Here is a 57,671-nt window from a genome sequence, read left to right as displayed (position 1 = left end):
TATTTTATTTTTCGTATTAGCTATAGAGAAATTTACCGGTATCGAATCTTTAGCCACTGTTGCTGGAGGAATTGGTGTAATTTGCGGAAGCAGCGCCTTTTACCTAGCAGTAGCTGAACTTTTAGAAGAAGTAAAAAACAAAAAAGTATTACCTTATTAATCAAACAATACCGTATAACATAGAAAAGGTTCGAAACATAATTTCGAACCTTTTCTATTTTCAAGCATTACTGAACTCCATTTTTTATTTGGGCGAGTCCCTCCTCGCAACTTCGGGTCGTGCTGTCCGCTCCCGCTTCCCGATAAAAAATCGGGAGAGCTCCACTTCCATCACTCTCGCAAAAAAACAATTAAGCTCAGTATTCAATTAAAACTGAGAAATATCCAAATCCCAGTCCAACTCTCTCCTATACCACAATTGACCTTTAGAAACCAGTAAAGGACAATCAAAATTATTAGTATACAATGCTCCGGTGCCTAATCCTTGAGGCATTGGATTATTAAGTGTAAAAGTCCATTGAGTGATAGCATTTAGTCCAATATTGCTTTCCAAAGCAGAAGTAATCCACCAACCTATATTATGCTTTTCAGCCAAAGTAATCCACTCCTGCGTACCTCTAAATCCACCTACAAAACTTGGTTTCAAAATAATGTATTGAGGTTTGATTTTAAGCAATAATTCTTCTTTATCAACAACCGAAAACACACCAATCAACTCTTCATCCAAAGCTATAGGAAAAGGTGTGATTTCACACAGCTCTGACATACTGTCAGTATTGTTTTTCCTGATCGGTTGTTCAATGCTATGTAATTTAAAACCAGATAATTGATTCAACTTAAATAAAGCTTCATTTAAACCAAAAGCTCCATTTGCATCAACCCTGATTTCAACTTGTTCCGGAGTAAAATTTTCTCTAATAAAGCGCAATAATTGCAGTTCTTTATCAAAATCAATGGCACCAATTTTGAGTTTTATACATCGAAATCCATCCGCTAATTTCTCCTCGATTTGCTGCTTCATAAAAGCCTCCTCTCCCATCCAAACCAACCCATTTATTTCAATCGATTTTGTGCCATTTGTAAAGTCGGAGGGAAAAAGTAAAAAAGGTGTTTCACTAGACAAAGAAAGAAAAGCCATTTCGATTCCGAACTGTATAGACGGAAATTCCAAAAGCGCTTCCCAAAGTTGATCTTTCCCAAGATGAATATTGTCACAAGTCCATTTTAATTTTTCCTCATAATCAGGTCGATCGTCAGCGCTCAAACCTCTTAGGATCCCGCACTCACCTATTCCTCTTTTACCGTCTTCTTCAAGAACAATAAACCAAGTTTCCTTTTCATTCAAAACACCACGAGAAGTCCCGGATGGACGTTTGAAATTGAGAATGTATTTATGGTAGAATGCGATCATAATCTAGATTTTTGTAATTGTAAACAAATTAGTTCCTATTTTGGGATTTATCAAATCATCATAAATACAAAAGGTATCAAATCAATTCTTTATAGCTATTGACTCTCAATATTTTCAAATCCAATTTCTCCTGCTATATGTAAAATCTCATAGGTATCTTTAAGAACTATTTTATCTTTTCTATTGGTTGGTAAAATCGAATTGAAAATTTCAACAATATCCTTTTCATATCTTATATAAGAATCTTTTGAAGATTCAAATATTTCTGGAGTCCAAGAAATTATTAATTCATAAATTGGAATTTCCCACATAGAATCATCTTTAATCCCAAATTCTATATGGAAATCCTTTATACTAAGTGGAATAATATCTTTTAATCGTTTTTCAATATTTTCAATTTTACTTGGATGAATCATTTGGAATCTTGATACTTGAATCATTCTTTCGCTTAAAATCAATGGAAAACCAGAAATATATTCGATTTCAGTTATCATTACATTTTTATAATCTTTTTTTGAATAGACATTTAATGCGTTATTAATGTATTCTGGAATTTCTTTTTTATACTCTTCTCCGGGTAAAAGTTCGATTAAATCATTCTTGATTAATTTATTTTTAACGCTTCCACTTTCAAAACTATCCCAATCCATTGGCATGCTGTACATTCCAATAAAAGGCTCAAACAATACTGTTGTTATTGCAATAATACTTTTATTTTCTTTTTCTTCAATAATCTGTATTTTCAATTCTAAATCAATGATTAAATCGTATATCAGTTTTATATCTTCATTTAAACATTCCCAAAATACAATTTGGCCTTTTATATTGTTATCATGGATTTTATCCATCATTTTTATAGTTTGAGTAATTTCATGAGTTCCAAAAAATTGCATAGAAATATCTTTTTTTGGACATACAAAATGAAAAAAATCCCAACTTCTCGCTCTTCTACTATTTTGTGATATAAATTTATCTGGCATTATAAAGTTAAATTCAAAGTCATTAACAATTTTTGAATCGATTTTAGAATATGAAGTCCAATAAGTTATTTCATTCGACCATGAAGAATTTGTTGACTGAATTTTTATAGGGCTTATAATAAACGAAATCCATTCGTCATCTCTAATCTCATATTCAAATTTTGATAATTTTGATTTTAATTTATTTAAAAAATCATTAATATCAGTATTTGAAGATTGTAATTTTATAAAAGTTAAAATATTAGTAGGTTCAATTTTTCTCAAAACTGAGATCCATGAAGGTAATAATTCAATTAAATTACCTGATATTTTTAGTTTTAATTCAGTTTCCTTATATAAAAAATTTGAAAAATTGTGAAATGGAATTATTTTATAGTTTGGCATTAAAACTGGAAGAATTTCACATTCAATATGTGATTCATCTAGGCGTTGAATTTTTCTATAGAAATTTTTAACTTCATCCAATATTAACTGTTTTGACGATAAATCAAATTTATTTTCTTTTGATATGTGAATTGACGGTTTTTCTTTTTCTAATTTGGAAGGTTTTTGAAGAATTTGATTTACAGGATTACACCAATAACATTCATCAGATTCTTCTTCATATACAATTAAAAACACAGGAAAAAAACTTGTTAGCCATGCTCTTAAACTATTTGAATCAATAGAAACACTATAATTTCCATTTTTTAACTCCTTTACATATTCACTATCTTTTTTTGTAGATTTAACTTGACATCTTAAATGATAATTTGTACGTGAGTTATCAATGAAGATATTACAATCAATATCTTCTCCAAAATCACTTTTAATTATATCTGCCGTCCATTTATATTTTCGCAAAATTAATTGTACAGTTGTTTCTCCAATATCTCCCAGACTTTGTGAATCAGTTTGGATAGGTCTACTGTTTTTCATTTTACGTTTTTTTTTAAATTACAAAGACTAACTATATCCACTATTCTCTAATCAATTTCAAAACCCTCTCAAAATCCTCATTCTTAATTCCAGCTTTTTGGAAAGCTTTAAAATCGTCTTCGGTTTTTTGAATCCAACTCAAACTGTCGGTTACGTTTTGGTTTTGGTATTTCTTGTAGATTTTTTTGGCTTCTTTATAATTATCGTTCAGTAAGTAGGCGTGAGCTAAATTTAATTGAACCAATAACTCGGTATTATCAAGCTTTTCTCCATCCTGAAGGTATTTCAAAGCCTTTCCGTATTGTTTAGTCAAAAGATAACAACTACCAATTGAGCTATAATCCAAAACCGTTCCTTTGCCATCATTTATAATTATGCCTAATTTCGCAATTGCATCGCCATATTTGCCCTTTTTTATCAAAAGTGATGCTTCTTTACGTAAATCAGAATAAACCACGTTAGAAGTGCTCGTTTCGCCAAAACAAGAATCTCCAGCATCCTTAAAAGCCTTAGAACGCTCTACAGTCAATAATTTTTGAAACTCCTGAAATTTATACTTGGCTTGGATTTTATCCAAAACGCATACGCAAAAATTATCCGAATTGGTCATTTTCTGAGCCAAATTGGATGTTTTGCATTGATCAATTATCGTTTTTCGGTTATCCAAACTCCATCCTCGACTTAATTTTTTGTCAATCCACGGTACGACTTCCAAAACTATTTTTTGCTTCATGATCCAGTTTTTGCTTTCAAAACCAAACCACAACGCGGTTGAATTTCCGTTCAAACAACTAGATTTATCTACAGAGAGGCGTTTAGCGTCTTTACTCACAGGCTCGTCCTGAACCAAACAAGATTCTTGTGTCTTACCTGATTCTTTATACTCTGAAGCTAATTTATCGGAAGAGAAAATGGCATAGGTGCATTTGTCATCACCTGATATTTTAGACAATACAAAAACAGCTCCCGCCGACCCCTGACTGATCCCTGTTGGATCAGACATTGATTTTAAAACCGAAACCAAACTGTTTGCCATTTGCTGATTTTCATCCAAAAGAGTGATTCTATAGACAATTTCGGTGGTTCCCAAAGGCAAATCCTCAGTTTTGATGACGATTCGGTCTCTTGCCGAAACATTGATTTCTTTGGTGGTGGAACGGTCTTTATCCCAATAACCGTCTTGTTGTGCAAATGTATTTGTTGCAAAAAGAAATGTTATGAATAAAAGTAATTTTTTGGTCATTATGGAAAAAAGATTAAGAGATTCTAAGTTTCTAAAATTCTGAGATCCTATGATAAACTTTATATGACTATCCGTTAATAATACCAACCCAAAATTTTGTCGGTTTATTAAAAAACAAAAGTTTTTACTCTTAAAACCATTAATTAAGGTTCATTAAGCCTAGAAACTTAATTTTCTTAATATCTTAATGGTTAAAAATATATTACTTTTTTTGATCCGCTTTGCGGACGTCATAAAACTTTAAACTTAGAATCTTAGAAACTTTCAAACATTTATAATTCAATAAAACTGCCAATTTCTAGCAACATCAAGTCTTTTCCTTTATCAAAAAACTTCTTGATGGCTTGCTCATGATTGATTTCGATATACCCAAATGTGTCGTAGTGACAACCCAGAATCTTATCACATTCAACAAAATCAGAGGCAATTATAGCATCATCTACATCCATCGTGAAATTACCTCCGATTGGAAAAATAGCCAAATCGAGTTTGGTTCGCATCGGTATTAATTTCATGTCCATCGTAAGGGCTGTATCTCCAGAAATATAGATGTTTTTATGCTCTCCCTCGATTACAAAACCGCCGGGATTCCCACCGTAAGTTCCGTCAGGGAAGGAACTCGAGTGGATGGCACTTACATATTTCAGCTTACCAAAGTCGAAATTCCAGCTACCACCGTGGTTCATAGGATGAGACTGTAATCCCTTTGCACCGTAGTAAGTCGCTATTTCATAATTGGAAACAATTAAAGCTCCTGTTCTTTTCGCAATAGCTTCAACATCGACAACGTGATCGCCGTGAGCGTGAGTCAACAAAATAAAGTCCGCTTTCAAGCTATTAATATCAATATGAGACGCTTTTGGATTGGCCGTAATAAAAGGATCCACAAGTATATGTTTGCCACTGACTTCAATTCCCAAAGCGGAGTGGCCGTAGAAAGTTATTTTCATTTTTAATATCTTTTTAAAATCATTAGTAATTAGTGAAAAGTGATTAGTGAAAAGTAATTAGTGATTAGGTTTGAAAAGTCATTTAGCTAACAACTAATTACTTTTCACTAATCACTAAAAATCATCTTCCTCCCAAGAAAACATTCACTATAATATCCGAAATCAAAGAAATCATGCAAATTGACAATAATATTGACAGTAAAAAAGTACTCAATGCCACTTTCTTCAATTCGGGATCAAGCAACTTTGGATCTTGGTTTTTATGAACCGTTTTTAAATGTTTTACCAACGGAATATAAGCCAATAAAAACAAGTATTGGTCAAAATGAAAATCGCTCAATATCGCAAAAACAACCACCGAAAGCATTGCAGTAACAATTAGAAAATAATGGTATTTTTTGGCCGCTTCGGCACCAATTTTTACAACAACCGTATTTTTTCCAGATTTGGCATCCGATTCCTGATCACGCATATTGTTTAAATTCAAAACGCCAACACTCAATAATCCAATAGCAACAGCCGGTAAAATAAGTACCGCATCCAATTGCTTTGAATACAAAAAATTAACTCCCAAAGTACTTACCAATCCAAAGAATACAAAGACAAAAATATCTCCGTATCCACGATACCCGTAAGCTGAAGTTCCCACAGTATAACGAATTGCAGAAGCAATTGCCATAATCCCCAAAACCAAATAAAACAAGGAATACACTAGATTACTCTCTCCAAAAGCCACATAAATCAAGAATATTGCAGAACATAATGTAAGCACAGAGGTAATCACCAAAGCTCTTTTCATAGCCTGTGGAGTAATCACCCCACTCTGAATGGCGCGTTTTGGCCCCACCCTATCTTCATTATCAGTTCCTTTAACGCCGTCACCATAATCATTGGCAAAATTAGAAAGTATCTGTAAGCCCAAAGTTGTCAATAATGCAAATGCAAATATTTCCCAATTGAAAACTTCAGTTGGAGTGAGTACATTCTCTGTTGGGTTTGCCAATGCATACATACTTCCCACAATAATTCCGGAAACGGATAATGGTAATGTTCTTAATCTTGCTGCTTCAATCCAGTGTTTCATTTTTGTCTTTTAATTATTTTAAGAGTTTAAAAAAGTTTAAAATAGTTTAAGGTGTAAAAGTTAAAACAAACACCACAATTTTATTTTCTACTTCAATTCTCTCTATTCTATTTTCTAACTTCTATTCTCTAACCTCTATTTTCTAACTTCGTCACTACATCCAATTACTATCGGAAGTTTCCATTTCGAACAACCAAAGATTGACGTATTGCTTTATTGCCGTAAAATTACCCAAATGAAAACTAATATTCCCACCTGCGGTATGTAAAGTTAAGGATCCGATATTGATATTTTTGTGCCAAAACAACTGCGAAGTTGTAATCGCCTGAATTTTATTGGGTAAAATGATTTTATTGGTAACATCCCATGCACCACTTTGAAGGATTATAAAGTCGTTATTAATGAATAATCGGTTATTTTTGAATATAAAAAATTGAATAATTCCTATAAAAACAACATATAGCGATACAAAGTAGTCAGTCATTGGCAGTTGTTCTATTATCAAATCCCTAATAAAATAAAAGCCTAACAACGGTAATCCAATAGTCAGAAAAACTGAAAAACCAAGCTTTCTAAAATTAGGTTTTAGCATCACTCCTTTTTCGGGGATTTTTTTAAATAATAATTTCAGAATTTCGTTTTTTTCTAATTTATTACAACCCGGAATTTCAATATGCTGCTTGTGATCTTCCCTTTCCCCACCTGTAGCTTGTTTAATTTTCAGGTGCAAAATATCCATTTTCTTTTGGAAAAAATTCTGAGTAACGCTTGTAATTTGAACTTTTTCAGGTTTTATGATAGTGCTTTTAGTATTCAACAAACCATAAGAAAGCAGTAATGAACCTTTTTGCTTTGCTATTTTATAATCAAAAAAAGTAAAAATAGTTCTAACCAAATTAACAATGATAACAGTCAAAAAGAAAAGAATAAACAAAATCAGAAATGCTGTTGCAATCTGACCGCTATCAACATAATCCTCAATATTTTGATCGTGTAAAACATCTTTTCCAGTAATTTGTTTGATGTGATCAAAAAGCGAAATAAAAAATGCCAAAAGCACAAGAAAGCTTTTTACATAATTTGAGGTAATTCCGAATTTCAACAAACTAAAAAAACTGATTTTTATAAAAGGAATTTCACTATCAATCGATTTTTCATCGATAAATTCATGTGAATCAATTACGTCAGCAACATCAATCGCCTTTTTATTTTCATTATCCAACAAGCGAGCTTTGAGATCCAATGCCAATTCGTGTGAAATCGCCTTGATACTACCTTCGGTTTTATTGGAACCTGCGGTATCAACGACCAATTCATAAACACCAATCAATCTTTGAATAAATGACTGATTGATATTTACCTGCTGAATTTTAAAAAGCTGAATGGTTGTTTTAGTTTTATTAAAGACACCTTCGGTAATAATGAATTCGTCATTATCCTGATCGATGTAAAAAGTAAAGTTTAAATATTTTAAATAGGAAATGATTCCAATAATTGTAAAAACGGCCAAAATACCGCCAAACAAATAGCCTCTGTTAATTTCATTGAATTTAACAATCCAAATGATCAAAATAGGCCACAAAGCCTTGGCATATTCTTGAAGGGAATAGAAAAACATCACCAAAATCCCCACAATGGACTGTCGTTGTGGCTGATTAAAATCGGCACTCATTATAGTTGTTTTTGAATTTTCCCCATCAACAGTTGTTTGATATTCTCAGCCTGTTCTTTTTTAATTCCGGGAATCATTATATCACTAGAACTACCTCCCGCAGTGAATATTTCAATTTTCGCTAAGCCGAATATGCGCGAAATCAAGCCTTCATGCAAAGAAACATGTTGTACTCTGTTATAGGGAATTACTAGAGTATTAGTAGCAATTATTCCATGTCGAAATAATACATCATGATTTCGAAAAGCAAACCCTTTTTTCTTGAAGCTCAATCTCGAAAAGAAAATCACGATCACTAATAAGACCAAGTAAACAATGCTGAATTCAAAAATAAACGGGGTTAATTCCTCATTGAACAACAATACAATCCCTGCTCCAATTCCAACAATCAAAAAGAATGTAGTAAGCGAAACCAAAATCACTTTCCAATAATCAGGGTGCAAAACAGAGAATTTAACTTCTTCATATTTTGGTAATTGGGTCGTATCTATTGTTTCATTTATGAAATTTTCCATCTGTACATTTTATTTCAAGTTCAAAGTTTCAAGTTACAGGCTCATTTGAAACCTAAAACCTGAAACTTTTAAAACTTTCAAACACTTAAACCTTTAGAGATTTTTTAAGGCAACCATTTTTTTTCAAAATTTGGTTTACGTTTTTCAAGAAACGCGTTTCTTCCTTCTTTGGCTTCTTCAGTCATATAAGCAAGTCTCGTCGCTTCACCGGCAAAAACTTGTTGTCCCACCATACCGTCATCCGTTAAATTCATGGCAAATTTCAACATTTTGATCGAAGTAGGCGATTTAGCCAAAACCTCTTGTGCCCATTGATAAGCAGTCTCTTCCAACTCATCATGAGGAATAACAGCATTGACCATACCCATTTCAAAAGCCTCCTGAGCAGAATAATTACGTCCCAAGAAGAAAATTTCACGGGCTTTTTTCTGTCCAACCATTTTGGCAAGATAAGCAGATCCGTATCCTCCATCAAAACTTGTAACATCAGCATCTGTCTGTTTAAAAATAGCATGCTCTTTACTCGCCAAAGTCATATCACAAACCACGTGCAAACTATGTCCGCCTCCTACTGCCCAACCGGGAACGACCGCAATAACCACTTTCGGCATAAAACGAATCAATCGCTGAACTTCAAGAATATTCAATCGATGTTGTCCATCATCACCCACATAACCTTGGTGTCCACGGGCATTTTGATCACCACCACTGCAAAAAGAATACACTCCATCCTTAGTCGATGGCCCTTCTGCGGAAAGCAAAACCACCCCTATCGAAGTATCCTCTTGCGCATCATAAAAAGCTTGGTATAATTCTGATGTAGTTTTAGGTCTAAAAGCATTGCGTACATTGGGTCTGTTAAATGCAATTCGCGCAACACCATTGCATTTTTTATAGGTTATATCTTCAAATTCTTTGGCGGTTATCCAATCCATTCTATTTACTTTTAAATTATTTTAATGTAAAATTAAGTCATTTTTTATACTTCTAAAATAGAAAAACAATTTATGAACATCTTTACTGATAAATAAAACCAAAAATATCCTTTTATTCAAAAAAGTTTTGGGCGGAACCCCATTGTAAAAAGGGGCTAATTCAGCAACCGCTCATTTACCACTTTCCATAATGCAGTCGGGCTATTCTTGATCTCGACAATAAGACTCTCCTAAAAATTCTTTTTGAATAATTTTAATCAAAACATAAAAAACCCCAATACTGCTTAAAAATATTGGGATTTTTTATGTTCAAAACTAAGTCCTTCTCCCCTTTTTTATCATTCCATCTTTGGTGAATTTCAAAGCAATATTGTGTGTCAAATTCACTTCAAGGTTTTCGTGTCCGTAATCAATACGAGTTATTTTTTCTTTTGGATACTTTTTTGTCACGTATTTAAGAACTGATTTCGGAATAAATCCGGTTGGAATAGGTTTGTTACCACCGTTAACTTCTCGGTATGATCCGTCTTTCCAAAATTCTACATGCATTCCGTTTTTGAGCTTTACTATATAACCTTTTTCGCCATTTTCTCTGTCCTTTTTTGCAATAATAACAGGATAGCTACTGAAATAAGTATTTAGAAATTCCTGTGAACTGGCAGGTAATTTTTCATAATCTATTCTTCTTTGAGCAAAAGTCGATAGTGTAAACACCAGCACTAAACTTATAAAGATTATTTTCGTTTTCATGGGACTTTTTTTTTAGCTGTACTAATTTACGACAAGAAAACGGCAATCAAATCAATTTATAAAAGCTTTAATTATTTTACAAATTCTTAATCACAAATTCACTTCTTCTGTTTAATTCGTGCTGTTCTTCGTCACAGGAATCTTCAGGAATACATTTTACAATAGGCACAGATTCTCCATATCCTTTGGCAAAAATTCTACTTTTGGAGATTCCTTGTTCCAAAATATAAGTTCGAGTTGCATCAGCTCTTTTTTGAGAAAGATTCGCGTTGAATTTTGCATTACCACGATTGTCTGTGTGAGAACCAATTTCTACAACCATGTTTGGATATTTGTTCATTAATTCAACAACACGATTCAGTATTTTTTTGGATTCTTTTCTGATATACCACATATTGTAATCAAAATAAATAGGATCGGTTTTGATGATTAATCGATCTTTATCTTTAACCACATCTTTCTCGGCTGCCACAATAGCCGCTATTTTTTCTTTTTTCTTGGCTTCAGCGATTTCTCTTTCTTTTTTGTCAGCAGCCAGTTTGTCTTTTTTCATTTGTTCTTTAGCTTCCAAATCTGCTAATCTTTTAGCTTCAAGAGCAATAGCGTCGTCTTTTTTCTTTTGCTTCAAGGCAATTGCATCGGCTTTCTTTTTTTGTTCCAATGCAGCTAATTCAGCAGCTTTCAATTGTTGGGCAATAAGTAAATCGGCAGCTGCTTTTTTCTCCAAAGCGATTTGCTCTTCTTTTTTGATAATTTCGAGAGAGCGAATTTCCATAGAGCCGTCATTCGATTTATTCCTTTCTGCAGAAATACGCAATGATTTTGTGTTCTCGGTATAATTTTCTTTGGTCGCAAAAAGAGAATAATTAGATTCGCATGGAATCGTAAAACTAAATTTTCCGTCAGCAGTCGTGCTTACTTTTTCAAGCTCCTGATTGGTTCCACTTTTTAAGATTACAACAGCATTTTCTAATGCTACGTGCGAATCAGTATCAATTATTATACCAGCAATATATTGTTTGCAATCTTCTATAAGTAATTCTTTGGTTTCTTTCAATGAGTAAATATCATCCTTTCCTTTACCTCCCGGCCTATCCGAAGAAAAATAACCTTCCTTGGTGTCAGCATCGATATAAAAGGCAAAATCGTCGTAACTTGAGTTTACAGGAAGCCCAACATTCACTGCTTTAGAATAGGAATTGCCCTGAATATTTGAAACAAAAATATCCAAAGCTCCATAGCCTTCATGCCCATTTGAAGAAAAATATAATTTATTGTCGTTGGACACAAATGGAAATTGTTCTCTTTTAGGAGTGTTTATTTTATCTCCCAAATTAACGGGTTTACCATAAGTATTACCATCTATTGAAACACTGAAGATATCGAAAGATCCCAATGTTCCCGGCATATCAGATGCGAAATACAATGTTTTTTCATCCGGACTCAAAGCAGGATGTTCAACGGAATAATCAGGGCTGTTGAATGACAGTGCTGTAATATTGGCCCATTTATCTTTTACAAACTCAGCTCTGAAAATTTGAATATTTGATATTTTGTCTGCATTTTTCGCTCTGCTGCCGTTGTGTGAATTGTTTCGGGTAAAATACATGAATTTACCATCTTTTGTAAATATGGCATTCGATTCATGCATGGGTGATTTCAAATCTTTCAAAAAATAATTAACAATGGAATCATTCGCTTTCATCTTTTTCAATGGGATACTGACTAAGTTGAGATAGGACTCATTATTCCATTTGTAGGTTTTATCAAACAGATTGGGTTTCTTTTTGACTGCTGCAAATACTAAATTATCATTAAAAACAACTGCACCAAACTCTGAATTTACTGTGTTTATGGCTAAATTTTGGATATTAAATCTATCGCCGATTGCACTGATATTTTTTAAAATTTTGATGTCACTGTCTAATTTTTCAATTGCCTTTGTATTGTTAGAAGCCTGATAAAACTTTCGCATAATGTCATTTGCTTCATTATATTTTCCTTTTGCTTTCAATGTTTGGGCGTATCGAAAATAATATTCTTCATTAAGTTCTTTGCCTTTACTTTGGAATAAAAGAGAATACAATTCCTGGGCTTTGTCATAGTTATTAGTGAAATAATAACAATCACCTAAATTTTGAAGTATTTCTTCAGATTGGTTTTTCTCGCTAATTTTTTCGTACAACGGTATGGCATAACTATAGTAGGTTTTGTTAAACAATTGGTTTGCCCTTTGTAAATCCTGCTGCTGAGCTTTCGCAAATTGGATTGAAAATACGAGTAAGAGTATATATATTCTGTTCATTTTTTACTTTTTTAAAAAAACCTAGGTGATCTGTCGTATCCTTTGCCCAATAAATCCAAGTTGTACAACAATACAATTTCATGTGAACCGGAACTGAATTGACTTAAATTGGAAGTGATATAATCATAAGAATATCCAATCCTTAAACTCGGACTTACATTAACATTCATCAATAGACTTACAGAATCATCAAATCGATAAGCTGCCCCAAGTTCGAATTTTTCATTATACAAAACATTGGCGGTTAAATCTACCGATACGGGAGCTCCTTTTACAAAAATAGCCATTGCCGCTGGTTTTAATTTGAAGGATTCATTAATATCAAAAACATAACCTCCGGTTAAATAGGTGTGTATTTCTTGTTTGCCAAAGGAATTTGTAGTAGGCCTTATATTGATATGATCTATCGAAAGCAGGTTTGGTGCAGAAAGCCCGATGTAATAATTATCAGTGAAATAATAGGCTCCTACTCCAATATTGGGTATGCTCTCGTTTATGTTTTCTGCAAATGCTTCATCTGTAGAAATATCACCGCTGTTCAATTGAAAACCATTAAAATTTGTACTTATTGATGAAAAACCAGCTTTTAGTCCAAGTGAAAGTTTATGTCTTTCATTCATTTGAACGACATAGGCAAAATCAGCAAAGAAATTAGTTTCTTTTTTAGCGCCATTTCCTATATTATCTGAAACCAGAGAGAAGCCAGTTTCAATTTTTTCATTAATCGGGGTGTGTGCAAATAAAGTCAAGGTTTTTGGCGCACCTTCAATTCCAGCCCATTGGTAACGATATAAACTTCCTAAATTAAGTATTGCTGGAGTTGCTGTTGCATAAGCAGGATTTACCACACTCATATTGTTCATGTATTGAGTGAAATGCGGATCTTGTTGGGCTGTTGCCTTTAGTATAGAAAGGAAAAAAAACACTAGAAGTATTATTTTTTTCATATATATAAAAGTTGTTTTTAATATCATTATTTTTTACTTCGCTAATTCGCTTCTGTGATTATTAGGATTCAGGAATGAATTATCGGTTTAGATAAAGTTGACCTTGTTTTGGAGGCTGATTATTTTTATTATAATTGATTATATAGAAATAAACACCTGTAGGAGCATCTCCGCTGATAAAGCTTGAATTGGAATTTTTTCCATCCCACGCTGGTTTGTTGATATCTCCTTTGAATAGTATGTTCCCGTATCTATTAAAAATTTCCAAGGTGTAATTTGGAAAGGAAAATTCGATATCAACAATTTGAAAAGTATCATTTACACCATCACCGTTTGGAGAAAATCCATCAGGAATTTTTACTCCATCAGGTGTAACATTACAATCGGTTAATGAAACGGTTACTGATAATGGACTGGAATAACATTTGGTTGTTGTATCGTAATCAAGTCCATAATAAGTTACTCCTTCTTGAAGCAAATGCGTGTTAGGAAATAGAGTTCCGTTTGTAACAGCATCATACCAAGCTAAATTTGCCGAGGCGGTTGTATTGTTGGATAAATTTAAAATTGTTGGTTTATTTATTCCGCAAAATTGATCGCCATTTGGTTTCAAAACGGGAATTTGAACAGAATTTACTTGGACACTTATAGTGGTTGCCTGTGATTCGCAACTTGTAGTCGAATTGACTCCTTTGATGTAATATTTTCCAGTTGTTAAAGGTGTATTTAATGGTAAAGGAGTTGTACTTGTGGCAGAATTATACCAATTGTATTGATTTCCGCTTGGGACCAAACTAGCTACGGTTGCATTGTCTATTTCACAAAAAGCCTGATTATTTGCGACAGGTTTGTTTGGGACAGAAGTTACCGTAAAATCAACTTTGATGTTTACTGGCAATGGACAACCGGTTACTGTGTTAGTTATATCGGTCATTGTAAAAGTCGTTAATCCAAGGTTGACAATGTCAGTTTCTGAAACAACAAAACTAGTATCTCCATTAACTACTGTTAATGGAATAGTTTGTAAAGGAACCGAGTTAGCCCCTGTTAGGGAATAATTAATATTAATTGCGGTTAAATTTCCTAAGCCGGATAATTTTATGGTTGCTGGCTGACCTTGACAAGTATTTTTGATCGTAACTACTAATTTACTTATATCGGGTAAAGGATTTACTGTAAAGGATTTACTAAGAGAAACAGAACTAGAGCAGCCTGTAATAGGATTGGTGATTTTTGTTATTGCAACTGTGCTTGTACCTACATTTGGAACTAAATTTTTTGGAATAATAAACGAACCAAATTTATTTGCAACAGTTAATACTGCGGGTACTGCATTAGCAATATTACTGCCACTCAAATTATAAAGAACATCATAATTACCATTGGCAACATTAGAATTAGTCAAATCTACTTTTACTTCAAAACTTTGACAAACAGCTGCAATACTTACAGTAGCGCCATCGATTTGAGGAGTAGGATTATTTTGTACAGCGATCATTTTCAACCCCGATTCACAACCAGTTATTGCACTTACCTCTTTTACAAAGTAATTCCCGGTAACTAAAGGTGTAGTACTTACCAAAGGAACAGTACTTGTGGCTGAATCAAACCATCGGTATTGACTGCCTTTAGGTTGCAAACTGGCTACCGTTGGGTTGTCAGAAGAGCAAAAAATTTGATCATTTGCAGTAGGAATGTTTGGCGCAATAGTTACTGTAAAATTAGTTTTTTTGTTGAGCGCCAGAGAACAGCCAGTTAAGTCATTTACGATATTAGTTATAGTGAAATTAGTTATCCCCGGATTTGTAACATCGGCTGTTGGGATATCAAAACTGGTTTGCCCAGAGACTACTGTTAATGGAATAGTTTTAGAATTAACTGTGTTTGCCCCTGAAATATCATATGTAATACTAACGTTTGTCAATGTTCCTAAACCTGCTAATTTTATGTTTGCTGGTTGCCCTTGACATATATCTTTTATAGTTACTGTCAAGTTTGTCATATCCAATGATGGATTTACAACGAAATTTTGTTTGAGAGTTGATGTACTTGTACAACCGGTTATAGAATTAGTAATCTTTACAATTGAAATTGTTGTAGTACCAACTTTAGGAATCAAAAGACTTGGGATATTAAATGTTGCTAATCCTCCTGTTACAGCAAGACTGGCAGGCACACCATTGATTAGATTGCTGCCACTTAAATTATAAATAATATCATAATTTCCATCAGACAGATTGGATGTGCCTGAAAAATTGACTATTGCATCAAAGGTTTGACAAACCGGAGGAATAGTAAGTGTAGCTGAATTAATTTTGGGATTTGGATAAATATGCAATACATCTTGAATTGCACCAATTATATTAGGGCAGTTAACGGGATTAGCTATAAATGTAATATTTGTAATACTTATTGTGTAGTCTCTAACTTGTTGAAAATTTGATGTAGGTATTGGAAATACTAGCATACCACTGGAAAAATTTTGTCTTGTTCTGTAACCAGAACCAACTCCAGATATAGAATAGGTAACTTCGTATTGACCATCTGCAATAACTTCCGTTCCTTGTGTCAAAATTCCCGTATAGTTTGTTGTAGTCATATAATTTTCACAAATATCCGGGGTTACCGTTAAAGTTGCACCAGTGAAATCCAGTTGTTTTCCTATAGATATAAATACAGTTGATGATTTGCTGGAACAAACAGTATTGTTAGAACTTACGGTATATGTAAAAGAATAAACTCCAGCGCCTTTGGTATTGTAAATATTTTGGATATCTATAGTACTGTCAGTAGGACCACTTATTTCAGAAGTCGTTGTTTCGCTCCAAATCCCACCGGGATCTGCTCCACTTATTCTTGAATTTAGGTCAACGCCAGTATAACCAGATACTTGATCGGAACATAATGATAAATTAGAAGGTGTTCCAGGTTTTGGAGAGCGATATATAGCTACGTAAACTTTGGAAGGAGGAGGTGCCGGACATGAGCCGATCGCACCAATAGAATAAGTATAAGAATAATTATCATCAGGAACCGGGATTGAAGCATTTAGTGTTCCTGTTATTGTATTTAGCCCTCCTGAGTTATCATCATCATGCCAGGTGCCATTAATTTGAGGAGATACACTAGGGATTCCTTCAAAAACCTGAAACAGATTATATGCTGTTTCCGAACTACAAATTGAAGCAGTTGGAGCAGGAATTCCGGTATATCCTCCTATTGTTACAGTTACAGTGGCGGTATTGTCTATACAGCCGGAAACTCCAGTAACAGTGTAGGTGTAATGATAGATACCACTTCTCTTGATTTGCTGAGCATTTAAAACACCAGTAGTTTTATTTAATCCCCCTGAGTTATCATCATCATTCCATGTTCCACCTGCAGTTGGTGTGCCTCCTAATTGGGAATACAAATTGACGGTTTTACTACTTGGATTTGCAATATCACAAACTGTAAGCATTACATTGTCATTTCCAGCACATTGTGCATTGACTTCTTTTGAGTAAAAAAAGAGAATGAAAACTGCGAGAAAAGAATAAAATGAAAATGAAGTAGGAAAATGTAATTTTGGAACCATAAATTATTTGATTTATTCAAAATTAAACATTTTCACACAAATTATAATGTTTTTAACAATTAATCGAATTTTATCGGTTTTTATCGCTGGTTGTTTATGTAAAATTAAAAATTATGTACAGTATTTAGGCTGATTAATAAAAAAAAGCCCCGCAAATTGCGAGGCTTTCTATATTCAAAAATCTAAAGAATTATTTTTTCTCTGATTTTTCCATTTTAGCTTTTAATGCAGCTAATACATCATTGTTATCTCCTAATGTTGCAGCAGGTGCATTAGTATTATTAGAAGAAGTGGATGAAGTATTTTCAGTTGCAGCTTTCACGTTTTTCTCTTCTTCTTCACGGAAGATAGCAGTGTGAGAAGCAACTACTCTTTTGAATTCTTTGTTGAACTCAATAACTTTGAAGTCAGCAGTATCACCTTTTTTCAATTTTTTACCGTCTTCTTTTTCAAGGTGACGAGTAGGAATGAAAGCAACAATATCTTCACCGAATTCTACAGTAGCTCCTTTGTCAACGATTTCAGAAATCTCTCCTGAGTGGATAGTTCCAACAGCGAAAGAATCTTCGTATTGATCCCAAGGATTAGCAGTAGTTTGTTTGTGACCTAAAGATAATTTACGTCCTTCAACATCTAATTCTAATACTACTACATCAAGTTTTTCACCAACATTTACAAATTCAGACGGGTGTTTGATTTTCTTAGTCCAAGAAAGGTCAGAGATGTAGATTAATCCATCGATTCCTTCTTCTAATTCTACGAAAATTCCAAAGTTTGTAAAGTTTCTAACAATACCTGTGTGTTTAGAACCAACTGGGTATTTAGCAGTGATATCAGTCCAAGGATCTTGAGTCAATTGTTTGATACCCAAAGACATTTTACGGTCTTCTCTGTCTAATGTTAATACAACAGCTTCAACAACATCTCCAACTTTTACGAAATCTTGAGCAGAACGTAAGTGAGTTGACCATGACATTTCAGAAACGTGGATTAAACCTTCAACACCTTCAGCAACTTCGATAAATGCACCGTAATCAGCGATTACAACTACTTTACCGCTTACTTTGTCACCAATTTTCAAATCAGCGTTCAAAGCATCCCATGGGTGAGCGTTCAATTGTTTCAATCCTAATTGAATTCTTGTTTTCTCATCATCGAAATCAAGGATTACAACATTTAATTTTTGGTCTAACTCAAGAACTTCGCTTGGGTGGTTGATTCTTGACCAAGAAAGGTCAGTAATGTGGATCAATCCGTCAACACCACCTAAGTCAATGAATACACCGTATGAAGTGATGTTTTTAACAACACCTTCCAATACTTGTCCTTTTTGTAATTGACCGATAATTTCTTTTTTCTGTACTTCGATGTCAGCTTCAATAAGCGCTTTATGAGATACAACAACGTTTTTGAATTCGTGGTTGATTTTTACCACTTTGAATTCCATCATTTTGTTAACATATACATCGTAATCTCTGATTGGCTTAACGTCAATTTGAGATCCTGGTAAGAATGCTTCAATTCCGAAAACATCAACGATCATACCACCTTTAGTTCTGCATTTTACAAAACCATTAACGATTTCTCCTGTTTCGTTTGCAGCAATAACTCTATCCCATGATTTGATAGTACGTGCTTTTCTGTGTGATAATACCAATTGACCTGTTTTGTCCTCACGGATGTCAATTAATACTTCAACTTTGTCACCTACTTTTAAAGCTGGGTTATAACGGAATTCGTTCAATGAAATAACACCTTCCGATTTTGCGTTGATATCAACGATAACGTCTCTATCTGTAATTCTCACAACTACTCCCTCTACTACTTCTTCTTGGTCAGTAGCGATAAAAGTTTTTGATACTAGTTCTTCGAATTCCAACAAGTTTTTCTCATCTACTGCATCGATACCTTCTTCAAAGTTATGCCAGTTGAAATTTGCTAAAAACTCTTCTTGTGATTTTAATTGTTCAGACATGCTGATAAAAAATTTGTATTCTGTTTTTTCTCGAGTTTCTCCATGCGAAAGAAAAATACAGAAGTTGTTTTACTTTAATTATTTGATACCTAAAGGAAACTCTTATTCGTCAAAAGGTCTGCAAAATTAATTCTTTTTTCTGAACTGACAAAACAAAACACGCATGATTATCAGTCAATTGTTTTAGGAGCAGAAAATTTTGTTTTTATTTGAAGTGTAGTCCCGCTTTTCGTTGCAATCTTGTGAACCGAACCCCGGTCCACAAGGATTTTCATTACAATCGGGGCTAGTTTAGAAGTTTTGTATTTCAGGAGAAATAATAGTTCAGACAAGTTCTTGAGAAATTTTGTCATTCCGACAAACTTTATGGAGATTTAATCCGTGTTACCTGTTTCGCAAAGTCTTCTAGATTTTGCGAAGCAGGGAATGTTTTGTTCATGCCCACAATTATAATTAACTCAGATAGAATTAAAAAAAATGCCAGTTCTTACTTATTTTATAAGCACGAGGATGTTTAAATTATTAGTTGTATTAGCCCGCATAAAAGCATAATGCCGATTAGTATTAATGTTATTCCTCCTATATAGCCTCCAACAGTATGAGCAGGAAAAGTTTTGTTTGGGTTTTTATGTGCATATACTATAAAAAAAATCCCAACAATAATTAATCCGGCAGATTTTAGTAAATTCATTGTGTTTCTTTCTATTGAGATTTTGTTGTTTAATTGAATATATAAAGTTTGATCGTGGATTTATAATTATACCAACAAAGTAAATCGGCTAAAATAAATTTACCAAAACAACAAACCCGACAAATTTCAAAAACTTGTCGGGTTTGTCTATATTATTTTTAATGACTCACATTCTCCAATTCCTTAGGATCGTGTTTGTATTTGAATAAAAAGGTAAACAAAATCAAAATTACAAAGGCATATCCGGCGAATGAAAACCAAATTTCTGGCCAATGCACTTTGTTTTCAGTAGTAAAATAACTTACTGTTCTTCCGGCAAACTCACCACCTAATATTGCTCCAATTCCATTTGTCATTAACATAAACAATCCTTGTGCACTAGACCTTATTTTGCTGTCGGTTTCTCTTTCTACAAATAAAGAACCGGAGATATTAAAGAAGTCAAAAGCCATTCCGTACACAATCATCGACAAAACAAGGAAAATAACCCCTGAGCCAGGATTTCCAATTCCAAACAAAGCAAAACGCAATACCCAAGCCAGCATACTAAACATCATTACTTGTTTGATACCAAATCTTTTCAGGAAAAACGGAATCGTCAAAATAAATAAAGTCTCCGAAATTTGGGATAATGAGATGATAAATACAGAATGTTCAACTCCAAAAGTACCATGATATTCTGGATTGGAGCCAAAATCCCTGATAAAGGTATCGGCAAACATATTGGTAACTTGTAGGGCCGCTCCTAACAGCATGGCAAAAACAAAGAATATTGCCATCTTTTTTTGTTTGAATAAAACAAAACTGTCCAAACCAAATTTACTGGATAAGGATTGGTTGGTGTTTTTATTTTCGGCAGGAACATCCGGCATTGTAAACGAAAACAAACCCGTAACAATCATTGCAACCGAAGCAAAAACAAATTGATTGGTGTTTGATTTCCAGTCTGTCAAATCGGTTATCCACATTGCAATTATAAAACCAACTGTTCCCCAAACACGTATTGGTGTAAATGCTTTTTGGACATCAAATTGGAATTTATTTAAGACCGCATAACTTACAGAATTATTTAAAGCAATTGTAGGCATATAAAAACAGCTTGTAGCAAAAATTACCCAATACATTTCGGTTGAATTACCGGCTTTTGTAGCAAAGAAAATAGCAATTCCGGCAACTATATGCGCAAATCCCAAAACTTTTTGGGCGCTAAAATATTTGTCTGCAATAATACCTAGCAAGGCTGGCATAAATAAACTCGCCCACCCCATAGATCCATACGTTCTTCCAATAGACAAACCAACACTGCTTCCTTCCAGCGGGCCGAAAACCTGGCCCATATAACCACCTAAAGAAATTAACCAAATTCCCCAAACAAAAAATTGAAGAAAATTCATAATTGTCAATCGTAATTTTATTTCCATAGATGATTTGTGTTTTTTTAATAGTAGATTTTTGAGACGCGTAAATCTACTATTAAAAATGAGAATTTCAAAAAAATTATAAGGCGTTACATGAGTTTTTTAAAAACCATAAATTCATAATTTTACCATATAAGTCATTTAAGTTTTTAACGCTTCAGACAAAATGCAAAAGCCTTTTTGAAGCTTGATTTGATAAGAACAAATAAGGAAATATTGTCTCCTCACCTTATGCTTCAATGTTCTTTTACAAAATGAAATGAGTCTTTTTTAAGTTTTGACTTTAAATAGCTTTATATGACTTATATGGTTAGAAGAAAATTTAAGAATTAATAACTTCATTTACCAACTCTAAAACGACATCAAATTGTTCCTTTCTGTCCAGATAAGAATTGTCCACTTCTATTGCATCTTCAGCAATTACCAAAGGAGAATCTTCTCTGTGAGTATCAACATAATCACGATCGACAACATTCTTAAGGACTTCTTCATAGGAAACTGTATCTCCTTTTGCCTGTAATTCGGCAAAACGTCTTTGTGCGCGAGTATCCGCACCTGCTGTCATAAAAATTTTGAGTTCTGCATTAGGAAAAACAACGGTTCCAATATCTCGACCGTCCATAACGATTCCTTTTTCTTTCCCCATTTCCTGTTGTTGTTCTACCAATTTGGCACGAACTTCTGAAATTGCAGCTACAGAACTTACAAAATTAGAAACTTCAAGAGTTCGGATTTCCGTTTCAACATTAACATCATTCAGGTACATTTCGGCAAAACCCAATTCAGAATTGAATTTGAAACTTAATTTTATCGATGGCAAACTGCTTATTAATTTTTCTTTATCCAAAAAATCAGTTCCAATTAAATCGTTTTGCATAGCATACAATGCCACGGCACGATACATCGCGCCAGTATCTACATATACATACCCCAAATGTTTGGCGAGTTGTTTAGCCAAAGTACTTTTCCCTGTGGATGAAAATCCGTCTATTGCAATGGTTATTTTTTTCATGTTTCTGTTTTATATTTATGCAGATGATTTCAATCAGTTGCGTCTATTTTCTTTCTTCTATATTCTTTTTTCTATTCTAAAAATCCTCCCCAAAATTAATAATCAATCCAAATAAACTGGTATTTCCTGCCAAAGTATATTTGGAATAAGAGTAATTAAATTTCAACTTATTCAGTTTGAGTCCAAAACCAACAGAAAGTCCTGAGAAATTTCGTTGTTCTTCTATTCGGAGTTCTTCTGCTCTTCTAAAATTATAACCTAATCTGAGGTTAAAGGCTTTTTTTGGAAAAAATTCAGCACCAAAAATCATGTGACGTAATGCATTGTTGAAAAAAGAAACTTTTTCTTCTGTAACACTTCCGTCAATTGAAGTTTGGGAACGAACGGGATTTGAAAAAGCCACATTCCATTGCTGTAAATTTTCAAGTGTAAAATGCCAACGGATTGGCACGTGTTCTAGTTCTTGAGAAACCCCTGCAATCATCTCGAAAGGTAATGGTTCTCTCGTACCGTCGTAAGTTGTGAATTGAGTTCCGATATTCTTCAGAGTTACTGCCCAGTTTATATCATTTTTTTCATCGATATAAAGCATTCCCAAATCTAAAGCAGCTCCGAACGAATTGTAAGTTTCTAAAGTTGATTCAATCAGTTTGGCATTGGCCCCCAAATGAATATCGGTATAAGGAATGTTATAGGCATAACCCAAAGAAAGAGCTATTTCGCTTCCGGTAAATGAATTTGTGGGCAATCCATTTTCATCATATCCGTCAAATTTTCCATAATTGATGTAATTGATTCCCGCCTGAATTGTTTGAAAATGTTGGTCGTAGGTATAAGCAAATGAAGCGGTTCCATAAGTTACTTCCTGATAGTAATTGCCATAGTTCAAAGACAAACGCCTATCCATGTCCTGATTGATGGATGCCGGGTTGAAAAGTGCTTGATTGACGTCCTCGTCATAAATGGTAATAACTTTTCCGCCCAGTGCAGCTTGTCTTGGCGAAGTAATCAGATTCAAAAACTCATAAGTGTGCTTTCCTCCTATTTGTCCGTATGTCGCATAACAAATTAAGAATAAAAAGTAAAATAAAAGTTTTTGGGACATACGATATTTGAAAAGGAAATGTTTGAAATTCCAAATTCCAAACTTACGAAAATTAAAGAGAAAAGTCTCTAATACCATTTATACATATAAAATAGTCCAATCTACTCGTTCTTTTTCTCCAATGCTTCCTCAAAAAATAATTCCGTAGCTATCCCGATAGCTATCGGGAATGCAATGATTTTTATCGTTGTCTTGAAGAAAAATAATTTCGCATCTTTAGGCTATTTTATAGGCATAAATGGTATAAAAACAAATTCCAAATCCCGAAACCTCTTATAATTCAAGGCGCGGAATTTGGAATTTTAGTATTGATTTGATATTCGGTAACCTAATTTATTTCAAGTCTTTTGCGTTTTTAACTTTGTCTTTGGTAATAGCCAAATCCAAAACTTCTTTCATTTCTTTTACATAATGAAAAGTCAATCCTTCTAAATATTCGGCTTTGATTTCATCAATATCACTTTTGTTTTCGTGACATAAAATGATTTCTTTAATATTCGCTCTTTTCGCGGCCAATATTTTTTCTTTGATCCCTCCTACTGGCAATACTTTTCCTCTTAAGGTGATTTCTCCAGTCATGGCCAGGTTTTTCTTTACCCTTTTTTGGGTTAATAAAGAAACTAACGAAGTCAACATGGCAATACCCGCACTTGGTCCGTCTTTTGGAGTAGCTCCTTCCGGAACGTGTAAGTGAATATTATATTTTGTAAGGATATCCGGGTTCAATCCCATTGATTCGGCATTGGCCTTGATGTATTCTAGAGCGATTGTAGCTGATTCTTTCATTACATTTCCTAGATTTCCTGTGATGGTCATAGCTCCTTTTCCAGGAGAAATCAAGGATTCTATGAAAAGAATATCTCCTCCAACACTTGTCCAGGCCAAACCTGTAACAACACCGGCAGTATCATTATTTTCGTATTTATCGCGTTCCAATCGAGGGACTCCTAAGACTTTTTCAATATCTTCGTCGGTAATTTTTTTATTGTACTCCTCTTCCATTGCAACTGATTTGGCAGCATTACGAACGACTTGTGCAATTTTATTTTCCAATCCACGAACACCGGATTCACGTGTATAACCTTCCACAATTTTTTCCAATTGTTTCTTACCAATGCTTAAATCCTTGGCGGTTAATCCGTGAGCGATCAATTGTTTTGGGAACAAATGTTTTTTGGCTATTTCTATTTTTTCTTCGGTAGTGTAGCCAGACATTTTTATAACTTCCATTCTGTCAATCAAGGCAGGTTGGATTGCAGACATATTATTTGACGTAGCAATGAACATCACTTTCGATAAGTCATAACCCATTTCAAGGAAATTGTCATAGAATGAACTGTTTTGCTCCGGATCCAAAACTTCCAATAAAGCTGAAGATGGGTCGCCACTTTGACTGGATGACAGTTTGTCGATTTCGTCTAAAACAAACACCGGATTTGAAGTTCCCGCTTTTTTCAAACTTTGGATGATTCGTCCTGGCATAGCGCCGATATACGTTTTTCTATGTCCACGAATTTCGGCTTCATCACGTAATCCTCCCAAGGAGATGCGTACATATTCTCTACCCAATGCTTCGGCAACAGATTTTCCAATAGAAGTTTTTCCAACTCCCGGAGGCCCTGTTAAACAAATGATTGGAGACTTCATATCGTTTCTTAGCTTAAGCACCGCTAAATGCTCGATCATTCTTTTTTTGACATCTTCCAATCCGAAATGATCTTTGTCTAATACTTTTTGGGCATGTTTCAAATCGAAATTGTCTTTTGAGAATTCACCCCAAGGCAATTCTAGAAATAATTCCAAATAGTTTCTTTGGATTCCAAAATCAGGCGCTTGCGGATTCATTCTACGCATTTTCGATAATTCTTTATCAAAGTGTTTTTGCGTTTTCTCGTCCCATTTTTTGGTTTTGGCTTTAAGGCTCATTTCGTCCATTTCTTCCTCCTGCGAAACGCCACCCAATTCTTCCTGAATGGTTTTCATTTGTTGGTGCAAGAAATATTCCCTTTGTTGTTGGTCAAGGTCAAAACGAACTTTGGATTGAATATCGTTTTTCAATTCTAATTTTTGCAATTCTACGTTCATGTAACGCAGCGTTTCCAAAGCACGCTCTTTCAATCCGTTTATTGATAACAAGTCTTGTTTTTCCTTAACCGAAAGATTCATATTGGAAGAAACAAAATTGATTAAAAACGAATGGCTGCCAATGTTTTTAATAGCAAAAGTTGCTTCTGTTGGGATATTTGGACTTTCACTAATGATTTTAACGGCCAATTCTTTAACAGAATCAATTATTGCATTGAATTCAGAATCTTTTTTGGCAGGTCTTTTTTCAGGAACTTCCTTAATGGTAGCTTTTAGATAAGGCTGCTCAGTTTCTACTTTATCAATTTCAAAACGTTTTTTCCCCTGAAGAATAACAGTAACGTTTCCGTCAGGCATTTTTAAAACGCGCAAAATACGGGCGACTGTTCCTATTTTGTTGATGTCATCAAAGGTTGGATCTTCGTCTTCCTCGTTGAGTTGAGCAACTACACCAATGACTTTTCCTGCTGCATTGGCATCATTAATTAATTTTATCGATTTGTCTCTCCCTGCCGAAATAGGAATAACTACTCCCGGAAATAAAACCGTATTGCGTAAAGGCAAAATGGGCAAAGAATCAGGCAATTCTTCATTATTCATTTCTTCCTCATCCTCTGGAGTCAATAATGGAATTAATTCGGCTTCAGAATCAAATTCCTGAAGTGACAGATTGTCAATAGTAAGTATTTTATGTTTTGACATAGTAAAATTTAAGTCTTTTTGTCATTAATGTTTTAATTCGGAGCGCAAATATACGGTATCACGCTAATATTTAGGCCTGATAAAGGGCTATAAATATTGAGCTATTAATAAGGCAATCATTATGCCAAAGAAATTTTATTTGAAAATTTTATCTTATAGAAATGGATATAGCCACGTTTGAATGATTTGAGATTAGAGAAAGTAAAAAAAGAAGATATTGTTTGTAATTGGAAATTTGATTTTTGCAGTTTTTCGCGTGAGTGATGGCAGTGGAGCTCTCCCGATTTTTCATCGGGAAGCGGGAACGTACAGCACGACCCGCCTTTTTTCAGCGGGGCACGCCCACACGAGCTTAAGCGAACTGACGAAGTAAATTAAAAGTTTTACTACAAAATCAATTAAAATAAATTATTTTTATAAAAGTGTAACAAACCAAAAATTCTTCTGTCTTTGGTACAAATCATTATTATTTAATTGAATCTGAACAATCAAAATATCGAGGTATTAGTTTCGCTTTGCAAAGAGAACAATCAGAAAGCACAATTCGAGATTTATAATCGCTATTGCAAGGCGATGTATAATGTAGCCCATCGAATTGTGAAAGATGAGCATTTTGCAGAAGATGTCATGCAGGAAGGTTTTTTGAAAGCTTTTACCAAAATACATGATTTCAAGCAAGAAGTGGCCTTTGGCGCCTGGCTCAAACGAATAATAGTGAATTACAGTATTGATTTTTACAAAAAAAATAATCCCTTTAAAACTGAAGATTTTGAAAGAACACTTTACAAATTAGAAGACCCTTTACCCGATTGGGAAGAGAAATTAGAATTTAATGATTTAAAAGTTAAGCAGGTTTTGGACGCTATTCAGTCCTTGAAATACAATTACAGCATGGTTTTGACCTTGTTTTATATAGAAGGTTACGATCAGGAGGAAATAAGTGAAATTCTTAAAATAAGTTATGCCAATTGCAGAACGACACTGAGTAGGGCAAAAGAAAGTTTGAGAAAAAAATTAAGTGAGTTATGATAAATGAAAATGAAAAATTAGACCAATTATTTGAAAATTTAGAAAATCAATGGGATATCCAGGAATTGGATGAGAAGCATTTTAATCGATTTTCGGAAAAATTGACTCTTAAAAAACGAAAAAGAAATTTTGGACTTATCTATGCCGTAGCTGCATCTGTAGCTATACTGCTTGGAATTACATTGTTTTATCCTAAAGCTGATGAGCACAAGGAATTGAAATTTGCATCTAAAGAAACCAAACAAACTGATTCTATTTTTACGGTTTTGATTGAACGCCAGTTGGCCCAAATTGAAGCCAAAAAATCACCCGAGAATGAAAAAATCATAAATGATGCTTTGAAGGAGATGAAAAAAATGGATAGCGATTATGAAAAAATCAAGCATGAACTGGAAGTAAATGGAGAATGTAAACCTATTATTTATGCGATGATCAACAATCTGCAAACCCAAATTTCATTTTTGCAAAATGTTTTGCAGCATATTGAACAAACAGAAAAACTTAAAAATTTAAAAAATGAAAAAACTTTATAATGTACTGTTGTTAATCCTTTTGTTGAGCCCTTTTTTGGGGTTTTCAAAAGATGATTTTAGTTATACAAAACAAAAAGTTATAAATAAAGCCTATGTAGTAAACAGCGATGCTGGAATTAATATTGATAACTCCTATGGAAATATTTTTGTTACCACCTGGAATGAGGATAAAATTGAAATCGAAGTTGTAATCAAGGTCAGCGGCAATGATGAAAAATGGGTTAATCAAAAGTTGGACGGAATTGATGTGGATTTTACTGCTTTGAAAACGTTGGTAAGTGCCAAAACTGTTTTTAATAATGTAGGTAATAAAAACAATGGAAAAAACAACAATTTTGAAATCAATTATACCGTAAAAATTCCAAGAAACGGAACCGTAAAACTGAATAACAAGTATGGAAACATTGGTACAGGTGATTTGTTTTCTACTACAAACATCAATTGCAGTTACGGTAAAATTAATTTAGGAAAACTAAATGGGAATAGTAATACAATTGTAATTGGTTACTGCTCCAATTCTACTATCGAATTTTTGAAAAACGGAAGCGTAACGTCTAAATATTCTGGATTGAAAATGGATGAAGCCAACAAACTTGATTTACAATCTGACTATTCTGAAATTGAAATTAACGAAGGTAATGATGTAAGATATACTAGCAGATATGGAAGCGTTAAGGCTAAGAAAATAAATTCGCTGGAAGGTGTAGGTAATTATTTGACCATTTATGTGGGTTCATTGTCCAATGATTTAAAATTAAGCACCAGATATAGTAATGTGAATATTGATGCAGTTCAGGCAAAAGCCAGTAATGTAAGTATTGATGCTGCCTATACAGGTGTGAATGTTGGTTTCACTCCAAATTTTGCTTTCGATTTTGTTGTGGATGTAAAATATGGTGATTTTAAGTATGACAATGAAATGACTGTAAATTCGAAAGAAGAGACTAATACTTCTAAAAGATTCAGTGGTTTTTACAAGAAAAGAGGAGATAATAAGGTTTTGATTTCGTCTAATTATGGCAATGTAAAATTGTACAAAAGAGATGGGCAATAGAAATTGCAATCTCAATCCCAATGACAATCTCAATTACAATCTAAATCTTAATTTAAAATAAAGCGATTAGTAATTTTTAATTCAATAAGAAATGAAAAGAACATTCCAATTAGTTTTTTTAAGCGTGCTGGTTTTTACAGTAGCTACAAATGCACAAACAAAAGTAAAAGGTAACGGAAAAGTAATTTCCGAAAAACGAACAACTGCAGGATATGATGAAATAAATGTGTCTGGTTTTTATGATGTTGTTTTGGTTTCAGGAGCCGAAGGTGCTATAACTATTGAAGGAGAAGAAAATATACTTCCTCATGTCAAAATTGAAGTTGTTGGAAATGTGTTGAAAATTTACAACAATAATGTTAGTTTCGATACCAAAAAAGATGTCACTGTGACTGTTCCTTTTGAGCAAATAAAAGCTGTTAGTCTTTCAGGTTCAGGTGATATTTCAACAAAAAACACTATCTCTGCTCCTACTTTTAAAGCTAAATTATCAGGATCGGGCGATCTGAATTTAGACGTTAAAAGCACTGATTTTGAAATGAGTTTGACAGGTTCAGGTGATGTCGTTTTAAAAGGAAGTTCAAATAATTTTACTTCCAAAACTTCGGGTTCAGGAGATGTTGACGCTGTTAATTTGACAACCAAAAAAGCAAATGTAACTGTTTCGGGTTCGGGAGATATGAAACTAAATTGTACTGAAAATTTATTTGCCAGGGTTTCCGGTTCAGGAGATATTGAATACAAAGGTAACCCCAAAATAAAAGACACTAAAGTGAGTGGTTCCGGCGAAATTTCGAAAATATAAAAAACAACAGTTTTCTCAGAAGAATCCCGTAGATTAGAAATCACCTAATCTGTGGGATTTATTATTTTCTTAAAGATTAATTTTATTTTTAGGTACTCTCTTGAGAAGTATAATTCCAATCATAAAAAACACTGCCAAAAATACTATGGCCAGACGTGGACTTCCGGTAATTTGATCTATGGCTCCATAAACACACATTCCAATTACGATACCTATTTTTTCAGTTACATCATAAAAGCTGAAAAAAGAGGCGGTATCTTCGGTTTCAGGTAGAAGTTTAGAATAAGTAGAACGAGATAAGGCCTGAATTCCTCCCATCACAAGTCCTACCAAAGCAGCCATTACATAAAATTGTACAGGCGTCACTATGAAATAAGCAGCTGAACACAGGATCAACCAAAAACAATTGATTATAATAAGGGTTGGTATATTTCCAAATTTGGCTGATGCCTTTGAAGTCAAAATCGCACCAACGATGGCAATAATTTGTATCAATAAAATACAAATGATTAATCCCGTTTGACTTTGGCTTGGAGATTCCCATGCAATTTCCTGAGAACCAAAATAAGTTGCAATAAGCATTACGGTTTGCACCGCCATACTGTAAACAAAAAAGCTTATCAGGTATCTTTTTAAAGGAATATTAGCTTCCAATAATGCCCAAACTTTTTTTAGTTCCTTAAAACCATTGAAGACGACCGCTTTGGTAACTTTTCTGTTTGCATTTTTATTTCCTTTCGGCAAATAATAATAAGTATATTGACTGAATACAATCCACCAAATTCCAACCATTACAAAGGAATATTTCATGGCAGTCATTGCAGCTTGTCCTTTTGTGCTTCCTGTTATCCCAAAAGTATCAGGCATCATTACCATTGCTAGATTCACAATTAATAATATAACGCTACCAATGTATCCCAAAGAATAGCCTTTGGCACTTACGGCATCCTGTTGTTCGGTAAAAGCAATATCTGGTAAATAGGAGTTATAAAATACTAAGCTTCCCCAAAAACCAATTAAACCAAAAAAGTAAAAAAACAATCCAACATAGATGTTTTCTAAACTAAACCAATTCAAACCAATGCAGGAAATTGCTCCGGTATAGCAGAAGAATTTCATAAAAGATTTTTTATTCCCTACATAATCGGCGATTCCGGACAATAATGGAGAAAAAAAGGCGACCATCAAAAATGCAGCAGCAGTAACAAAACTAATTAAAGCAGAGTTTTTTAAATTCATTCCGAAAACCTCAATATAGTGGTTTCGTTCAGAAAATAAAGCTTCATAAAAAATTGGAAATATAGATGACGAAATAACTAATGGATAAACCGAATTTGCCCAATCGTAAAATGCCCATGCGTTTAATAACTTCTTGCTTCCTTTAGCTAATTCTGCCATGCTTATTTTTTTTTGCGAATTTATTTAATTTTTTGTTGGAATAACAACTAAAGATGTTATTTCACAATTAATACTTTTCTTGTGTTCAAAAAAAACTACCCTTTTGAGGATAGCTTAATGAGTCTGAAATATTACAAATCTTTATAATTATTTGATAGCGTTGACCTTTGCTGCTATTTCCCTCGCTTGAGGGATTAAGGCTTTTAAATTTGCCATTCGCGTTGCGTCTGATGGGTGTGTGCTCATAAATTCAGGTTGTGATTGTCCTCCTGATTGCGAGGCCATTCTTTGCCAAAAAAGAATTGCATCTTCTGGATTATAGCCTGCAATGGTCATTAATGTAAGCCCAATTTTGTCAGCTTCGCTTTCATGGCTTCTACTAAACGGTAGCATCACTCCTAGCTGAGATCCTATGCCGTAATATTGCTGCCACATTTGTTGTTTTTCGGCACTTTGTCCTCCCGTAGCAACGGCTACCCCTACTGCACCCAATTGTTCTATTTGAGAAGCACTCATTCTTTGCGCTCCATGATTTGCTAAAGCGTGGGAAACTTCATGCCCCAAAACTGTTGCTAAACCGGCTTCGTCTTTAGTAATTGGTAAAATCCCGGAATAAACAACAATTTTGCCTCCAGGCATACACCATGCATTGACTTCTTTACTGTCAACCAATTTATATTCCCATTGATATCCATTCAAGTATTGAGGTTGTCCGAGATAAATTGCATATTTTTCGGCAGCAGCCCTTATTTTTGAACCAACGAGTTCTACCCTTTTGGCATCAGCAGTTCCTGTAATTACTTTGTTTTCTTTCAAAAAAGTTCCATACTGTTGAAATGAAGATGGAAATAATTCACTGTTGGACACAAAATTAAGTTCTTTCTTTCCTGTCATAGGATTGGTGGCACAAGAGTAAATCAGGCCAATTGTTCCTATTCCTATTAATAAATATTTCTTCATAATATCGCGTTTTAATTTTTTGAAAAGTTGCATCTTTATTACTTCCTAAAAAAGGATTTAAAAACGCAACTTTTTTTAAATTATTATAATGAATTTTAAATCTACGATATTCTAAAAATGACTGCACCTAGCGGCGGAAGTGAAACAACTGCAGAATATTCTCTTCCGTCGTATGGATTGGTCTCTATTGTTGTTTTTTTATTGTTTTTTAAACCACTTCCTCCTAAATCGGCTTCATCACTGTTGAATATTTCCGTTAGCTTTCCTGATTTTGGCAAGCCAATTCTATAATTTTCACGAACTACTTGAGTAAAGTTGAGAACTACAATTAAATCGTCTTTTGGATCATTTCCTTTTCTGATAAATGATAATATGGCATTTTCGTGATCTGAATAATTAATCCATTCAAATCCCTCAGGGCTGAACTGTTTTTCATACAACGCCGGCTCCGATTTATATATTTTATTAAGCTTAGTAATAGTTGATTTTATTCCACTGTGAAATGGATATTGCAAAAGATGCCAATCCAGGCTACTTTGGAAATTCCACTCCGAGCTTTGTCCGAATTCGGATCCCATGAACAATAATTTGGTTCCCGGATGGGTGAACATATAACTATAAAGCAATCTTAAATTTGCAAATCTTTGCCATTCATCTCCCGGCATTCTTCCGGCTATTGATCTTTTTCCATATACAACCTCATCGTGGGAAAGTGGTAACATAAAATTCTCGGTATATGTATAAGTCATTGAGAATGTCAAATCATTTTGATGGTATTTTCGATAGACTGTTTCTTTTTGAAAATATTCTAAAGTATCGTGCATCCACCCCATCATCCATTTCATTCCAAAACCCAAACCTCCTGCAAAAGTAGGTCTTGAAACCATTGGAAATGATGTGCTTTCTTCCGCGATTGTTTGTACGCCTTCATAATTGCCATAAACAGCTTCGTTGAAATCTTTTAAAAAACTGATGGTATCCAGGTTTTCTCTTCCTCCGTAAATATTAGGTTCCCATTCTCCATCATTTCTGGAATAGTCTAAGTACAGCATCGAGGCTACGGCATCTACACGTAATCCATCAACGTGATAATGATGTAACCAAAACAGCGCATTACTGATTAAAAAAGAACGAATTTCATTTCGACCATAATTAAAAACCAAACTTTTCCAGTCGGGATGATAGCCTTTTCTTCTGTCGGGGTGTTCGAATAAATTTGAACCGTCAAAAAAACCTAACCCATGGGCATCCTCTGGGAAATGTGACGGAACCCAATCAAGGATCACACCAATACCCGCTTGATGCAATTTATCAACAAGCGTCATAAAATCTTGTGGATTTCCAAAACGGGATGTCGGGGCAAAATAACCAACTAACTGATAACCCCATGATGGATCATAAGGATATTCCATTACAGGCATAAATTCCACGTGGGTGAACCCGGTTTCTTTCACATATTTTACTAAATCTTCAGCGTACTCTTGGTACGTCAAAAATCGATTTTCTTCGCCATGTCTTTTCCAGGAACCTAAATGAACTTCATAAACCGAGTAAGGTTTGTCTAAATCATTATGCTCCTTGCGGGTTTGCATCCATCTTTTATCTTTCCACTTATAATCTAAATCCCAAATAACCGAAGCTGTGTGAGGAGGCTTTTCGCAATAGAAAGCAAAAGGATCCGCTTTTTCAGTGATGACCCCGCCTATGTTGGATTGTATTTTGTATTTATAGGTAGTTCCTTGTTCAATTCCAGGAATAAATCCTTCCCAAATTCCGGAAGAATCCCAACGCACCTGCAATTGGTGTTCACCTTGTATCCAGTAGTTAAAGTCCCCAACTACCGAAACTGTTCTTGCAGACGGCGCCCATACAGCAAAATATACTCCTTTTATGCCGTCAACTTCTATTAGATGGGCGCCTAATTTTTCGTAAAGTCTATAGTGTTTCCCCGCTTTGAATAAATCGATGTCAAAATCGGTAAAAAGCGAATAGGTTTGTACTTTGTTCATTTTTTGTGTTTTATTTTCTTGTAAAATTGTAATTAGTTAGCTCTATTAAACCCCATTATACTGGCAATTCCTGATAATGGAATTACCGACCATCTCGGTCTGGAATTTAATTCATAACCCAATTCGTAAATTGCTTTTTCCAAAAGACAATATTTCAATAAAAAATCAATTTCTTTTTGATATCCAATATTAAGATTGCCCGACTGAACCACTTCGGTATAAGTATTTAGAAAGACACCTACAAAATATTTGTATAGAATTTCTCCGGCCTGAAAAAGTTCATCTTGAGTATAAGGATATTTGTCATTACTGTTGAAGATTGTTGCGTAGATTGCATAATGAAAAGAACGAAACATTCCTGCAACATCTTTCAATGGCGGTTGTTTTACTTTCCGGTCTCTAATGGTACTTTCAGGCTCTCCCTCAAAATCAAGAATGCAAAAATCATCGCTATTGACCAAGACCTGGCCTAAATGATAATCTCCGTGAATACGAATTCGTTCCGACTTCATTTGAGTCCAGTCAAATTCCAGAAAAGCTTTTCGGATTTCTTTTTTATGATCTAAAAATTGATTGGCTAGCTCTAATTCTAAACCGTCTAATTTGTGCAGATTATTTTCTAAAATGTTTAATCGGTTTTGAAATTGATACGTTAATCGGTTTTTTAACCAAACGGAATAATCACCATTGTAAGTAATCGGCGTGAAGGCGGTTTCATGAATATCACTTCCGAGCGCTATGTGCATTTCAGCAGTACGGGTAGCCAAAGTTTGAATTCTTAAAAAGATGCTCAGTCCTGCCCAATCAATAATTTCATGAGGGACATCATTTAATTTCAGTCTTTTGAATAGTTCTATGTCTGGAAGTTTACTGACGGAAATCTTTTTTGTTTGTAAATTATCAAAAATTCGATCCACTTCTTCCAGCATGTATTTCCATGCATCTCCCTGATTTGGAACCAATTCTTGCATCAGCCCAAGTGTAATATTGCCTTCAGAATGTACGATGCTAATGCTACCTATATAAGCAGGAGAATGTTTAAAATTCATTCTTTCAGTAAGAAAACGACTGATTTCATAATCAGGGTTCATACTGATGTAAATCCTTCTGAAAATTTTCAGCACCAAATTATCATTAAACACTATCGAAGTATTGCTTTGCTCTACTCCCATGAAATGTGATGAAATATATTCTTTGGAATGCATTTTCTTTCCTTTATGAAAAGTAACTTTTGATTCTTCATCTTTTTTGGAATGAATGATTTTTTCAAAAAGCAATTTTCTAAAGTCTTCCTGGTGCAATGCATCAACTAGATATCCCTCCTTTTCGTTCATTATAACCGGAGCAATTACAGTATTGGTGTCCAAATCATCTTCAGACATAAATGCCAATGGCATAAAATAATGTTGGTAAAAAGCCTCTTTAAAATTGACTTCTAACAAAACTCCGTAATAAATATTGTCATTTGAACTTATTTTAAAAGAGTTTACAATTTCAATATATTTCAGAGTACTGGCTTTGCCTCCGTACCATCTTTTATTGATAATGTAATTTTCTAAAATATCAGTGGCAAAAATTTTAATAAAACTTTCGTCTTCAAGCGCATCTTTCCAATCTGTATGAAATACAAGTGGGTTCTTATACTCGGCTTCGTTAATTTTATCAACCATTATTTTTGAATTTTAAATAGATGAAATGGCAATTCAGCAGGAAGTTCTACATAGTTCCATTCGTTGTCCCACGAATAGGTGTTTCCGGTGATCAAATCGGTGATTTGAACATTTTGGGTTCCTAATTTTTCAACAGGAAGTTTCACCATTGCCTTGCCGGTATGATGGTTGTCTAAACTTACAACCATCAAAGTTTCATCCTGCTTGTTGTCGTCAAACTTATAATAGGCAAGCATTTGTTCATTGTTAGTTTCACAAAAAACAATATTATTGGTTTGCTGTAGCGAGATTTGCTCTTTCCTAATTGCGTTTATTTTGGAAATAAGCGTTGTTAGCTTATTTTGTATGCTCCAATCCCATTTGTAGCATTGGTATTTTTCAGAATCCAAGTATTCTTCTTTTCCAGGAGCCATCGGTGTACTAATCATATATTCGAAAACAGGTCCATAAATTCCGATATTGGAACTTAAAGTAGCTGCCAGAAAATATTTTTGTAAATGCACTGATTCATTACCATTTTGCAAAGCAAAAGGATTAATATCAGGCGTATTGGGCCAAAAATTAGGGCGATAAAATTCTTTTTGTTCAGATTTTGTTAATTCCTCAACATATTCAGTCAATTCCTGCTTGGTATTTCTCCATGTAAAATAAGTATACGATTGACTGAAACCTTGTTTTGCCAACTCATTCATTATTTTTGGACGAGTAAATGCTTCTGCCAAAAACAAAACATCAGGATGTTTCTTTTTAACTTCGGCGATTAGCCAACCCCAAAAATAAAAAGGCTTGGTGTGTGGATTATCCACTCTGAAAATTTGGATGTCACATTCTTCAATCCAAAATAAAGCAACATCAAGTAGTTCTTTCCATAAATTTTTCCAGTCAGAACTTTCAAAATAAATGGGTTGGATATCTTGGTATTTTTTTGGTGGGTTTTCAGCGTATTGAACGGTTCCATCCGGTCTCCATTTAAACCATTGCGGAAAATCTTTTACATAAGGGTGATCTGGCGCAGCCTGCAAGGCATAATCCATTGCAACTTCGATTCCTAATTCTTTTGCTTTTTGTACTAATTCCTTAAAATCCTCAATCGTTCCCAGTTCAGGATGAGTTGATTTATGTCCACCATACTGCGAACCAATTCCCCAAGGTGACCCTACGTCACCATATTCTGCATTAGTTGAATTGTTTTTGCCTTTTCGGTTAACTTCACCAATAGGATGGATTGGTGGGAAATAAAGTGTATCAAATCCCATTTCAGCAACTCTTGGGAGTAATCGTTCACAGTCTTTGAAAGTACCGTGTTTTCCGTCTTCAGATGATGCCGAACGAGGAAAAAATTCATACCATGTACTGAATAAAGCTTTTTTTCGATCAACATAGATTTCCAGATCAATTGATTTGTTTTCTAAAAATCGGATTGGGTATTTTTTAAAAATATGATGTAATCTTTCTGATTTTGTTTCCCTCACAGCATTATCATATTCTGATTCTGTTGTAAAAAAGTAAATCAACTGATTAAGATATTCGCTATCGGAAGCATCAACTAAATTAAGAATGGCACGGATATATTCGGCTCCTTCAAGTAATTCCGATTTTACGTATTGGTTGTCATTAATTTTCCGCTCGGTACCATGTTGCCAATTCAGGGCGTAATCAACCCAACCTTCAACAAAATAAGTGTATTTTCCCTGCTTGTCGACTTGGAATTCGGCAAACCATTCGTCATTGTGCGTAGGTGTCATTCTAACCTCTTGCCAATCCTTTTCGAATTCGTGTTTGAATTTGACGCAACATTCTACTACATCATGTCCATCTGAAAAAACTTCAGCGGTGACAAATACTTTTTGGCCAACAATTCTTTTAATGGCAAAGCTGCCTCCATTAAGTTGGGGCAAAACATTTTCTATTATGATACGGGTTTGATTTTGCATAGGGTCAGTTAAATTGAACATGTAATTTAGTAAATATTACGCTTTTTAGAAATTATTTTTTATAAAATGTAAGTATTCAACTAAGTAGATAAAAATTACACCAAATTGAAACGCAATAAATTGTGTTTTATATTTGGTGTAATATGTTTCAAATATTTTATGGAAAATATCTATTTTATAGTAAAATTATTGGGGATGATGGCTTCTTTTCGAATCACAATAATTCCTTCTTTTACACAATATAATTCATTGTTTGAATCAGGTAAATGAGTTCCTCCTTTGATATAGACATCATGACCAATTCTACAGTTTTTATCGACGATCGCATTATCGATATAGCATCTTTCACCGATCCCAATTACTGGTTTACCATTTTCAAGATCTTCATTTATATCATCAATATTCTGATAAAAATCATTACCCATTACATAAGTGTTCTTTATCACTGTGTCCTCGCCTATTCGGGATCTGTTTCCAATGACCGATTTAGTGATTTCTTTGGCTCGTAGAATGCAACCTTCAGCAATCACTGATTTTTCGACCATAGTTTTATGGAATTTCGAAGGTGATAGTAAACGCGTTCTTGTGTAGATTCTATTATCATTGTCAAATAGATTGAATTTAGGTAAATCATCTGTTAATCCAATATTAGCTTCAAAAAATGAATCAATATTTCCGATATCTGTCCAGTAACCTTCGTATTGGTAACTTAATAATTTTCTATTCCCGACAGCTTGCGGAATGATTTCTTTTCCAAAATCTTTTGTATCGGGATTCGACATTAATTCAACTAATAATTTTCTGTTGAAAATATAGATCCCCATGGAAGCTAAATAGTTTTTTCCAAGGATTTTCATTTCGTCGCTAACTTCCGATTTCCAATCTGGTAATAATTCTTTGGCAGGTTTTTCAATGAAAGAAACAATTTCATTTTTCGAATTGGTTTTCAAAATTCCAAATTCAGGGGCATCTTTATCATTTACTGGCAAAGTTGCAATAGAAATTTCAGCTTCGGCTACAATATGAGCATCAATCATATCATTAAAATTCATTTGATACAGTTGATCTCCTGAAAGAATCAACGCATAATCGAATTCATGGTTTAAAAAGTGAGACATACATTGTCTAACCGCATCCGCAGTTCCTTGAAACCATTTCGGATTGTCAGGTGTTTGCTCGGCAGCCAAAATATCAACGAACGACTGGCTGAAAATGCTGAAATTATAAGTATTCTTAATATGAGCATTCAATGAAGCAGAATTGAATTGCGTCAGTACAAACATTCTTCGGACATCAGAATTGATGCAATTAGATATTGGAATGTCAACTAATCTGTATTTTCCTGCGATGGGTACAGCAGGTTTAGACCTCTTGGCTGTTAATGGGTATAATCTTGAACCTTGGCCTCCTCCTAAAATAATTGCGATAACTTTTTTATTGGCTTTCATATTTCTTTGTAGTAATTAAATTATATAATTCTAAATATTCCTGGCTGACATTTTTCCAAGAATGATTCGTATTCATTCCTTTTATTCTTAATTTGTCGATTTGCTCTTTATCTTTATATAAATCGACTGCTCTTTCTATGGAATCGCAAACATCTTCAACAGAAGCCTGGTCGTGGCAAATTCCGTTTCCGTCATCCTCAAAATCTATAATTGTATCTTTTAATCCTCCCGTCCTTCGTACTATTGGTATTGTTCCGTATCTCAAGGCATACATCTGATTTAATCCGCAAGGCTCCATGCGTGACGGAATCAAAATAAAATCGGAACTTGCATAAGTTCTATGTGCCAATTCTTCATCGTAACCTATATAAATATTATAATTTCCTTTATGAGTCGAAAGCAATTGCGTTAGTTTATTTTCTATTTCTGTCTCTCCATATCCCAGAATTAATATGTTGATTTCTTCTTTAAATGTTGTAAAAGCTGATGTCACGACTTTTGGCAACAAATCGGCTCCTTTTTCATTATATAATCTTCCTATAAAACTAAAAAGCGGTTTTGTTGGATTCATCCCAAACTGTAAGCATAATTTTTTTTTGTTTTGCTGTTTACCTTCGCTAAAAGTAGCGATCGAATAATTAGCTGCTATCATTGAATCGTTTTCAGGATTCCATATATCAAGGTCAATTCCGTTGAGGATTCCTTTTGATTTATTTCGGACCCTTTGATACAATGTCTCCAATCCATTACCGGAATAGTTGATTTCATTGAGATAAGTAGGAGAAACAGTTGTTACTTCGTCAGCACATTTAATCGCGGTTGCCAAAGAATTAATGCAATTGCCCCATTCTAGTTCTTTGATGTGAATCAAATCAAATTCAGGTAAATAATATAATTTATTAAAAGTAAATACCCCTTGATACAAACTGTTGTGAATTGTGATCACTGTAGGGACATTTTTTAGTTTTACATATTTTGGACAATATTTACTCATAAACGGAATCAATCCTGTATGATGGTCGTGACAATGAATGATATCCGGTATCGAATTTCTTCCAATTATCCAGTCTAATGACGCAATCTGAAAGGCTACAAACCGTTCTATATCATCTCGATAGTTGTAAATGTCTGGGCGATTAAAAAGTTCTGGTATTTCTATCAAATACAATTCAAAGCCTAATTTATTTGTTTTTTCTTTCAGAACGCTAAAAGGAAAATTAAAAGTTCCCAGTTTCAATTTGCCCCAATGCACACATTCAAAATCATTTTGGAACCGAAATGTCGTTTCATAACAAGGAATCACTACTCGGACCGTATTTTCAGTGTTGTTTTGATACTTTGGCAACGCTCCAATTACATCGGCTAGACCACCCACTTTTGCCACTGGGTAACATTCTGCTCCAATGTGAAATATCTCCATGAATTTATTTTATTTTTAATAATAAAGCTTCAAACTCCATTATTTATGTACAAAAATTAAAAAATTACTGCTTTTGTGGTATTAACTCAAGTTATGTTAACATTAAATTTATTAGTACTTTTATGTTTTTTAAATATAGCTAAAAAAAGTTAATTCTTCAATCGATTACGTAATTTTATTAATATGACAAAAAATGCTTCTAATCATATAAAGCCTTTGAAAATTCCAAAAATTATAATAGTCTCCAGTAAGGTTATTGCTTTTTTGTCAGACAAATGGGTTACTATTTTTGCTTCAAAATTGTTTACGACACCTATAAAACATAAGCTTCCGAAGCGGGAAATGGAAATGGATCAAAAAAGTATTCAGAAAATGATAGTTGTTCCAACCATAAACAGAAGAGTAAATGTGTATGAATATGGGGAAAGCAGCAAAAAAGTTTTATTGGTTCATGGATGGTCAGGAAGAGGAACGCAATTGTGTAAAATTGCTGATGAGATGTTGAAATTGGGCTATGCCACTGTTAGTTTTGATGCTCCGGCGCATGGTAAATCACCTGGGAATTCAAGTATTATGGTCGATTTTATCGCTTCAGTTTTGGAAATTGACAAGCAATTTGGGCCTTTTGAAGTTGCTATTGGCCACTCTTTGGGAGGTATGTCGGTACTGAATGCCATTAAAAAAGGGTTTCATGTAGATAAAGCTGTTATTATTGGAAGCGGTGATATTGTACAGGATATTACAGATGATTTTGTTCGTAAATTGGGATTGAAGCCAAAAATCAGCAAACAGCTTTGTGATTATTTTGAAAAGAAATACGGTGAAAAGATGGAAGATTTTGATGCATACAAAGCAGCTGAAATGACTTTGATTCCCACATTGGTAATTCACGACGAAAATGATCCCGAAGTTCCTGTAAAAGCAGGTACACATATTTATGAACACCTTAAAGACGGAGAATTAATGTTGACGACAAGATTGGGTCACAGAAAAATTCTTGCTGATTTTAAGGTGATTGAAAAAATAACTAATTTTATTAAAAAATAAAGTCATGAACTATCCTTTTGTAAAAACAGAAAAAGAATGGGAAGAAGAATTAGGTACTGAACGTTATAGAATTCTTCGTCAGAAAGGAACAGAATACCCACATACAGGCAAATACAATTTGCATTTTGAAAATGGTGTTTATTGTTGTGGTGGTTGTGGTACTCCCTTGTTTGAAAGTGATTCTAAATTTGACGGGCATTGTGGCTGGCCATCATTCGATAAATCGATCCCCGGAAAAGTAGAATATCTTGTTGATAATAGTCACGGTATGAAGCGTACAGAAATTGTTTGTGCGAATTGTGGAGGACATTTAGGTCATGTTTTTGAAGATGGACCTACAAAAACAGGACAGCGTTATTGTGTAAATTCTTTGTCGGTTGATTTTAAAGAAAAATAACTAATTTTTTCTCAAACAAAAAAAGCTCTACATCTGTAAAGCTTTTTTTGTTTGATTTGGAAAGTATTAGAAAGCTACATTCCACCTTGGTAATTTACCATTTTCATCTAGAAAAATCTGCAAAATTTGCCCTTCTACACTTGTTGGAATAGCTTTAACAGTTGCATTAAAAGTTTCAAACCAAAAAACTTCTAATGTGTCGATGCTTTCTTTTTTCATTTGTGCTGGCCAGGAATATTTTCTTCCTGTTTTGGCAAATTGGTGGCCATTTACAATTTTATCATATAGCCCGCCATTTTTACTTTTTAAGGTTCCATCATTTTGAACAGTTCCTGTTGAACCAACCATTATTAATTCTTTGGTACCATTTGTAATGTCATAGACAACAAAAACACCAGAACCTGCATCAGAAGCATTACAAACGGCTTCCAAATTATCTTCCTGTTTAAATGTAAAATTTCCTTTTACACCAAACTTTTCTAACTCTTTATACATATCGATTTATTAATTAAAATGCCCCACAAAATCGTGAGGCATTTTGGAATTTATTATTATGGTTTAGGAGATTATCCCAAAACTTCTTTTACTTTTTTACCGATTTCGGCAGGAGAATCAACAACGTGGATTCCGTTGTCTCTCATAATTTGTTTTTTAGCGGCAGCAGTATCATCTGATCCTCCAACAATAGCACCAGCATGTCCCATTGTTCTTCCGGCAGGAGCAGTTTCACCAGCGATAAAACCAATAACTGGTTTACGGTTACCATCAGCTTTAATCCATCTTGCAGCATCAGCTTCTAATTGTCCACCAATTTCACCAATCATAATGATACACTCTGTTTCAGGGTCATTCATTAATAATTCAACAGCTTCTTTAGTAGTTGTCCCGATAATTGGATCTCCTCCAATACCTATAGCTGTAGTAATTCCTAATCCTTGTTTTACAACTTGGTCAGCAGCTTCGTAAGTTAATGTCCCTGATTTAGAAACAATACCAACAGTTCCTTTTTTGAAAACAAAACCTGGCATAATTCCAACTTTAGCTTCTCCCGGAGTAATAACACCTGGACAGTTTGGACCAATTAATCTTGCATTTCTTTGTTTAACATAGTTGTTTGCCTTAATCATATCGGCAACAGGAATTCCTTCAGTAATAGCAATGATTACTTTAATTCCTGCATCAGCAGCTTCCATAATAGCATCTGCTGCAAAAGCTGGCGGTACAAAAATAATAGTAGTATCTGCTCCAGCTTGTTCAACTGCATCTTTTACGGTGTTAAAAACCGGAAGGTCTAAATGTTTAGTTCCTCCTTTTCCTGGAGTAACACCACCAACAACATTGGTTCCGTATTCAATCATTTGTGAAGCGTGGAAAGTTCCTTCGCTACCTGTAAATCCCTGAACAATTATTTTTGAATCTTTATTAACTAAAACACTCATGATATATTTTTTATGTCGTTTTTAAAATTGTGAAGCAAAAGTAAGGTATTTGTATTTATTTTATATTCTTTTTTAGAATAAAAAAATCACAATCCTTGACTCATTTGATAACCTCTGTATAATTTATTGTCTTTTAATTCCCAAATAATCATCATATGAGCCAAAAACATTTCTTCTCTTGGATTTTCTATCGTTTTTACATAATGTGCAAAACGAACAGACACCATATTGTCTTCTTCTATAATATGGCTGATTCTGGCTTTGGATCGAACATAAGCCCTACTGATCTCAGTAGTTAAACTGATTAATGCATCATAGTCCATTTGAATAAATCCCTCTGTGCTGTTCCAATCCAGAATACATTCAGGGTGTAAATACTCTTTCATTACCGTTGGATTAATGAAGGCATCTGATTTATAAAAACTTTTTACAATTTCTTTAGCAGACATATTATTCTAACTTTTTTAAAATTTCAGGGATCTTTTTAATATTTGCTAATTGCTTCAATTTTTCCCTTGATTCTTCAATTGGGGTTCCAAAATAACTTTTGCCACCTCCTACTGATTTTGTAACTCCTGTTTGTCCAAGAATTACGGCATTCGCCCCTATCGTAATTCCACTTGTTGTTCCTACTTGTCCCCAAATGGTTACTTCATCTTCAATAATCACACAACCGGCAATACCTGTTTGAGAAGCGATTAAGCATTTTTTCCCAATTATTGTATCATGTCCTACATGAACTTGGTTGTCAATTTTGGTACCTTCACCAATGGTTGTATCTCCTGTTACTCCTTTATCAATGGTGCAAAGTGCACCAATTCCAACATTATCCTTGATTACAACTCTACCTCCAGAAATTAATTGGTCAAAACCATCTGGTCTTTTTTTGTAATAAAAAGCATCGGCTCCAAGAACGGTACCTGAATGGATAATCACATTATCCCCAATTATGGTATGGTCATAAATGGCAACATTTGCATGAATCAAACAATTTTCTCCAATAATAACATTGTTTCCAATGAAAGTATTTGGCTGAATTGTTGTCCCTTTTCCAATTTTTGCGGAAGCAGATATAGCTACATTCGACTGGACAAAAGGCTTGAAATGTTTTGTCAATACATTAAAATCTCTAAAAGGGTCATCCGAGATCAGCAAAGCTTTTCCTTCTGGGCAATCTACTTTTTTATTGATTAGAACAATCGTAGCTGCTGATTGCAAAGCTTTTTCGTAATATTTTGGATGATCTACAAAAACGATGTCACCCGGTTCGACAACGTGAATTTCATTCATACCGTAAACTGGAAACGTAGCATCGCCAACAAATTCACATTGAAGCAAATCTGCTATTTCTTGCAGTGGATAAACTTTTGGAAATTTCATATTTTTGAATTAGATAATTAGCAAATGAGTCAATTTAATAATTATGAAACTATCAAATTGACTCATTTGCTAATTGATGAACTACTCTTTTACACGCTCCATGTAAGAACCTGTAGCAGTATCGATTTTGATTTTATCTCCTTCATTGATGAATAAAGGAACGTTTACATTTGCTCCAGTTTCAACAGTAGCATTTTTTGTAGCATTGGTAGCAGTATTTCCTTTCACACCTGGCTCAGCATAAGTAACTTCAAGTACTATAGATGCAGGCATATCAACAGAAAGTGGCAAATCAGTTTCTGTGTTGATTTGAACCATTACATTTGTTCCTTCTTTTAATAAATCCGGAGCATCAAGAATGTTTTTGTCTAAAGTAATTTGCTCAAAAGTCTCAGAATTCATGAAATGAAATTGATCTCCTTCTGCGTATAAGAATTGAAAAGTATGTGTTTCAACACGCACATCTTCAATTTTATGTCCCGCAGAAAATGTATTGTCTAATACTTTTCCTGTCGTTAAACTTTTTAATTTAGTTCTTACGAAAGCTGGACCTTTTCCAGGTTTTACGTGAAGAAATTCGATAATTTTATAAATATCGTGGTTGTATTTGATACATAATCCGTTTCTAATATCTGATGTAGATGCCATTTTTAATTTGTTTTATTTCCCCACCCCGACCCTCCCCAAAGGAGAGGGAGACGAAGCGGATAATTGTTATTTATTATATTTATTTTATATCTATCTTTTTTGCTCCCTTCCCTTCGGGGAGGGCTGGGGAGGGGATTAATAGTTTCCAGTATATCCTTTCATAACCCCTCTCGATGAATTTCTGATAAAATCAATTATTTCATCTCGTTCAGGTGTAGCTTCCATTTCGGCTTCAATTATCCCGATTGCCTGAGTTGTATTGTAATTTTTTTGATATAAGATTCTGTAGATATTTTGAATTTCTCTGATTTTTTCAAGAGTAAATCCTCTTCTTCTTAATCCAACAGAATTGATTCCTACGTAAGACAAAGGCTCTTTTGCAGCTTTAGTATAAGGAGGAACGTCTTTTCTTAATAAAGACCCTCCTGAAATCATTGCGTGATCACCAATACTAATAAATTGGTGTACAGCTGATAATCCTCCAATTACGGCATAATTTCCAACTGTTACGTGTCCTCCTAAAAGAACTCCATTTACTATAATTGCATTGTCACCAACATGACAATCATGTGCTATGTGAGCGGCGGCCATAATTAGGCAATTATTACCAATAACTGTTTGTCCAGAAGCGATAGTTCCTCTATTGATGGTTACACATTCTCTAATGGTGCAATTGTCACCAATGATCGCCAAAGAATCTTCTCCACCGAATTTTAAATCTTGAGGGATTGCTGCAATTACAGCACCTGGGAAAATATTACAATTTTTTCCGATCCTTGCTCCCTCCATTATTGTTACATTAGAGCCTATCCAAGTTCCGTCACCAATAACTACATTGTTATGAATGGTTGTAAACGGTTCGATTACAACATTTTTGGCGATTTTTGCACCTGGATGAACATATGCTAACGGTTGATTCATATATTTTGTTTAATCGTTAAACTGTTTGATCTTATTTATTTAAAACAAAAGAAAAGATCAATTTATTGTTTTCTGGCAATTTGCGCCATTAATTCAGCTTCGGCAACAAGTTTACCATTAGCGTAAGCATTGGCCTGCATGTGACAAATTCCTCTTCTGATAGGGGTAATCAAACTACATTTGAAAATCAATGTGTCACCAGGTAATACTTTATGTTTGAATTTAACATTATCTATTTTCATAAAATAAGTCAAATAATTTTCTGGATCCGGAACAGTACTTAACACCAATATTCCTCCTGTTTGAGCCATTGCTTCAACAATTAAAACCCCTGGCATTACAGGTGCATTAGGGAAATGTCCAACGAAGAAGTTTTCATTCATTGTAACATTCTTCATACCCACAACATGACTGTCAGACATTTCGATAATTCTGTCTATCAATAAGAATGGCGGTCTGTGAGGTAACATAGCCATAATTTTGTTTATGTCCATCAGCGGTTCTTGGTTCAAATCATAAGTAGGAACATAATTTCTTTGTTCGTTTTTGATGATTTTTGCCATTTTCTTTGCAAACTGAGTATTTACAAAATGTCCTGGTTTGTTGGCAATGATTTTCCCTTGGATTTTTGATCCAATTAAAGCTAAATCTCCAATTACATCAAGTAACTTGTGTCTGGCAGCTTCATTTGGATAATGCAAAGTAAGATTGTCTAAGATTCCATTTGGTTTTACCGTAATTTCATCTTTTCCAAAAGCTTTTTTCAAGCTTTCCATTGTAGTTTCTGAAATGTCTTTATCTACATAAACGATGGCATTGTTTAGATCTCCACCTTTAATTAAGCCATTTTCCAGCAATGCTTCCAATTCGTGCAAAAAGCTAAAAGTTCTGGCATCGGCAATTTCAGTTTTGAAATCTCCAATTGATTTTAAAGTGGCATTTTGAGTACCTAATATTTTTGTTCCAAAATCGACCATAGTAGTAACACTATAATGATCACTTGGCATAACCATGATTTCACTTCCGGAAGCTTCATCTGTAAAAGAAATAACTTCTTTTACAACATATACATTTCGGTTTAATTCCTGTTCGATTATTCCTGCTTCTTCAATGGCTTCTACGAAAAACTTAGAAGATCCGTCCATAATAGGAAGTTCGGAGGCATTTAATTCAATAATAATGTTATCCAGATCACAACCCATTAAAGCTGCCAAAACATGTTCGGGAGTTTGAATTTTAACACCTAATTTTTCCAAATTGGTGCCACGTTGTGTATTGACCACATAATTAGCGTCTGCCTCAATAACGGGATGTCCTTCAAGATCTACACGAACAAATGTAAAGCCGTTATTTACCGGAGCAGGTTTAAAAGTCATTTTAACTTCATTACCAGTATGCAATCCAACTCCAGTTAGCGAAATTTCTGTTTTGATGGTCTTCTGTTTAACCATTGTTTCCATTTTTTTGGTTTAATATTTCTTTTTTTAACTCCTCTAATTCTTTTACCAGTTTTGGTAAATTTTTAAAATGCACGTATGATTTACTAAAATCAGAATATCCAAACGTTGGACTACCCTGCAATGTTTCGTTATCTTTAATATTACTTGCCACACCTGATTGGGCCTGGATACGTACATTGTTTCCTATCGTTAAATGACCTACAATACCAACTTGACCACCAATCATACAATTCTCCCCGATTTTGGTAGAACCTGCAATTCCTGTTTGTGCCGCAATAACGGTATTTTTACCAATTTCGACATTATGAGCAACTTGGATTTGATTATCCAATTTTACTCCTGCTCTGATAATTGTTGATCCTAATGTAGCTCTGTCAATTGTCGAATTGGCTCCAATATCAACATTGTCTTCAATAATTACATTACCGATTTGCGGAATTTTATTGTAAGTACCATCTTCATTTGGAGCATATCCGAAACCATCTGCACCAATAATAGTGCCAGAATGAATTGTACAATTATTTCCAATAATCGACTCAGAATAAATTTTTGCGCCAGCAAAAATAATCACATTATTACCAAGAGTAACATTGTCACCGATAAAACTTCCCGGGTATATCTTTACATTATCTCCAAGGACAACATTTTCTCCTATATAACTAAAGCTTCCTAAATATAAATTTTCACCATATTTAGCGCTTTCAGAAATGAAAGATGGGGTTTCAATACCACTTTTATTGAGTTTCACCTGATTGTAAAATTCCAATAATTTGGAAAATGATTTATAGGCATCGGCGACTTTAATAAGCGTAGTGGTAATTGGAGATTCAGGTACAAAAGTGCTGTTAACAATTGTTATTGAGGCTTTTGTAGTGTATATGTAGTTATTGTATTTAGGATTGGATAAAAAAGTAAGCGAGCCTTCAGCCCCTTCTTCAATTTTAGATAAGCGAGACACTTCGATGTTTGGATCACCAACAATTTCTCCTTCTAATATCCCTGCTATTTGTTCAGCTTTAAATTTCATCTTATTGAATTGTATTTTTAAAAAGTATAAGATGGAACATGCTTATGTAAGTTCTCACAATATTTAATAAAAATAGATTGGCTAGTTTTTTGCCACAAAAATATAAAAAATAGACTTTAAATGTTAATTTTAAACTAGATGTTTTGGAAAACAAATGTAATACTTGGTTACTAACTTGGATAACGATTTCAAATTCAGCTGATCCGAAGACTCAACTACATCTTCAATTGTCTTGTCTTTGTTTAGAATTCGTATGGGTTCGGCAATTTTACTATAGGCCTGATTTTTTATTTTCCCCTTGAAAATGAAATAATTGGTTTCTGATAACGAAATTTTATTTTGGATGGAGAACTTTTCTTTTTGAATATGTAATTCGTCTAGCGAAACCTTATCATTAGTTAATTTAATTTTCAAAAGATCCCTATTAATAATCATTTTGCTCAATGAAGAAAGTATGAAATCATCTTGACTTTCCCAGGCTTTTAGCGCACTAATTATATCAAAATCATCCAACTTTGTGAATAATTTCAATGTTTTGGAATCAAAAGTATCTAAGGTTACTTTATTTTGCATAAAAAACTGTAAAGGTTTGCTGCAAGGTAAAACGATTCCTTTTTCGGTCAGTTCTTTGGCGCGTTTCAATACTTTGGTCAATGTTAATTCGGCTACCAGACTGGTTTTGTGTAAATAAACCTGCCAGTACATCAAGCGTCGTGACATCAGGAATTTTTCAACAGAATAGATTCCTTTTTCCTCAATAACTAATACATCGTCCACAACATTCATCATCTGAATCAATCGCTCCGAATTGATATTTCCCTCAGAAACTCCCGAATAGAAGCTATCTCTTTTTAAATAATCCATTCTGTCCATGTCGAGTTGACTCGAAATCAGTTGCAACATGAATTTACGATGGTATTCTCCTTTAAAAACTTTTATGGCAAGGCTCAGTTTCCCATCGAACTCAGCATTTAACTGGTTCATCAACAATAGGGAAATTTCTTCGTGATGCACATCTTCGACTATACTACTTTCCATGGCATGTGAAAATGGCCCATGACCAACATCGTGCAATAGAATTGCGATATATAGGGCATTCTCTTCTTCCGCACTGATGGTTACATCTTTGAATCGTAATACTTCGACTGCTTTTTGCATCAAATGCATACAACCCAAAGCATGATGAAAACGGGTATGATTCGCACCAGGATAAACCAAATAGGATAACCCCATTTGAGAGATTCGTCTTAACCTCTGGAAATATGGGTGTTGAACTAAATCGTAGATTAAAGCATTTGGGATTGTAATAAACCCATAAATTGGGTCGTTGAATATTTTTAATTTATTTATTTGACTCACTATCCAATATTTTATGGAAACAAATGTACTTAAAATAGTATTTGCTTTTTTAGTTACTTTTTCAAAATGTATTGGGACAATCAAGCAAAAGTATCTACAACTTAATACAAAGTTTTGCTTGAAGTAGTGTTTTGATTAATCCTATTATTTTTTAATCGAGTAATAAGTGTTTTTTACGACGGGAATACCAGAACCGGTAATGCCTTCTAAAGCTACTTTTACTTTGGTTTCAACACCGCTGTTATAATAATTCACATTAACATTGCCCGTTTTATCTGGATGCACATAGGGATTCCAATAAATTGTGTTTCTTACTGCTGCATTATTATCCAACTCTAAATTTGGTTTTTCAGGGTTTGGCACATAGAAGACACGAGCAGTATAAAACCCTGCTATTTCTTGTTTGATAGAGTGAAAAGTCTCTTTTTTATGTTGTTGGCCGGTATTCTCCTTGGTAGTGATGGCAATGACACCATTCGCAGCTTCATTTCCATAATATGTTGTGGCTTGTGTTCCTTTGATTGCCTCAATTTTTAAAACATCTGAGGGTAGAATAAATCCAACCTGTAAATTATCAATTACCTCAATTCCATCTATAATAAAAAGAGGGCTTCCGCTGTAACGCGTAAATCGTACAGAATCTATATCAGCAGTTACTCCTGGAACGGTTTGTTCAATAAGCTGATAAATATCGGTAAATTTTGCTGTGCTTTCGTCTGCAACATAACTAAATTCAGGTATTCCTAGCATAGAAGGCCTACTGCTTTTCTTTTTGTTGCTGACAGTAACTTCTTTTAAAATATTCTCTGGTTTTACTCCAAATGCAGTATATTTTTTAAATACATTTTCAACGACTTCTGGTTCTAAATCAGAAGAACTGTTTGTATCGCTTTTGAAAGAGACTGGTATCGGACTCTGTTCAATAGGATATGCAATTATTTCGCCCCTAAACTTCCCTTTTTCAGTTGTAGAATTTAAGTACATAGTAGTTTTTCCTGAAAACATTAGGTTTTCAAATTTATACACCCCAGCAGAATCGGTAGTTGCATTAAAAAAATTAAAATGCTTTTTATTCATTAAACCAAGTGTCATATTATTGTTTACCAATGGTTTTTCGCCAAGAAGCTGCTTTACCTTGCCCGATATAGTAATTCCTTTTTCGGCTATATAGGTAGTACTTTCGTAAGGCATTGGGAGATTTTTCCATATAAAATCACGCCAGCCTTGTGTCAAAAGTAAATTATCTAAGTGTTCCAGTCGTTTTAAATTTGCAGGGTCAAAATAGTAGGCCGGATTATATATTTTTCCTCTAATGTCAGATTCCATTAAAAAATAAGAACAAATGTTTGTGCCGAAGTCTTTGTCTTCTTGCGCACCATTCATATCGGTAACACTTACTGAAAAACTAGCTGATTTGGCAACACCTGTTTTGGATTTAGAAGAAACATTTAATGTTACTTTTTCATTAGGCTTATAACTAGGTTTGTCTGCTGCTAATTGTACTTCTAAATCGGCTTCTTTTTCAATATAAACCAAGCGTTCACTTTGTGGTTTAGAACTACTGTCATATAATGTTATTTGGCTGATACCGTCTGGAGTTTTGTCTTTTGGTAATTCAAAAGATAATGTAGTTTCTACTAGTTTTTGTAAGGTTTCTAAATAAGATATTCCTTTGGCTCTGCAAATAACCGTTAGTGCCTGATTAGGATTTTGAGCCAAAGTCGCTTGGTTGGTATTAATCGTAACAATGTTTCTGCCTTTGAATAATCTAAAACTCAATGAGTAACCTTGTTTAATCGCTTTTGGGAGTTCTACGCGGAATTCTGTTTCAGCAGTAGGTTTAATTTTTGCGTAATAGTTTTTTCCTTCTATAGGGATCATTTGAAATTTACCCATACCGTCGTGAGCACTTACAAAAGAAGTAGTCAATTCGTTATCTGCATCGTAAATTTCTCCTTTAACATCTATTGGGTTTCCATTGCGGTCAACAGCTTTAAAACCAATAATACTGGCAACATTTTCTAAAAGTGAGCCACCTTCAGGGAAAAAATCGACCTTAACTGTGTTTTCAATACCAGAGGTAATCGCTTTTATAATCTTAGCATTCTCTTCTACTAAAACAGGATTAGGATTTGGTTCAAAAACATTAAAAATTTCAATATCTTTTTTAAAAACAAAATCTTCACCAAAATTTCTGTTCCAATTGGTGTAAGCTCGTATTTGATATCGCCCGGGTTTTACACCTAGTGAATCGGCTAATTTAAAATCGCCATTCCCAAGACCTATTTCTAAATTTGTTTTGTTGCGTGCAATTATTTTAGAATCGGGAGAAATTAATTCAACATATAAAATATTACTATTATCAAAAAGGGTATTATTACTGGCTCTTACATTATAGGCTTTATACCAGATATCTTCTCCCATGAAATAGGTTGACCTGTCGGTGTGAAGATATGTTTTTTCAATATCAACGGCAGTTTTTTTGTCTTGGGCCTGCAAAAAACCAATTGATAAGACTACCCATAAAAAACTAAAGAAATTGCTGTTTTTACTGTAAGATGCAACCATTTTATCCAAATTTATATTAAAAAATTTTGAAAAAAAGGTGAAGATATGTAAAAACCTTATTAATTCGATTAAAAGAAAAAAATATTACAAAAAGAGCCAGTAATGTTTAATCTAATTTTCATCTTGCTTTAAGATCCTGTTTAAGTTTTATTTATTGGCTCTCTTATGACGATTTTTGGCTGCAACTTCGTTAAATTTTTATACAATAGCTCTGCTATTTTATAAAAATTTGCCTCGTTTCACTCAAAAATCCTTTAATAATAAATCTCAAAAATAAAATTTAAACAGACTCCAAATCTTCTGCAGCGTTAATCTGGTCGATAATATTCGTTTGATTTGGAGAAATATAGTTTTTGCTTTCAGGAGTATGTTCTTTTTTAAACAATAACGATAAAGCATTATGAAGTTTTAATAATACGTCCCTGTCCTCTTTGTCAATATCTACAGCTGTATTGAAATCAAAAATATAATTATTAGAGTTTCGTACTTCTATTTTTATTGTTTTGGGAGTGACTTTAAATTTTACTATATCCATATTTTATACCTTTCCTAAATCTTACTGCAAATTAAGTTTTTTTTAATGTAATATTTATAGATATAAAAAAACTTCTTAGGGAAATATTATTCATTCATGAGGTATCGGATTCCCATTTCAAGACCAGCCAATTCTGCAAGCCCTTTCAACCTACCAATCAATGGGTATCCGGGATTCCCATCTCTATTGAAATCATCTAACATTTTATGACCATGATCTGGTCGGATCGGAATATTATAATCTTCCCTACCTACCGCTTTTCTCCTTAATTGCTCTTCGATAATACATTTCATTACTCCCGGTAGATCAACTGTTGGATCGAGATGTTCTGTTTCAAAAAAATCACCGTTATCCAATATTTTAGTACTCCGCAAATGAAGAAAATGAATGCGATCTGCATAGTTTTTGAAAATAGCCGAAAGCTTATTGTCTTTTCTCGCCCCTAAAGAACCGGAACAGAAAGTAATTCCGTTATGTATCGATGGACAAGCTTTGGATAACCATTCGAAATCGGCATCAGTACTCATGATACGAGGTAAACCTAATAACGGAAAAGGCGGATCATCTGGATGTACAGCTAAATTAACCCCATATTCTTCTGCAATTGGAATTACTTCGTTCAAAAAGTATGAAAAATTCTCTCTAAGTTTATCTTTATCAATTCCGTCATACTCCGCCAATAATTTCAGGAATATTTTGATGGGCTCTTTTTCATCTTCTCCAACTGCCCCGTCAATAAACGACTGTGTAGCAACAATGATATTATAAGCAAGAGCTTTGGCATCCTCATCACTTAAAGTTTTATAGAGTTTTTCAGCCTTATCTAACTGTTCTTTAGTATAATCTTTAGAGGCGTTTGGTCTTTTCAAAATAAACAAATCAAAGGCAGCAAATAAATCGGCTTGAAAATACATGGCAACAGTTCCATTTTCTAGCGTATAGTTCAGATTTGTCCTCGCCCAATCTAATACCGGCATGAAATTATAACAAATGGTTTTAATACCACATTCACCTAAATTTTTAATGCTCTCCTTATAGTTTGCAATAATTATATCCCGACTTGCTTTGCCTTTTTTGATGTCTTCATGCACAGGTAAACTTTCTACTACATCCCAAGTCAGTCCATACGATTCGATATTGCTTTTAGTTTTCAAAATTTCTTCGACTGACCAAATTTCGCCATTGGGAATATGATGCAACGCAGTAACTATGCCCTTTGCGCCAGTTTGTTTGATTTGAGCCAAGCTAATAGGATCTTTTGCTCCAAACCATCTTAATGTCTTTTTTAATTCCATTTTTATACTTTACAGATATTGAAAAAATGTAAAATTTAGGAACAATATTATTTGAAAGAAATTAATATTGATGCCCAAATGATAATGGCTAAATATACTAATAGTAGAATTTATAAATATCCTGTTGCATCCTGATTGCAATAAATTTCCATTTGGAGTCTTTCCATTTGATTTAAAAATAAAAACCTCGAAAGTTGATGCTCTCGAGGTTAAAATATTATTATATGCAATTTATTACTTAAAAAGCAAAAGGCTTTGTTTTCAAATAGACTTTATAATCTTTTACTATTCCGGTTTTTCCACCATCAGTACGAGGTAAATAACGTAAACCCTTGATTTCTTCATCTTGTCCTAAATCAATTACGATTTGATGTGGGTATTTTGATTTTTTACCAACAAGTTGTGTTTGCCACATAGTCGATTCTTGTTTGTCAAAAACAAGGGCACCTACATTATTTGAAACCGTAATCTCTTCGCTGTCGGCATAAACCAATTTCCATTTTTTTGAAGGTATTGCTTTGCCGTCTTTTCCTATTAGTTCGATTTCAGCAACTGTAGCATTTGTATCTTTGCTGTTTTGTGCATTTAAAGCTTCAAAACAAAAATAGCGTCCAACGGTTGGTTGTTGAAAATTAACCTCTTTCCAAACTTCGGTGGCATCAAAAGTTCCTTGTGTGATAGCTGTTTCTCCAGTCAATTTTAATTCTTGACCCGGTTTTCGACTCAACAATGATACATCTGAACTATTTTTATCCAAAACAGGTTTTGTTACACCCGTTACTGCTGCTTCTTTTGGTTTTTCAAGGTCTAAAACAACAATCTCGTTTTCGCCTTTTTTCAGCCAAACTCCTGGCATGTATAAGGTTTGCTGTGGTCCAATTTTCCAATAACGACCAATAGCATGCCCATTTACCCAAACCATTCCTTTGCCCCACGTGCTTACATCCAAATAGGTATCATCTGTTTTATTTAAAGTAAATTTGGCTTTGTACCAAGCTGGTCCTGAAGGTTTGTTAGTAATATATTTTTTATTTAGCTGAAAAGCGTAATCAATTGGAAAATTATAAACTGTCCAGTTTTTCAATGTTATTGCTCCGGAGTCATCTTTTAGTTCCACTTTTTCGGTGATTCCTTTTTTATCCAAAATATCTTTACCATAATTTACTCTTCCCATTCCTTCAACCAAAATATCCAAAACAGCGTTATTTTTTGTCGCTGGAATTTCTATAGTATTACTGGTTTTGTCACGGTCAAACACACCTATCAGCTTACCGTCGATATAAACCTGTGCCCAATCGTGCACTTCGGTAACGATCAGTTTTCTAGGTTTTTCCGATGCAGTCAAATTGGTGCGATAATTAATTCTTCCCCATCCTTGATCGAACATTTCCATGGATTGAATATCAAGAGACTTTTTGCCTTGCGGTAAATTTTGAAACAAAGCAGCGCTTTGTGCAAATTGTATCTTAGGAATCGACATTACTGGAATGGCAGCAGGGATTTCACCTAAAGTCTCACCCAGATTCAAATAATTTTTCAATAAATCACGGACTGCATAAAATTTGTCGGTTATATTTCCTTGTTCGCCTATTGGGGCATCGTAATCATACGAACTAACCATTGCCGTATAAGGCCCGGAATTGGCTCCACCCCATTGTCCGAAGTTTGTCCCTCCATGAGCCATATAGAGACTAAAAGATATTTTTTTGTCCATCATATCTTTTAGACTTCCAATAAAACTATTGATTGAACGTGTTTCGTGTACAAGTCCAAATTTATCAAACCAACCCGTCCAGTACTCACTACACATTAAAGGTGCAGTTGGATTTTGCTCTTTAAATCTCCCAAATTGTTTGTCAATATTGGAACCGGCACCAAAATTCAACGTAATGGCAACATCCGGAGCGGTTTTGTAGCTGTCAAAATTAGTTCCCCAATCGCAGCGCATCAATTGTACTTTGTCAAATCCTGCGTTTCTAAGGTTTTTACGCATTGCTTCCATATACTCGCTGTTGTTTCCAAAAGCGCCATATTCATTTTCTACTTGAGCCATAAGAATTGGCCCTCCGTTTTGGATTTGTAAAGGACTCAATTGCTTGCCTGCTTCGTTCAAAAACTTTGTCGCTCGCACCATAAAAAAAGGATTCGAAAGTGTTCTAAGTTGGATATTATCTTTCTTAAGCAACCACCAAGGCAATCCTCCCATATCCCATTCGGCGCATACATAAGGGCCAGGACGCACTATACAATACATACCGTTGGCCTGAATTAATTTTACAAATTGGGCAATATCTTTGTCTCCCGCAAAATCAAATTTGTCTTGTTGTTGTTCATGGTAATTCCAAAAAAGATAAATACAAATGGTATTCATTCCCATCGCTTTACATGCTTTAATTCGTTGATCCCAATATTCTTTAGGAATACGTGGATAATGAAGCTCAGCCGCACGGATTAAAAAAGGTTTGCCGTTTAATAGGAATTCCCTATTTCCCAAAGTAAAATCCCCTTTTGCAGCAGGTTGAATTTGACTTATATCTTTTGATACAACTTGATTAGTTTGGCACAGGACTATCTGATTGCAAAGTATTAGACAGATGAAAAACAATTTTTTCATTTTATAAATTTGGTTTTAGTAATAGTGCTTGCAATGTAAACATTTTGACATAAAAAATAATTTTAATTAGAGCCTGTTTAAATTTTATGCTGAGATTACTTTGGCAATTATTTTTGAGTGAAACGAGGCGGATTTTTTTTTCGTTATAGCAAAGGTCTATTTAATACTCACCACCAAAGGGCTTTTCAATTCTTGAGAGAAACGATTCAAATAATCAAACCATTGAGCTGTATTCGTAATTTTTCCGGCTCTATCCCAAGCGGCGCCAGTATAATAAACGATTGGTTCATTATTTTTTACCTCAGTAATCGCTAAAATCTGATCTTTTCCAACGGAAATATTTTTAACAGGAATGTTCAGAATGCTTCCTACACCAGTTGTACCATCTTCTGCAACAGTAGGTTCCCAATAACCAATAATTCCTTGTTGCTCGTTTAATAACATAG

Annotated in this window: 45 protein-coding genes (2 of these 45 cut by a window edge); 7 read left to right on the top strand and 38 right to left on the bottom strand. The window is 34.1% G+C overall.

Annotated features, from left to right (window positions below):
* Positions 1-160: the 3' end of an acetate uptake transporter gene (locus OZP12_RS11160; RefSeq protein WP_281225060.1), read on the top strand. 398 nt of this gene lie to the left of the window's left edge; the window shows 160 of its 558 coding nt (coding positions 399-558); its start codon lies off the left edge, out of view; it ends in the stop codon at positions 158-160.
* Between the two features lie 207 nt (positions 161-367).
* Here OZP12_RS11160 and OZP12_RS11155 read toward each other — a convergent pair whose 3' ends face one another.
* The 17 genes from OZP12_RS11155 to lon form a co-directional block, all read right to left on the bottom strand.
* Positions 368-1,411: an o-succinylbenzoate synthase gene (locus OZP12_RS11155; protein ID WP_281225058.1), complete on the bottom strand. Its 1,044-nt coding sequence runs from the start codon at positions 1,409-1,411 to the stop codon at positions 368-370.
* A gap of 95 nt (positions 1,412-1,506) precedes the next feature.
* Positions 1,507-3,309, bottom strand: coding sequence for a DUF4365 domain-containing protein (locus tag OZP12_RS11150; RefSeq protein ID WP_281225057.1), 1,803 nt, complete (start codon positions 3,307-3,309; stop codon positions 1,507-1,509).
* A gap of 40 nt (positions 3,310-3,349) precedes the next feature.
* Positions 3,350-4,552 carry a tetratricopeptide repeat protein gene (locus tag OZP12_RS11145; RefSeq protein ID WP_281225055.1) on the bottom strand — a complete coding sequence of 401 codons (1,203 nt, stop codon included), beginning with the start codon at positions 4,550-4,552 and terminating at the stop codon, positions 3,350-3,352.
* 272 nt (positions 4,553-4,824) lie between these two features.
* The gene (locus tag OZP12_RS11140) at positions 4,825-5,502 is read right to left on the bottom strand and encodes a metal-dependent hydrolase (protein ID WP_281225054.1); all 678 of its coding nucleotides are present in this window, start codon (positions 5,500-5,502) and stop codon (positions 4,825-4,827) included.
* Positions 5,503-5,623: 121 nt separating this feature from the next.
* On the bottom strand, positions 5,624-6,586 hold the full coding sequence (locus OZP12_RS11135) for a 1,4-dihydroxy-2-naphthoate polyprenyltransferase (protein WP_281225052.1): 963 nt from the start codon (positions 6,584-6,586) through the stop codon (positions 5,624-5,626).
* Between the two features lie 154 nt (positions 6,587-6,740).
* On the bottom strand, positions 6,741-8,258 hold the full coding sequence (locus tag OZP12_RS11130; RefSeq protein WP_281225051.1) for a PH domain-containing protein: 1,518 nt from the start codon (positions 8,256-8,258) through the stop codon (positions 6,741-6,743).
* Positions 8,258-8,773: a PH domain-containing protein gene (locus tag OZP12_RS11125; RefSeq protein WP_281225050.1), complete on the bottom strand. Its 516-nt coding sequence runs from the start codon at positions 8,771-8,773 to the stop codon at positions 8,258-8,260. Before OZP12_RS11125 ends, OZP12_RS11130 begins: the two co-directional genes overlap by 1 nt.
* A 104-nt stretch (positions 8,774-8,877) precedes the next feature.
* On the bottom strand, positions 8,878-9,708 hold the full coding sequence (locus tag OZP12_RS11120) for a 1,4-dihydroxy-2-naphthoyl-CoA synthase (protein ID WP_281225049.1): 831 nt from the start codon (positions 9,706-9,708) through the stop codon (positions 8,878-8,880).
* A gap of 315 nt (positions 9,709-10,023) precedes the next feature.
* Positions 10,024-10,458: a PepSY-like domain-containing protein gene (locus OZP12_RS11115; protein ID WP_281225048.1), complete on the bottom strand. Its 435-nt coding sequence runs from the start codon at positions 10,456-10,458 to the stop codon at positions 10,024-10,026.
* Positions 10,459-10,534: 76 nt separating this feature from the next.
* Positions 10,535-12,763, bottom strand: coding sequence for an OmpA family protein (locus tag OZP12_RS11110; protein ID WP_281225046.1), 2,229 nt, complete (start codon positions 12,761-12,763; stop codon positions 10,535-10,537).
* Between the two features lie 11 nt (positions 12,764-12,774).
* Positions 12,775-13,710 (bottom strand): PorP/SprF family type IX secretion system membrane protein, encoded by a 936-nt coding sequence (locus tag OZP12_RS11105; RefSeq protein WP_281225045.1) that lies wholly within the window; start codon positions 13,708-13,710, stop codon positions 12,775-12,777.
* 79 nt (positions 13,711-13,789) lie between these two features.
* On the bottom strand, positions 13,790-17,287 hold the full coding sequence (locus OZP12_RS11100; protein ID WP_281225043.1) for a gliding motility-associated C-terminal domain-containing protein: 3,498 nt from the start codon (positions 17,285-17,287) through the stop codon (positions 13,790-13,792).
* A gap of 190 nt (positions 17,288-17,477) precedes the next feature.
* Positions 17,478-19,262, bottom strand: a complete 1,785-nt coding sequence (rpsA, locus tag OZP12_RS11095; RefSeq protein WP_281225042.1) for a 30S ribosomal protein S1 — start codon at positions 19,260-19,262, stop codon at positions 17,478-17,480.
* A gap of 849 nt (positions 19,263-20,111) precedes the next feature.
* Complete coding sequence (locus OZP12_RS11090; protein WP_281225040.1) at positions 20,112-21,374, bottom strand: nucleoside permease; 1,263 nt, start codon at positions 21,372-21,374, stop codon at positions 20,112-20,114.
* A 319-nt stretch (positions 21,375-21,693) separates the two neighbouring features.
* On the bottom strand, positions 21,694-22,383 hold the full coding sequence (gene cmk / locus OZP12_RS11085) for a (d)CMP kinase (protein ID WP_281225039.1): 690 nt from the start codon (positions 22,381-22,383) through the stop codon (positions 21,694-21,696).
* Between the two features lie 76 nt (positions 22,384-22,459).
* Complete coding sequence (gene porQ / locus OZP12_RS11080; protein ID WP_281225038.1) at positions 22,460-23,488, bottom strand: type IX secretion system protein PorQ; 1,029 nt, start codon at positions 23,486-23,488, stop codon at positions 22,460-22,462.
* Between the two features lie 333 nt (positions 23,489-23,821).
* Complete coding sequence (gene lon, locus OZP12_RS11075; protein WP_281225037.1) at positions 23,822-26,275, bottom strand: endopeptidase La; 2,454 nt, start codon at positions 26,273-26,275, stop codon at positions 23,822-23,824.
* 474 nt (positions 26,276-26,749) lie between these two features.
* Here lon and OZP12_RS11070 point away from each other — a divergent pair, with 474 nt between their 5' ends.
* The 4 genes from OZP12_RS11070 (at position 26,750) to OZP12_RS11055 (ending at position 29,696) form a co-directional block, all read left to right on the top strand.
* A complete protein-coding gene (locus OZP12_RS11070) occupies positions 26,750-27,304 on the top strand; it encodes an RNA polymerase sigma factor (RefSeq protein WP_281225036.1) in 555 nt (184 codons plus the stop codon).
* Complete coding sequence (locus OZP12_RS11065; protein ID WP_281225035.1) at positions 27,301-27,837, top strand: anti-sigma factor; 537 nt, start codon at positions 27,301-27,303, stop codon at positions 27,835-27,837. The genes OZP12_RS11070 and OZP12_RS11065 overlap by 4 nt, the downstream gene beginning before the upstream one ends.
* Complete coding sequence (locus OZP12_RS11060) at positions 27,821-28,891, top strand: DUF4097 family beta strand repeat-containing protein (RefSeq protein WP_281225034.1); 1,071 nt, start codon at positions 27,821-27,823, stop codon at positions 28,889-28,891. Before OZP12_RS11065 ends, OZP12_RS11060 begins: the two co-directional genes overlap by 17 nt.
* Before the next feature lie 91 nt (positions 28,892-28,982).
* Positions 28,983-29,696: a head GIN domain-containing protein gene (locus tag OZP12_RS11055; protein ID WP_281225033.1), complete on the top strand. Its 714-nt coding sequence runs from the start codon at positions 28,983-28,985 to the stop codon at positions 29,694-29,696.
* A gap of 69 nt (positions 29,697-29,765) precedes the next feature.
* Here OZP12_RS11055 and OZP12_RS11050 read toward each other — a convergent pair whose 3' ends face one another.
* The 7 genes from OZP12_RS11050 to OZP12_RS11020 all read right to left on the bottom strand — a co-directional run bounded on the left by OZP12_RS11050 (position 29,766) and on the right by OZP12_RS11020 (position 40,535).
* Complete coding sequence (locus OZP12_RS11050) at positions 29,766-31,094, bottom strand: MFS transporter (protein WP_281225032.1); 1,329 nt, start codon at positions 31,092-31,094, stop codon at positions 29,766-29,768.
* A gap of 147 nt (positions 31,095-31,241) precedes the next feature.
* Positions 31,242-32,054, bottom strand: coding sequence for a M48 family metallopeptidase (locus OZP12_RS11045; protein ID WP_281225031.1), 813 nt, complete (start codon positions 32,052-32,054; stop codon positions 31,242-31,244).
* A 101-nt stretch (positions 32,055-32,155) separates the two neighbouring features.
* Positions 32,156-34,063, bottom strand: a complete 1,908-nt coding sequence (glgB, locus tag OZP12_RS11040; RefSeq protein WP_281225030.1) for a 1,4-alpha-glucan branching protein GlgB — start codon at positions 34,061-34,063, stop codon at positions 32,156-32,158.
* A gap of 32 nt (positions 34,064-34,095) precedes the next feature.
* Positions 34,096-35,733, bottom strand: coding sequence for a maltokinase N-terminal cap-like domain-containing protein (locus OZP12_RS11035; protein WP_281225028.1), 1,638 nt, complete (start codon positions 35,731-35,733; stop codon positions 34,096-34,098).
* Complete coding sequence (locus tag OZP12_RS11030; protein WP_281225026.1) at positions 35,733-37,667, bottom strand: alpha-1,4-glucan--maltose-1-phosphate maltosyltransferase; 1,935 nt, start codon at positions 37,665-37,667, stop codon at positions 35,733-35,735. The genes OZP12_RS11035 and OZP12_RS11030 overlap by 1 nt, the downstream gene beginning before the upstream one ends.
* 170 nt (positions 37,668-37,837) lie before the next feature.
* Positions 37,838-39,115 (bottom strand): glucose-1-phosphate adenylyltransferase, encoded by a 1,278-nt coding sequence (locus OZP12_RS11025; RefSeq protein ID WP_281225025.1) that lies wholly within the window; start codon positions 39,113-39,115, stop codon positions 37,838-37,840.
* On the bottom strand, positions 39,102-40,535 hold the full coding sequence (locus OZP12_RS11020) for a glycogen synthase (RefSeq protein ID WP_281225023.1): 1,434 nt from the start codon (positions 40,533-40,535) through the stop codon (positions 39,102-39,104). Before OZP12_RS11020 ends, OZP12_RS11025 begins: the two co-directional genes overlap by 14 nt.
* Positions 40,536-40,718: 183 nt before the next feature.
* Here OZP12_RS11020 and OZP12_RS11015 point away from each other — a divergent pair, with 183 nt between their 5' ends.
* Both OZP12_RS11015 and msrB read left to right on the top strand, forming a co-directional pair.
* The gene (locus OZP12_RS11015) at positions 40,719-41,582 is read left to right on the top strand and encodes an alpha/beta fold hydrolase (RefSeq protein ID WP_281225022.1); all 864 of its coding nucleotides are present in this window, start codon (positions 40,719-40,721) and stop codon (positions 41,580-41,582) included.
* Positions 41,583-41,586: 4 nt separating this feature from the next.
* Positions 41,587-41,979: a peptide-methionine (R)-S-oxide reductase MsrB gene (gene msrB / locus OZP12_RS11010; RefSeq protein WP_281225021.1), complete on the top strand. Its 393-nt coding sequence runs from the start codon at positions 41,587-41,589 to the stop codon at positions 41,977-41,979.
* A gap of 66 nt (positions 41,980-42,045) precedes the next feature.
* On the opposite strand, the gene OZP12_RS11005 is transcribed toward msrB, so the two are convergent.
* The 14 genes from OZP12_RS11005 to OZP12_RS10940 form a co-directional block, all read right to left on the bottom strand.
* Positions 42,046-42,474 carry a hypothetical protein gene (locus tag OZP12_RS11005; protein ID WP_281225020.1) on the bottom strand — a complete coding sequence of 143 codons (429 nt, stop codon included), beginning with the start codon at positions 42,472-42,474 and terminating at the stop codon, positions 42,046-42,048.
* A gap of 71 nt (positions 42,475-42,545) precedes the next feature.
* Positions 42,546-43,418 (bottom strand): succinate--CoA ligase subunit alpha, encoded by an 873-nt coding sequence (gene sucD / locus OZP12_RS11000; RefSeq protein WP_281225019.1) that lies wholly within the window; start codon positions 43,416-43,418, stop codon positions 42,546-42,548.
* Between the two features lie 86 nt (positions 43,419-43,504).
* A complete protein-coding gene (locus tag OZP12_RS10995; protein ID WP_281225018.1) occupies positions 43,505-43,867 on the bottom strand; it encodes a nuclear transport factor 2 family protein in 363 nt (120 codons plus the stop codon).
* 1 nt (position 43,868) lies between these two features.
* A complete protein-coding gene (locus tag OZP12_RS10990) occupies positions 43,869-44,798 on the bottom strand; it encodes a UDP-3-O-(3-hydroxymyristoyl)glucosamine N-acyltransferase (protein WP_281225017.1) in 930 nt (309 codons plus the stop codon).
* 81 nt (positions 44,799-44,879) lie between these two features.
* Positions 44,880-45,446: an elongation factor P gene (efp, locus tag OZP12_RS10985; RefSeq protein WP_281225016.1), complete on the bottom strand. Its 567-nt coding sequence runs from the start codon at positions 45,444-45,446 to the stop codon at positions 44,880-44,882.
* A gap of 135 nt (positions 45,447-45,581) precedes the next feature.
* Complete coding sequence (gene lpxA / locus OZP12_RS10980; RefSeq protein ID WP_281225015.1) at positions 45,582-46,367, bottom strand: acyl-ACP--UDP-N-acetylglucosamine O-acyltransferase; 786 nt, start codon at positions 46,365-46,367, stop codon at positions 45,582-45,584.
* 62 nt (positions 46,368-46,429) lie between these two features.
* Positions 46,430-47,818: a bifunctional UDP-3-O-[3-hydroxymyristoyl] N-acetylglucosamine deacetylase/3-hydroxyacyl-ACP dehydratase gene (locus tag OZP12_RS10975; protein ID WP_281225014.1), complete on the bottom strand. Its 1,389-nt coding sequence runs from the start codon at positions 47,816-47,818 to the stop codon at positions 46,430-46,432.
* Positions 47,811-48,854: a UDP-3-O-(3-hydroxymyristoyl)glucosamine N-acyltransferase gene (gene lpxD, locus OZP12_RS10970; protein ID WP_281225013.1), complete on the bottom strand. Its 1,044-nt coding sequence runs from the start codon at positions 48,852-48,854 to the stop codon at positions 47,811-47,813. The genes OZP12_RS10975 and lpxD overlap by 8 nt, the downstream gene beginning before the upstream one ends.
* 129 nt (positions 48,855-48,983) lie before the next feature.
* Positions 48,984-50,213, bottom strand: coding sequence for an HD domain-containing protein (locus OZP12_RS10965; protein ID WP_281225012.1), 1,230 nt, complete (start codon positions 50,211-50,213; stop codon positions 48,984-48,986).
* Positions 50,214-50,357: 144 nt separating this feature from the next.
* Positions 50,358-52,781, bottom strand: coding sequence for a TonB-dependent receptor (locus OZP12_RS10960; RefSeq protein WP_281225011.1), 2,424 nt, complete (start codon positions 52,779-52,781; stop codon positions 50,358-50,360).
* A 280-nt stretch (positions 52,782-53,061) separates the two neighbouring features.
* The gene (locus tag OZP12_RS10955) at positions 53,062-53,316 is read right to left on the bottom strand and encodes a hypothetical protein (RefSeq protein ID WP_281225010.1); all 255 of its coding nucleotides are present in this window, start codon (positions 53,314-53,316) and stop codon (positions 53,062-53,064) included.
* An 86-nt stretch (positions 53,317-53,402) separates the two neighbouring features.
* Positions 53,403-54,611: a mannonate dehydratase gene (uxuA, locus tag OZP12_RS10950; protein ID WP_281225008.1), complete on the bottom strand. Its 1,209-nt coding sequence runs from the start codon at positions 54,609-54,611 to the stop codon at positions 53,403-53,405.
* A gap of 238 nt (positions 54,612-54,849) precedes the next feature.
* Complete coding sequence (locus OZP12_RS10945) at positions 54,850-57,225, bottom strand: beta-galactosidase (protein ID WP_281225007.1); 2,376 nt, start codon at positions 57,223-57,225, stop codon at positions 54,850-54,852.
* 156 nt (positions 57,226-57,381) lie between these two features.
* On the bottom strand, positions 57,382-57,671 hold the 3' portion of the coding sequence (locus OZP12_RS10940; RefSeq protein ID WP_281225006.1) for a BT3233 family polysaccharide utilization protein. The gene runs 841 nt beyond the window's last position; 290 of the gene's 1,131 nt are visible here — the last part of the coding sequence; its start codon lies off the right edge, out of view; the stop codon is at positions 57,382-57,384.

This window comes from Flavobacterium aquiphilum, from assembly GCF_027111335.1.
Taxonomy (GTDB): Bacteria; Bacteroidota; Bacteroidia; order Flavobacteriales; family Flavobacteriaceae; genus Flavobacterium; species Flavobacterium aquiphilum.
Note: the sequence above shows the minus strand (reverse complement) of the source record. Positions and strands in the feature narration are given on the sequence as shown.

Excerpts from the sequence above, each read along its gene's own strand:
- glgB (WP_281225030.1), bottom strand. The coding sequence starts at position 34,063 with ATGAACAAAGTACAAACCTATTCGCTTTTTACCGATTTTGACATCGAT.
- OZP12_RS11100 (WP_281225043.1), bottom strand. The coding sequence starts at position 17,287 with ATGGTTCCAAAATTACATTTTCCTACTTCATTTTCATTTTATTCTTTT.
- OZP12_RS10990 (WP_281225017.1), bottom strand. The coding sequence starts at position 44,798 with ATGAAATTTCCAAAAGTTTATCCACTGCAAGAAATAGCAGATTTGCTT.
- OZP12_RS11060 (WP_281225034.1), top strand. The coding sequence starts at position 27,821 with ATGAAAAAACTTTATAATGTACTGTTGTTAATCCTTTTGTTGAGCCCT.
- OZP12_RS11025 (WP_281225025.1), bottom strand. The coding sequence starts at position 39,115 with ATGAAAGCCAATAAAAAAGTTATCGCAATTATTTTAGGAGGAGGCCAA.
- OZP12_RS11135 (WP_281225052.1), bottom strand. The coding sequence starts at position 6,586 with ATGAAACACTGGATTGAAGCAGCAAGATTAAGAACATTACCATTATCC.
- OZP12_RS10960 (WP_281225011.1), bottom strand. The coding sequence starts at position 52,781 with ATGGTTGCATCTTACAGTAAAAACAGCAATTTCTTTAGTTTTTTATGG.
- OZP12_RS11020 (WP_281225023.1), bottom strand. The coding sequence starts at position 40,535 with ATGGAGATATTTCACATTGGAGCAGAATGTTACCCAGTGGCAAAAGTG.
- OZP12_RS11155 (WP_281225058.1), bottom strand. The coding sequence starts at position 1,411 with ATGATCGCATTCTACCATAAATACATTCTCAATTTCAAACGTCCATCC.
- OZP12_RS11120 (WP_281225049.1), bottom strand. The coding sequence starts at position 9,708 with ATGGATTGGATAACCGCCAAAGAATTTGAAGATATAACCTATAAAAAA.
- OZP12_RS10945 (WP_281225007.1), bottom strand. The coding sequence starts at position 57,225 with ATGAAAAAATTGTTTTTCATCTGTCTAATACTTTGCAATCAGATAGTC.
- OZP12_RS11110 (WP_281225046.1), bottom strand. The coding sequence starts at position 12,763 with ATGAACAGAATATATATACTCTTACTCGTATTTTCAATCCAATTTGCG.
- OZP12_RS11065 (WP_281225035.1), top strand. The coding sequence starts at position 27,301 with ATGATAAATGAAAATGAAAAATTAGACCAATTATTTGAAAATTTAGAA.
- cmk (WP_281225039.1), bottom strand. The coding sequence starts at position 22,383 with ATGAAAAAAATAACCATTGCAATAGACGGATTTTCATCCACAGGGAAA.
- efp (WP_281225016.1), bottom strand. The coding sequence starts at position 45,446 with ATGGCATCTACATCAGATATTAGAAACGGATTATGTATCAAATACAAC.
- porQ (WP_281225038.1), bottom strand. The coding sequence starts at position 23,488 with ATGTCCCAAAAACTTTTATTTTACTTTTTATTCTTAATTTGTTATGCG.
- OZP12_RS11145 (WP_281225055.1), bottom strand. The coding sequence starts at position 4,552 with ATGACCAAAAAATTACTTTTATTCATAACATTTCTTTTTGCAACAAAT.
- OZP12_RS11050 (WP_281225032.1), bottom strand. The coding sequence starts at position 31,094 with ATGGCAGAATTAGCTAAAGGAAGCAAGAAGTTATTAAACGCATGGGCA.
- lpxA (WP_281225015.1), bottom strand. The coding sequence starts at position 46,367 with ATGAATCAACCGTTAGCATATGTTCATCCAGGTGCAAAAATCGCCAAA.
- uxuA (WP_281225008.1), bottom strand. The coding sequence starts at position 54,611 with ATGGAATTAAAAAAGACATTAAGATGGTTTGGAGCAAAAGATCCTATT.
- OZP12_RS10975 (WP_281225014.1), bottom strand. The coding sequence starts at position 47,818 with ATGGTTAAACAGAAGACCATCAAAACAGAAATTTCGCTAACTGGAGTT.
- OZP12_RS11090 (WP_281225040.1), bottom strand. The coding sequence starts at position 21,374 with ATGGAAATAAAATTACGATTGACAATTATGAATTTTCTTCAATTTTTT.
- OZP12_RS11140 (WP_281225054.1), bottom strand. The coding sequence starts at position 5,502 with ATGAAAATAACTTTCTACGGCCACTCCGCTTTGGGAATTGAAGTCAGT.
- lpxD (WP_281225013.1), bottom strand. The coding sequence starts at position 48,854 with ATGAAATTTAAAGCTGAACAAATAGCAGGGATATTAGAAGGAGAAATT.
- lon (WP_281225037.1), bottom strand. The coding sequence starts at position 26,275 with ATGTCAAAACATAAAATACTTACTATTGACAATCTGTCACTTCAGGAA.
- OZP12_RS11115 (WP_281225048.1), bottom strand. The coding sequence starts at position 10,458 with ATGAAAACGAAAATAATCTTTATAAGTTTAGTGCTGGTGTTTACACTA.
- OZP12_RS10995 (WP_281225018.1), bottom strand. The coding sequence starts at position 43,867 with ATGTCTGCTAAAGAAATTGTAAAAAGTTTTTATAAATCAGATGCCTTC.
- sucD (WP_281225019.1), bottom strand. The coding sequence starts at position 43,418 with ATGAGTGTTTTAGTTAATAAAGATTCAAAAATAATTGTTCAGGGATTT.
- OZP12_RS11055 (WP_281225033.1), top strand. The coding sequence starts at position 28,983 with ATGAAAAGAACATTCCAATTAGTTTTTTTAAGCGTGCTGGTTTTTACA.
- rpsA (WP_281225042.1), bottom strand. The coding sequence starts at position 19,262 with ATGTCTGAACAATTAAAATCACAAGAAGAGTTTTTAGCAAATTTCAAC.
- OZP12_RS11030 (WP_281225026.1), bottom strand. The coding sequence starts at position 37,667 with ATGCAAAATCAAACCCGTATCATAATAGAAAATGTTTTGCCCCAACTT.
- OZP12_RS11035 (WP_281225028.1), bottom strand. The coding sequence starts at position 35,733 with ATGGTTGATAAAATTAACGAAGCCGAGTATAAGAACCCACTTGTATTT.
- msrB (WP_281225021.1), top strand. The coding sequence starts at position 41,587 with ATGAACTATCCTTTTGTAAAAACAGAAAAAGAATGGGAAGAAGAATTA.
- OZP12_RS10955 (WP_281225010.1), bottom strand. The coding sequence starts at position 53,316 with ATGGATATAGTAAAATTTAAAGTCACTCCCAAAACAATAAAAATAGAA.
- OZP12_RS11150 (WP_281225057.1), bottom strand. The coding sequence starts at position 3,309 with ATGAAAAACAGTAGACCTATCCAAACTGATTCACAAAGTCTGGGAGAT.
- OZP12_RS11130 (WP_281225051.1), bottom strand. The coding sequence starts at position 8,258 with ATGAGTGCCGATTTTAATCAGCCACAACGACAGTCCATTGTGGGGATT.
- OZP12_RS11045 (WP_281225031.1), bottom strand. The coding sequence starts at position 32,054 with ATGAAGAAATATTTATTAATAGGAATAGGAACAATTGGCCTGATTTAC.
- OZP12_RS11125 (WP_281225050.1), bottom strand. The coding sequence starts at position 8,773 with ATGGAAAATTTCATAAATGAAACAATAGATACGACCCAATTACCAAAA.
- OZP12_RS11015 (WP_281225022.1), top strand. The coding sequence starts at position 40,719 with ATGACAAAAAATGCTTCTAATCATATAAAGCCTTTGAAAATTCCAAAA.
- OZP12_RS11005 (WP_281225020.1), bottom strand. The coding sequence starts at position 42,474 with ATGTATAAAGAGTTAGAAAAGTTTGGTGTAAAAGGAAATTTTACATTT.
- OZP12_RS11105 (WP_281225045.1), bottom strand. The coding sequence starts at position 13,710 with ATGAAAAAAATAATACTTCTAGTGTTTTTTTTCCTTTCTATACTAAAG.